The 56,912-nt window shown below is 61.3% G+C and carries 56 protein-coding genes and 1 pseudogene (1 of these 57 running past the window's edge); 31 read left to right on the forward strand and 26 right to left on the reverse strand.

Annotation, left to right across the window (positions count from 1 at the left end):
* Positions 1-1,103: porin (locus tag NKH04_RS24065; RefSeq protein WP_353045067.1), on the forward strand; the 1,103-nt coding region annotated here is incomplete at its 5' end.
* Between the two features lie 175 nt (positions 1,104-1,278).
* Here NKH04_RS24065 and NKH04_RS24070 read toward each other — a convergent pair.
* A complete protein-coding gene (locus tag NKH04_RS24070; protein WP_353045068.1) occupies positions 1,279-2,931 on the reverse strand; it encodes a sulfotransferase in 1,653 nt (550 codons plus the stop codon).
* Positions 2,932-3,050: 119 nt separating this feature from the next.
* Between NKH04_RS24070 and NKH04_RS24075 the strand changes: the two genes are divergently transcribed.
* Positions 3,051-4,163 (forward strand): pyridoxal phosphate-dependent aminotransferase, encoded by a 1,113-nt coding sequence (locus NKH04_RS24075; protein ID WP_353045069.1) that lies wholly within the window; start codon positions 3,051-3,053, stop codon positions 4,161-4,163.
* A 32-nt stretch (positions 4,164-4,195) separates the two neighbouring features.
* Here NKH04_RS24075 and NKH04_RS24080 read toward each other — a convergent pair whose 3' ends face one another.
* Positions 4,196-4,696, reverse strand: coding sequence for a MarR family winged helix-turn-helix transcriptional regulator (locus NKH04_RS24080; RefSeq protein WP_352745063.1), 501 nt, complete (start codon positions 4,694-4,696; stop codon positions 4,196-4,198).
* A gap of 199 nt (positions 4,697-4,895) precedes the next feature.
* Here NKH04_RS24080 and NKH04_RS24085 point away from each other — a divergent pair, with 199 nt between their 5' ends.
* From NKH04_RS24085 to NKH04_RS24135, 11 genes are all read left to right on the forward strand, one after another.
* Positions 4,896-5,174 carry an acylphosphatase gene (locus tag NKH04_RS24085; protein ID WP_023677791.1) on the forward strand — a complete coding sequence of 93 codons (279 nt, stop codon included), beginning with the start codon at positions 4,896-4,898 and terminating at the stop codon, positions 5,172-5,174.
* A gap of 150 nt (positions 5,175-5,324) precedes the next feature.
* Complete coding sequence (locus NKH04_RS24090; protein WP_353045070.1) at positions 5,325-5,987, forward strand: TetR/AcrR family transcriptional regulator; 663 nt, start codon at positions 5,325-5,327, stop codon at positions 5,985-5,987.
* A gap of 47 nt (positions 5,988-6,034) precedes the next feature.
* Positions 6,035-7,198 carry an isovaleryl-CoA dehydrogenase gene (locus tag NKH04_RS24095; RefSeq protein ID WP_353045071.1) on the forward strand — a complete coding sequence of 388 codons (1,164 nt, stop codon included), beginning with the start codon at positions 6,035-6,037 and terminating at the stop codon, positions 7,196-7,198.
* An 82-nt stretch (positions 7,199-7,280) separates the two neighbouring features.
* Positions 7,281-7,673, forward strand: coding sequence for an AbrB/MazE/SpoVT family DNA-binding domain-containing protein (locus NKH04_RS24100; protein ID WP_353045072.1), 393 nt, complete (start codon positions 7,281-7,283; stop codon positions 7,671-7,673).
* Positions 7,670-8,053: a type II toxin-antitoxin system VapC family toxin gene (locus tag NKH04_RS24105; protein WP_352827042.1), complete on the forward strand. Its 384-nt coding sequence runs from the start codon at positions 7,670-7,672 to the stop codon at positions 8,051-8,053. Before NKH04_RS24100 ends, NKH04_RS24105 begins: the two co-directional genes overlap by 4 nt.
* Positions 8,054-8,057: 4 nt before the next feature.
* Positions 8,058-9,665: a carboxyl transferase domain-containing protein gene (locus tag NKH04_RS24110; RefSeq protein WP_352540760.1), complete on the forward strand. Its 1,608-nt coding sequence runs from the start codon at positions 8,058-8,060 to the stop codon at positions 9,663-9,665.
* A 1-nt stretch (position 9,666) separates the two neighbouring features.
* Entirely contained in the window at positions 9,667-10,197 is a 531-nt protein-coding gene (locus NKH04_RS24115; RefSeq protein WP_352540759.1) for an O-acetyl-ADP-ribose deacetylase, read from the forward strand.
* Positions 10,198-10,313: 116 nt separating this feature from the next.
* Positions 10,314-10,688 (forward strand): hypothetical protein, encoded by a 375-nt coding sequence (locus NKH04_RS24120; RefSeq protein ID WP_353045103.1) that lies wholly within the window; start codon positions 10,314-10,316, stop codon positions 10,686-10,688.
* 29 nt (positions 10,689-10,717) lie between these two features.
* Positions 10,718-11,098 (forward strand): hypothetical protein, encoded by a 381-nt coding sequence (locus tag NKH04_RS24125; RefSeq protein ID WP_245274740.1) that lies wholly within the window; start codon positions 10,718-10,720, stop codon positions 11,096-11,098.
* 30 nt (positions 11,099-11,128) lie between these two features.
* Entirely contained in the window at positions 11,129-11,515 is a 387-nt protein-coding gene (locus NKH04_RS24130) for a hypothetical protein (protein WP_352685892.1), read from the forward strand.
* A gap of 111 nt (positions 11,516-11,626) precedes the next feature.
* Positions 11,627-13,615: an acetyl/propionyl/methylcrotonyl-CoA carboxylase subunit alpha gene (locus tag NKH04_RS24135; RefSeq protein ID WP_353045073.1), complete on the forward strand. Its 1,989-nt coding sequence runs from the start codon at positions 11,627-11,629 to the stop codon at positions 13,613-13,615.
* Positions 13,616-13,715: 100 nt separating this feature from the next.
* On the opposite strand, the gene NKH04_RS24140 is transcribed toward NKH04_RS24135, so the two are convergent.
* Both NKH04_RS24140 and NKH04_RS24145 read right to left on the reverse strand, forming a co-directional pair.
* Positions 13,716-14,837 (reverse strand): branched-chain amino acid ABC transporter substrate-binding protein, encoded by a 1,122-nt coding sequence (locus tag NKH04_RS24140; RefSeq protein ID WP_352471026.1) that lies wholly within the window; start codon positions 14,835-14,837, stop codon positions 13,716-13,718.
* Between the two features lie 390 nt (positions 14,838-15,227).
* Positions 15,228-15,494: an SEL1-like repeat protein gene (locus NKH04_RS24145; protein ID WP_010915070.1), complete on the reverse strand. Its 267-nt coding sequence runs from the start codon at positions 15,492-15,494 to the stop codon at positions 15,228-15,230.
* A gap of 459 nt (positions 15,495-15,953) precedes the next feature.
* Between NKH04_RS24145 and NKH04_RS24150 the strand changes: the two genes are divergently transcribed.
* From NKH04_RS24150 to NKH04_RS24185, 8 genes are all read left to right on the forward strand, one after another.
* Positions 15,954-16,298 (forward strand): DUF2147 domain-containing protein, encoded by a 345-nt coding sequence (locus NKH04_RS24150; protein ID WP_352691776.1) that lies wholly within the window; start codon positions 15,954-15,956, stop codon positions 16,296-16,298.
* 55 nt (positions 16,299-16,353) lie between these two features.
* Complete coding sequence (locus NKH04_RS24155) at positions 16,354-17,871, forward strand: recombinase family protein (RefSeq protein ID WP_353045074.1); 1,518 nt, start codon at positions 16,354-16,356, stop codon at positions 17,869-17,871.
* Between the two features lie 248 nt (positions 17,872-18,119).
* Positions 18,120-18,593, forward strand: coding sequence for a hypothetical protein (locus NKH04_RS24160; RefSeq protein ID WP_353045075.1), 474 nt, complete (start codon positions 18,120-18,122; stop codon positions 18,591-18,593).
* A 304-nt stretch (positions 18,594-18,897) separates the two neighbouring features.
* Complete coding sequence (locus NKH04_RS24165) at positions 18,898-19,257, forward strand: hypothetical protein (RefSeq protein WP_353045076.1); 360 nt, start codon at positions 18,898-18,900, stop codon at positions 19,255-19,257.
* A gap of 333 nt (positions 19,258-19,590) precedes the next feature.
* Positions 19,591-19,944 carry a hypothetical protein gene (locus NKH04_RS24170; RefSeq protein WP_353045077.1) on the forward strand — a complete coding sequence of 118 codons (354 nt, stop codon included), beginning with the start codon at positions 19,591-19,593 and terminating at the stop codon, positions 19,942-19,944.
* A gap of 218 nt (positions 19,945-20,162) precedes the next feature.
* Positions 20,163-20,738 (forward strand): hypothetical protein, encoded by a 576-nt coding sequence (locus NKH04_RS24175; protein ID WP_353045078.1) that lies wholly within the window; start codon positions 20,163-20,165, stop codon positions 20,736-20,738.
* An 11-nt stretch (positions 20,739-20,749) separates the two neighbouring features.
* Positions 20,750-21,499 (forward strand): hypothetical protein, encoded by a 750-nt coding sequence (locus tag NKH04_RS24180; RefSeq protein ID WP_353045079.1) that lies wholly within the window; start codon positions 20,750-20,752, stop codon positions 21,497-21,499.
* An 88-nt stretch (positions 21,500-21,587) separates the two neighbouring features.
* On the forward strand, positions 21,588-22,130 hold the full coding sequence (locus NKH04_RS24185; protein WP_353045080.1) for a cell division protein ZapB: 543 nt from the start codon (positions 21,588-21,590) through the stop codon (positions 22,128-22,130).
* Positions 22,131-22,248: 118 nt separating this feature from the next.
* Here NKH04_RS24185 and NKH04_RS24190 read toward each other — a convergent pair whose 3' ends face one another.
* Positions 22,249-22,599, reverse strand: coding sequence for a hypothetical protein (locus NKH04_RS24190; protein WP_353045081.1), 351 nt, complete (start codon positions 22,597-22,599; stop codon positions 22,249-22,251).
* Between the two features lie 80 nt (positions 22,600-22,679).
* Positions 22,680-24,458 (reverse strand): DNA ligase D, encoded by a 1,779-nt coding sequence (gene ligD / locus NKH04_RS24195; RefSeq protein ID WP_353045082.1) that lies wholly within the window; start codon positions 24,456-24,458, stop codon positions 22,680-22,682.
* Positions 24,459-24,561: 103 nt separating this feature from the next.
* On the opposite strand from ligD, the gene NKH04_RS24200 reads away from it, so the two are divergent.
* Positions 24,562-25,068 carry a hypothetical protein gene (locus NKH04_RS24200; RefSeq protein WP_353045083.1) on the forward strand — a complete coding sequence of 169 codons (507 nt, stop codon included), beginning with the start codon at positions 24,562-24,564 and terminating at the stop codon, positions 25,066-25,068.
* Between the two features lie 64 nt (positions 25,069-25,132).
* Here the strand turns inward: NKH04_RS24200 and NKH04_RS24205 are convergent, their stop codons facing one another.
* From NKH04_RS24205 to NKH04_RS24230, 6 genes are all read right to left on the reverse strand, one after another.
* Positions 25,133-26,827, reverse strand: a complete 1,695-nt coding sequence (locus NKH04_RS24205; RefSeq protein ID WP_353045084.1) for a DUF2326 domain-containing protein — start codon at positions 26,825-26,827, stop codon at positions 25,133-25,135.
* Between the two features lie 56 nt (positions 26,828-26,883).
* Positions 26,884-27,129, reverse strand: a complete 246-nt coding sequence (locus NKH04_RS24210; protein WP_353045085.1) for a hypothetical protein — start codon at positions 27,127-27,129, stop codon at positions 26,884-26,886.
* A gap of 5 nt (positions 27,130-27,134) precedes the next feature.
* The gene (locus tag NKH04_RS24215) at positions 27,135-27,920 is read right to left on the reverse strand and encodes an HNH endonuclease signature motif containing protein (protein WP_353045086.1); all 786 of its coding nucleotides are present in this window, start codon (positions 27,918-27,920) and stop codon (positions 27,135-27,137) included.
* Between the two features lie 113 nt (positions 27,921-28,033).
* Positions 28,034-28,252, reverse strand: a complete 219-nt coding sequence (locus NKH04_RS24220; RefSeq protein ID WP_502913447.1) for a hypothetical protein — start codon at positions 28,250-28,252, stop codon at positions 28,034-28,036.
* Between the two features lie 239 nt (positions 28,253-28,491).
* Positions 28,492-29,304: a hypothetical protein gene (locus NKH04_RS24225; protein ID WP_353045087.1), complete on the reverse strand. Its 813-nt coding sequence runs from the start codon at positions 29,302-29,304 to the stop codon at positions 28,492-28,494.
* 727 nt (positions 29,305-30,031) lie between these two features.
* Positions 30,032-30,310, reverse strand: a complete 279-nt coding sequence (locus NKH04_RS24230; RefSeq protein ID WP_353045088.1) for a hypothetical protein — start codon at positions 30,308-30,310, stop codon at positions 30,032-30,034.
* A gap of 679 nt (positions 30,311-30,989) precedes the next feature.
* Between NKH04_RS24230 and NKH04_RS24235 the strand changes: the two genes are divergently transcribed.
* From NKH04_RS24235 to NKH04_RS24250, 4 genes are all read left to right on the forward strand, one after another.
* Positions 30,990-31,142, forward strand: a complete 153-nt coding sequence (locus NKH04_RS24235) for a hypothetical protein (protein ID WP_023677802.1) — start codon at positions 30,990-30,992, stop codon at positions 31,140-31,142.
* A 41-nt stretch (positions 31,143-31,183) separates the two neighbouring features.
* On the forward strand, positions 31,184-31,378 hold the full coding sequence (locus NKH04_RS24240) for a hypothetical protein (RefSeq protein WP_352454349.1): 195 nt from the start codon (positions 31,184-31,186) through the stop codon (positions 31,376-31,378).
* Between the two features lie 80 nt (positions 31,379-31,458).
* Positions 31,459-32,961, forward strand: a complete 1,503-nt coding sequence (locus tag NKH04_RS24245; RefSeq protein WP_352922587.1) for an AMP nucleosidase — start codon at positions 31,459-31,461, stop codon at positions 32,959-32,961.
* Between the two features lie 80 nt (positions 32,962-33,041).
* Entirely contained in the window at positions 33,042-34,079 is a 1,038-nt protein-coding gene (locus NKH04_RS24250; RefSeq protein WP_353045089.1) for an endonuclease/exonuclease/phosphatase family protein, read from the forward strand.
* Between the two features lie 30 nt (positions 34,080-34,109).
* On the opposite strand, the gene NKH04_RS24255 is transcribed toward NKH04_RS24250, so the two are convergent.
* The 3 genes from NKH04_RS24255 to NKH04_RS24265 all read right to left on the reverse strand — a co-directional run bounded on the left by NKH04_RS24255 (position 34,110) and on the right by NKH04_RS24265 (position 36,785).
* Positions 34,110-34,706 (reverse strand): DUF922 domain-containing protein, encoded by a 597-nt coding sequence (locus NKH04_RS24255; protein WP_352501795.1) that lies wholly within the window; start codon positions 34,704-34,706, stop codon positions 34,110-34,112.
* Positions 34,707-34,817: 111 nt separating this feature from the next.
* The gene (locus NKH04_RS24260) at positions 34,818-36,497 is read right to left on the reverse strand and encodes an electron transfer flavoprotein-ubiquinone oxidoreductase (RefSeq protein WP_353045090.1); all 1,680 of its coding nucleotides are present in this window, start codon (positions 36,495-36,497) and stop codon (positions 34,818-34,820) included.
* A 105-nt stretch (positions 36,498-36,602) separates the two neighbouring features.
* Positions 36,603-36,785 carry a hypothetical protein gene (locus NKH04_RS24265; RefSeq protein ID WP_198023574.1) on the reverse strand — a complete coding sequence of 61 codons (183 nt, stop codon included), beginning with the start codon at positions 36,783-36,785 and terminating at the stop codon, positions 36,603-36,605.
* On the opposite strand from NKH04_RS24265, the gene NKH04_RS24270 reads away from it, so the two are divergent.
* From NKH04_RS24270 to NKH04_RS24280, 3 genes and pseudogenes are all read left to right on the forward strand, one after another.
* Positions 36,736-37,380: a hypothetical protein gene (locus NKH04_RS24270; protein ID WP_352501794.1), complete on the forward strand. Its 645-nt coding sequence runs from the start codon at positions 36,736-36,738 to the stop codon at positions 37,378-37,380. The genes NKH04_RS24265 and NKH04_RS24270 overlap by 50 nt on opposite strands.
* A gap of 37 nt (positions 37,381-37,417) precedes the next feature.
* A complete protein-coding gene (locus NKH04_RS24275; protein WP_352501793.1) occupies positions 37,418-38,299 on the forward strand; it encodes a uracil-DNA glycosylase in 882 nt (293 codons plus the stop codon).
* Between the two features lie 105 nt (positions 38,300-38,404).
* Positions 38,405-39,219: pseudogene (locus NKH04_RS24280) on the forward strand (helix-turn-helix domain-containing protein).
* Here the strand turns inward: NKH04_RS24280 and NKH04_RS24285 are convergent.
* Together NKH04_RS24285 and NKH04_RS24290 are read right to left on the reverse strand one after the other, a co-directional pair.
* Complete coding sequence (locus NKH04_RS24285; RefSeq protein ID WP_502906045.1) at positions 39,220-40,197, reverse strand: DMT family transporter; 978 nt, start codon at positions 40,195-40,197, stop codon at positions 39,220-39,222.
* Positions 40,194-40,418: a hypothetical protein gene (locus NKH04_RS24290; RefSeq protein WP_352616908.1), complete on the reverse strand. Its 225-nt coding sequence runs from the start codon at positions 40,416-40,418 to the stop codon at positions 40,194-40,196. Before NKH04_RS24290 ends, NKH04_RS24285 begins: the two co-directional genes overlap by 4 nt.
* Before the next feature lie 154 nt (positions 40,419-40,572).
* Here NKH04_RS24290 and pepN point away from each other — a divergent pair, with 154 nt between their 5' ends.
* Positions 40,573-43,218, forward strand: coding sequence for an aminopeptidase N (pepN, locus tag NKH04_RS24295; RefSeq protein ID WP_353045091.1), 2,646 nt, complete (start codon positions 40,573-40,575; stop codon positions 43,216-43,218).
* Between the two features lie 187 nt (positions 43,219-43,405).
* Positions 43,406-45,733, forward strand: coding sequence for a PAS domain-containing sensor histidine kinase (locus NKH04_RS24300; protein WP_353045092.1), 2,328 nt, complete (start codon positions 43,406-43,408; stop codon positions 45,731-45,733).
* Between the two features lie 50 nt (positions 45,734-45,783).
* On the opposite strand, the gene NKH04_RS24305 is transcribed toward NKH04_RS24300, so the two are convergent.
* The 9 genes from NKH04_RS24305 to ccmI form a co-directional block, all read right to left on the reverse strand.
* The gene (locus tag NKH04_RS24305; RefSeq protein ID WP_353045093.1) at positions 45,784-46,263 is read right to left on the reverse strand and encodes an EF-hand domain-containing protein; all 480 of its coding nucleotides are present in this window, start codon (positions 46,261-46,263) and stop codon (positions 45,784-45,786) included.
* 145 nt (positions 46,264-46,408) lie between these two features.
* The gene (locus NKH04_RS24310) at positions 46,409-49,375 is read right to left on the reverse strand and encodes a bifunctional [glutamine synthetase] adenylyltransferase/[glutamine synthetase]-adenylyl-L-tyrosine phosphorylase (RefSeq protein WP_353045094.1); all 2,967 of its coding nucleotides are present in this window, start codon (positions 49,373-49,375) and stop codon (positions 46,409-46,411) included.
* On the reverse strand, positions 49,375-50,844 hold the full coding sequence (locus NKH04_RS24315; RefSeq protein ID WP_353045095.1) for a sensor histidine kinase: 1,470 nt from the start codon (positions 50,842-50,844) through the stop codon (positions 49,375-49,377). The genes NKH04_RS24310 and NKH04_RS24315 overlap by 1 nt, the downstream gene beginning before the upstream one ends.
* Before the next feature lie 6 nt (positions 50,845-50,850).
* Entirely contained in the window at positions 50,851-51,525 is a 675-nt protein-coding gene (locus NKH04_RS24320; RefSeq protein WP_254819962.1) for a response regulator transcription factor, read from the reverse strand.
* A 399-nt stretch (positions 51,526-51,924) separates the two neighbouring features.
* Complete coding sequence (locus NKH04_RS24325; protein ID WP_353045096.1) at positions 51,925-53,481, reverse strand: Do family serine endopeptidase; 1,557 nt, start codon at positions 53,479-53,481, stop codon at positions 51,925-51,927.
* Between the two features lie 116 nt (positions 53,482-53,597).
* Entirely contained in the window at positions 53,598-54,062 is a 465-nt protein-coding gene (locus tag NKH04_RS24330) for a cytochrome c-type biogenesis protein (RefSeq protein WP_353045097.1), read from the reverse strand.
* The gene (locus tag NKH04_RS24335; protein ID WP_353045098.1) at positions 54,059-56,047 is read right to left on the reverse strand and encodes a heme lyase CcmF/NrfE family subunit; all 1,989 of its coding nucleotides are present in this window, start codon (positions 56,045-56,047) and stop codon (positions 54,059-54,061) included. Before NKH04_RS24335 ends, NKH04_RS24330 begins: the two co-directional genes overlap by 4 nt.
* A gap of 14 nt (positions 56,048-56,061) precedes the next feature.
* Complete coding sequence (gene ccmE / locus NKH04_RS24340) at positions 56,062-56,505, reverse strand: cytochrome c maturation protein CcmE (protein WP_352471012.1); 444 nt, start codon at positions 56,503-56,505, stop codon at positions 56,062-56,064.
* Positions 56,506-56,508: 3 nt separating this feature from the next.
* Positions 56,509-56,912 carry the 3' end of a c-type cytochrome biogenesis protein CcmI gene (gene ccmI / locus NKH04_RS24345; protein WP_353045099.1) on the reverse strand. The gene runs 733 nt beyond the window's last position, so 404 of the gene's 1,137 nt are visible here — the last part of the coding sequence; the start codon falls outside the window, past its right edge; it ends in the stop codon at positions 56,509-56,511.

Consider the following 56,912-nt stretch of genomic DNA (forward strand, 5'->3'; position numbering starts at 1 on the left):
TTTCCGGTGCGCGCGCCGCCGACGCCGTCGTCGTCGCCGAGCCGGAACCCGCTGAATACGTCAAGATCTGCGACGTCTACGGCGCTGGTTACTTCTACATCCCCGGCACCGAAACCTGCCTGCGCATAGGCGGCTATGTTCGCTATGACATTGGCATCGGCGACGTCGGCTCATTTGACGGTGCAAAGACCACCGATCAGCAGGACGGCGACTCGCAGGATACCTACTACAAGCACGCCCGCTTCACGCTGAAGACCTGGACCGGCCAGGAAACCGAGCTCGGTACCTTGAAGACCTACACCGAGACCCGCTTCAACTGGGGTAACCACAACGATTACCTTGACGACAACTTCAATGGCGGTACGAGTGTTTCGCTGAACTTCGCCTGGGTCCAGCTCGGTGGTCTGCGCGTCGGCAAGGACGAATCGGCCTTCGATACGTTCATCGGCTACGCCGGCAACGTCATCCAGGATACGCTGGTCCCCTACGGCGGCTTCGACACCAATGTCGTCCAGTACTATTTCGACGCCGGCAACGGCTTCTCGGCCGTGGCTTCGTTGGAAACCGGTTCGGGCAGTGCGGCAGCAGATCCTGGCATTTTCCAAGACAGCAACAGCGGCAATGATTCCATCGACAGCTATGTCCCGTATGTCGTCGGCGGTATCAAATACACGCAGGGCTGGGGCTCGATCACCGGTGTCGCCGCCTATGACAGCACCTGGGAAGAGTGGGCCGGCAAGGTTCGCGTCGACGTTACGCCGATACAGAACCTGACACTGTTCCTCATGGCCGGCTACGGCTCTGACGACAACATCGACCGCAACTTCTACAAGCAGTGGGGCGGCAACTGGGCAGTCTGGGGTGGTGGCACCTACACCATCAACGAGAAGACCTCGTTCAACCTGCAGGCCTCGGCTGACGATGACAAGAACTACGGCGTCGCCGCGAACGTTGCCTACGATATCGTTCCCGGCTTCACGATCACTGCCGAAGTCGATTGGGCCCACGACGGTCAGTTTGATAAAGCCTACGATCGCAACTGGACCAATGCCGACGACAAGGACAGCATTGGCGGCATGCTCCGCTTCCAGCGCTCGTTCTAACAGTCCCAGCCTGATTTGAGATCGAACCCGGCGGGCCGACCGCCGGGTTTTCGTATCGAGGCGACTCCACTACCAGCCGCGTGAGCATGGCTATCTGGCGGCACGCTGGAAATCGGCCATAAGCCTGCGCGGTTCAGATATCACGATCCACGCAATGTGGACCGCCAACTCCAAATCAAATCTCGGCGAGGTCGCCAAGCGACCAGATCAGCGGCTGGATCGTGCTCTCATACTTTTTCCAGCGCTTGACGGATGAACTATAGATCGGCTGCCGGACCTGCCAGCGGCTGGGGGTATTGACCGACCCGCTCCTCTCGAAAAAGCGCAGGCAGGCATCGTCCCAGGGCAAGCCGAGATGATCGATGAGACGGCGCGATTGCGTCTCCTGATCCGCAACCAGCGTCTCATAGCGGCTTTCGAAAATACGTCCGGGAAAGACCTTATTCCAGTGCCGCATCAAGCGATCATATTCGCGATAGTACAACCCGAGTGTCTCAAGGTCGGCGTTGTAACCATGCTCCTTGGTGAACTTCAAGACGAAGCACGAGACGCAATTGTCGATGGCATCGCGGCGGCAATGAATGATGCGCGCGTTGGGAAAGAGAATTCCGATCAAGCCGATAACTTCGAAATTATGAGGCATCTTGTCGACGATGCGGAGCGCGCCTGGCGCGTGTTGACGCAGATAGGACAAATATTCTTCGGCCAGCGCCCTTGACTGGTCCCTCGTCATCGACATGATCGAACTGCGCAAGGCCTCATCCGACTGCATTCTGAAACCCATCAAGCCTGCCATTCGGCGTAGCTTCGTAAGCTCTCCGGCGCCATGGACATCCGGATGGCTCGCACATATTTGCTCGGTAAGCGTCGTCCCGGACCGGGGCATGCCCAGCACAAACACAGGCACTTCGGACGGACTGCCGTGGCCAGCCTTGGCTTCCAGCAATGACGGGCTGAATATCTCGATCATGGAATCGACATAGCGGCGGAAGGACGCCAGGTCGAAGCCACGGCCAGCGGCCTTTTTCGCCCTCTTGAAGTGATCCATCGCCTCTTCATAATGCTGAAGGTCGTTCAGCACTTTGCCTGCGGCATGATGGAGTTGAGATGCAACATCCGGATCGAGCCTGGGATTGGAGAGTTCGCTCAGGATACAGTCGAGCTCGGCAGGTTTTTCGGTGAACTTGCGCGTGTCGACCAGACTATTGTAGGCCTCTCCAACATCGACGCGACGATCGATTGCCTGCTTCAGATACGCTCCGGCTTCGTCCATGCGACCGAGGCTGGTGAGCGCACCAGCCAGACCTGTCCGGACCATGGGATGGTCGCCATTGATCGTTAGCACCTTCTCGTAGAGAGGCAAAGCCATCTCGGCTTTATCGAAGTTAACGTAAGCACGCGCCAGTCCGCAAAGCGCTTCCACCAGATCGGGCTTCAATTCGCATGCCCGCTGCAGGTGCCTGATCGCAAGCAAGCTGTCGCCAAGCTTCAGACCGGCCTCTCCCAGGCTGAGGTGGAAATATGGATTTTCAGGCGCCTGGCTTGCCGCCCGTGCGAAATATTTGAGAGCCAACTCATCGTCGACACCGAGCCCCAGCGTGCCGAGGATATACAGCGAAAGCGGGTGGTTGGGCGTGCGGGCGAGAACGCGATGGCATAATTCCTCGGCCTCCGGGAGTCGCTTGGCTTGCTGGAGTTCGAGCGCCTGTCGCAACAACATGTCGTCGGCCTGCGCGCGCGACGGCGGTTTCGCTTTCGGCGGCTGCACTTTCGGCGCCGGGCGGGACTTTATGTGCTTGGACCAAGCGGGCGGCAGTCGGTTGCTCATCATGTCTCGCTAGCAAAATGATCCGGGAGAATCCAGCCTGACGTGCCCGCCTGCCGCGGAACTTGCGCAGGCCAAGCCGGCAGGCTAGCAAGAAGGCCCCCTTTCGAACGAGCCCTATCATGCGCCTGCGCCCTCCCCTTACGCCGCTCATCGACGCGCTTCCCTCCACGGTGCCGTTTGTCGGCCCGGAGGCGCAGGAGCGTGATCGCGGCCGCGCCTTTCGCGCCCGCATCGGCGCCAATGAGAGCAGTTTTGGCCCTTCGTCGCGCGTCGTTGCCCGCATGGCTGAGATTGCCGGCGACATGTGGATGTATTGCGACCCCGATAATCACGATTTGAAGGTAGCTGCCGCCGGGCATCTCGGCGTCGGCGCCGAAAACGTCGTCATCGGCGAAGGCATAGACGGGCTGCTCAGCCTGGTGGCGCGCATGTATGTGGCGCCCGGCGACGCGGTGGTGACCTCGCGCGGCGCCTATCCGACCTTCAACTTTCATGTTGCCGGCGTCGGCGGCCGGCTGGTCGCAGTGCCCTACGAGAACGATCGGGAAAACCTCGACGGCCTGCTGGCGGCAGTGGCCAAGGAAAAGGCGCCACTGGTCTACCTGTCCAATCCGGACAATCCGATGGGCAGTTGGTGGGAAGCCGCCGAGCTCAGCCGCTTCATCGAAGCCTTGCCGGAGACCACAATGCTGGTGCTCGACGAAGCCTATGGCGAATTAGGGCCAGCCTCAGCGCTGCCGCCGATCGATGTCGCGCGGCCGAACGTCATCCGCATGCGCACCTTCTCCAAGGCCTATGGGCTGGCCGGCATACGCTGCGGCTATGCGGTGGCCGAGGCCCAGGTGATTCGGGACTTCGAGAAGATCCGCAACCACTATGGCGTCAGCCGCATGGCGCAGATCGCCGGTGTCGAGGCGCTTGCCGATCAGGCCTGGCTGGATAGCGTGGTGGCGCGGGTCGCCGCCGGCCGCCGGCGCATCGCCGCAATAGCCGAGGCGAACGGGCTGAAGCCGCTGGCTTCGGCGACCAATTTCGTCACCATCGACTGCGGCCGCGACGGCGCTTTCGCACTGAAAGTGCTGCAGGCGCTGTTGTCACGCGACGTCTTCATCCGCAAGCCGATGGTGCCGGTTCTCGACCGCTGCATCCGGGTCAGTGTCGGCCTCGACCACGAGCTCGACATCTTTGCCGAGGAACTGCCTGGCGCACTGGCGGCAGCGCGGGGGAACTGAAGAGCGCAACGCCGGGATTCCAGTGCTGCCCGCTATTTCTCCCCGAGCAGGCGCATGACGCGCTTCAAGGCGTCCGATAATTCGGCAGCCGCGTCATCGGCGAGGCCGGCCGTCAGCCGGGCGAGGTCGCGATCCGCCGCAGCCTGAAGCCTGGCGAGCTCAGCACTTCCGCGAGCGGTCAGCGACAGGATACGTCTGCGCCGATCGGCTGGGTCAGAGCGTGTCTCGGTCAGGCCAGCGGCGGCGAACCTCCTCAGGACGCGCGAGACATAGGCCGGATCGAGCCGGAGTTCGGCAGCGATTTCGGAGGCCGCCGGCCGGAGATCGAGGTGGAACGCCCGTGCAAGAAACCCTGCCTCACCGCCGCTATTGGCGACAGCGCGGGATCGGCCGCCCAATTCGAACAGCAGCCGCGCCTCGCCCAGCGTATAGGCGCTGTGCGTCAAGGTCAGGTCGAGCAGCCCGATCAGGCGCGTGTAGAAGCGATTGAAGCCACGTATCTCCGCGACAAGGGCATTCCGATCGGCCGGCATGTCGACCTCCTTCGGACGGACCGCTCCGTCAGGGCCATGATCGCCTATTATTTGACTTAGTCAATCATCGGCGGAGGCGCCACCCATCTCGCAGTGCGAAATCTGGCGGATAGCGACCGGAGAGAAACCTTCGATGCACGTTGCGCGGTTGAATTTGCGCGGCGATGCGCCAGACTCGATTCAAAGGATGGAGAGCGCGATGACCGATCGTACGGTGCAGGTACGCATATACGGCAAGGTGCAAGGCGTCAGCTACCGGGTTTGGGTGCGGCGCGAGGCGTCGGCGCTTGGCCTTGCCGGGTGGGTGCGCAACGAAGTTGACGGCTCGGTGACAGCCTTGATTGCAGGAACCGGGGCGGCGGTCTCGACGATGATCGAACGGTTTTGGCAAGGGCCGCCAGGGGCAGCGGTTTCAAAGGTCGATGTCGAAGAGATCGAGGCTCGCGACACGTCGGCCGATTTCAGGATTGTTGCCTAGCAAGGCATGGTCCTGCTCATTCGCTTCCATCGCACAAAATTCTCCAGGGTGCAGATAGAGCAAATCTAAAGCCATTGCCCTGCCCGGACATGCTTCGGTCCTTGAATTAATTGAACGTTTGTTTTATTATCCGCGAAAAGGCGGCTTGTCATGGCGCGTACGACCGGTTCCGACGGCGAAAAGACCGAAGCTGCGGTCCGCGAGGCAGCGGTCAGCCTGATTGCGCGTCTCGGCTACGAGGCGATGTCGATGCGCCAGCTGGCGGCTAAGGTCGGCGTCCAGGCAGCGGCGCTGTACCGCTATTTCCCGACCAAGCAGGACCTTCTGTTCATGCTGATGCGTGAGCATATGGAAGGCTTGATCGAGGCGTGGCGCGCAACACGCCCTGTCGGCGCCGATCCGGCAGCGCGGCTTGCCGCTTATGTCGAAAACCACATCGCTTTCCATATCGAACGCCGCCACTCCACCCATGTCTCGAACATGGAGCTGCGCAGCCTGTCGCATGAAAAACTCACGCAGATCCTGCGCATGCGCACGGCCTACGAGAAGGAGCTGCGCGCCATCCTGCGCGACGGCGTCGAAGCGGGGTTATTCAGCATCGAAGACACCGGGCTCACCGCCATGGCGCTGATCCAGATGATGACCGGCGTCATCGTCTGGTTCCGGCCGGGCGAACGGCTGTCGATCGCTGAAGTCACCGCTACATATCTAGCAATGACAATGCGCCTTGTTGGAGCAAAGAGCGATGGCGCGTCAACGAGCTACGACGCCGCGCCTCTATTCGGGCGCGCAAAGGACGCTCTAGCAACTTGATTTCGCGCATGATCCCGATTTCGGGATCGTGCGCCGGGAGGAACGGCATGTACACGCATACGCTCAACTTCGGGCTTGACGAAGACATCGAGGCGCTGCGCGACCTGGTGCGGCGCTTCGCCCAGGAAAAGATCGCACCGATCGCCGCCGAAATCGACCGCTCGAACGAATTCCCGGCACATCTGTGGGCCGAACTCGGCGGGCTCGGCCTGCTCGGCATCACCGCCGATCCCGATTTCGGCGGCACCGGCATGGGCTACCTTGCCCATGTCGTGGCGATGGAGGAGATTTCGCGCGCCTCGGCCTCGGTCGGCCTCTCCTACGGCGCCCATTCCAACCTCTGCGTCAACCAGATCAACCGCTGGGCAACGCAGGCGCAGAAGGAAAAGTATCTGCCATCGCTCTGCAGCGGCGAAAAGGTCGGCGCACTGGCGATGTCGGAATCGGGTGCCGGCTCCGATGTCGTGTCGCTGCGTCTGCGCGCCGAAAAGCGCAACGACCGCTATGTGCTCAACGGCACCAAGATGTGGATCACCAACGGGCCGGATGCCGAGACGCTGGTCGTCTACGCCAAGACCGATCCGGAACTCAATTCGCGCGGCATCACCGCCTTCATCGTCGAAAAAGCCTTTGCCGGTTTTTCGGTGGCGCAAAAGCTCGACAAGCTCGGCATGCGCGGCTCGAACACCGGTGAGTTGGTGTTCGAGAATGTCGAAGTGCCATTCGACAATGTGCTGCACGAGGAAGGGCGCGGCGTCGAGGTGTTGATGTCGGGCCTCGACTACGAACGCGCCGTGCTGGCCGGCGGGCCGGTCGGGCTGATGGCAGCGTGCCTCGACGTGGCGATCCCTTACGTGCATGAACGCAGGCAGTTCGGTCAGCCGATCGGCGAATTCCAGCTGGTGCAAGGCAAGCTCGCCGACATGTATGCGACGATGAACGCGGCGCGCGCCTACGTCTATGCCGTGGCCGCCGCTTGCGATCGCGGTGAGACGGCCCGCAAGGATGCTGCCGGCTGTATTCTCTTCGCCGCCGAAAAGGCAACGCTGATGGCGCTCGACGCCATCCAGCTTTTGGGCGGCAACGGCTACATCAACGACTACCCGACCGGCCGGCTTTTGCGCGACGCCAAGCTCTACGAGATCGGTGCCGGCACCAGCGAAATCCGTCGCTGGCTGATCGGGCGGGAAATCATGGTGGAGGGCGCCTGATGGCGTCTTTTTGAGATTTTGCCAGAAGCCGCACGATGTGGCACACTTCGGAATATGTGCCACAACACAGGCGAGACGGACCATGGCTGGCAGAACGGGAAAGTCCGGACTTGACGAAGACCCGCAAGCACGGTTCGATGCCGGCGCTCGCAAAGCGCCGTTTCGGCTTCCGGCGAAACGCGAGCGTGTCAAGCTTGGCGAGGGCGGGCGCTTCGTCATCCCTGCCGCGATGCGCGAGCAGATGGGCGTGAAGCCTGGCGAGGATATGATCCTGCATGTCGAGAACGGCGAGCTGCGGGTAAGATCGTGGCTGCAGAATCTGCGACGCGTCCAGGCCGAATTGTCAGCGTTGAAACAGCCCGGTGAAAGCGTCGTCGACGAATTTCTGAAAGAGCGACGGGAAGAGCAGCGTCGAAGCGACAAGCGTCTCGACCGGCTTCACGCCGAAGGGACAACGGGAAAGCGGACGAAATGAAGCCCTACGTCATGGACAGTTCGGCGGCGCTCGCAATCCTGCTCAACGAGAAAGGCACCGACAATGCTTTGGGGTTCGCGCCGGACGCACAATGCAGTTCAGTCAATGCGGCCGAAATCATCGCCAAGCTGATCGACAAGGGACGCAGCATGGAACAGGCCGCGGACGACCTCGCCAGTCTCGGCATGCCGATCGCCGTTTTCGACGATGCGATGGGCATCGCCGCCGGGCAGCTTCGCCAATTGACGCGGCATCGCGGCTTGTCGCTGGGCGATCGGGCTTGCCTGGCGCTGGCAATTCGCGAGAATGCCATTGCCGTCACCGCTGATCGCGATTGGGGCGACCTCGATGTCGGCTGCAAGATCGAGCTGATCCGGTAGGACCATGGCCCCCCTCACCTCGCAGATGTCGCCCGCCTCCGATATTTTCCGCGCCAATGCCGAGCGCATGCGGGCGCTGGTCGCCGATATTGCTGAAAAAGCCGCCGCCATCGAGGGCGGTGGCGCGGAAGAGGCGCGTGAGCGGCACGTCTCCCGCGGCAAGCTCCTGCCGCGGCAACGCCTTGCCCAATTGCTCGATACAGGCTCGCCCTTCCTCGAAATCGGCCAGTTCGCGGCATGGTCGATGTATGGCGAGGACATCCCTTCGGCCGGCCTCATCGCCGGCATCGGCCGCGTCGAAGGCACCGAAGTGATGGTCGTCGTCAATGACGCCACGGTGAAGGGCGGTACCTATTATCCACTGACGGTGAAGAAGCATCTGCGTGCACAGGAGATCGCATTGCAGAACAATCTGCCTTGCGTCTATCTGGTCGACAGCGGCGGCGCCAATCTGCCCAACCAGGACGAGGTGTTTCCCGACCGCGATCATTTCGGCCGCATCTTCTACAACCAGGCCAACATGTCGGCCGCCGGCATTCCGCAGATCGCCTGCGTCATGGGTTCGTGCACGGCCGGCGGCGCTTATGTGCCTGCGATGTCGGACGAGACAATCATGGTGCGCAACCAGGCAACCATCTTTCTCGGCGGGCCGCCGCTGGTGAAGGCGGCCACCGGCGAGGACGTCACCGCCGAGGACCTCGGTGGCGCCGACGTGCACACAAGGCTTTCCGGCGTTGCCGACCACTATGCGCTCGACGACGAGCATGCGCTGGCCATATGCCGGCGTATCGTCAAAAACCTGAATCGGAACAAAAATGTAAGCTTGGCCTTGCAGAAATCGATTCCGCCGCTTCACGATCCACATGAACTCTACGGCATCGTGCCGACGGATCTGCGCCAGCCCTATGACGTGCGCGAGGTAATCGCCCGCACCGTCGACGGCTCCGAGTTCGATGAGTTCAAGCAGAATTATGGCACCACGCTGGTCACCGGTTTCGCCCATCTCAGCGGCATGCCGGTCGGCATCGTCGCCAACAATGGCGTGCTGTTTTCGGAAAGCGCGCTGAAGGGCGCGCACTTCATCGAGCTGTGCTGCCAGCGCAAGATCCCGCTGATTTTCCTGCAGAACATCACCGGCTTCATGGTCGGGCGAAAATACGAGGCCGGCGGCATCGCCAAGGACGGCGCCAAGCTGGTCATGGCGGTCGCAACGGCCAAGGTGCCGAAGGTGACCGTGATCATCGGCGGCTCGTTCGGTGCCGGCAATTACGGCATGTGCGGACGCGCCTATTCGCCACGCTTCCTGTGGATGTGGCCGAATGCCCGCATTTCGGTGATGGGCGGCGAGCAGGCGGCAACGGTGCTGGCCGTGGTCAAGCGCGAAGGCATCGAGCGCAAGGGCGGGGAATGGAGCGCTGAGGAGGAAGCGAAATTCAAGAAGCCGATCCTGATGAAGTACGAGCACGAGGGACACCCGCTCTATTCGTCGGCAAGGCTCTGGGACGACGGCATCATCGACCCGGCCAAGACCCGCGAGGTGCTGGCGCTCAGCCTTTCGGCCGCGCTCAACGCCGAGATCGAGGAGACAAAATTCGGCGTGTTCAGGATGTGAGATGAGCGAAATCGGCCAGAGGATTCGCATTCAAACCGGCGACATCACGAAGCTGGCGGTCGATGCCATCGTCAACGCCGCCAATACCTCTCTTCTCGGAGGCGGCGGCGTCGACGGCGCTATCCACCGCGCGGCCGGCCCCGAGCTTGTGGCAGAATGCCGGACCTTGCATGGCTGCAAGGTCGGAGACGCAAAAATCACCAAGGGCTACAGGCTGCCCGCGCGCTACGTCATTCATACGGTCGGGCCGGTCTGGCAAGGTGGCAGCAAAGGAGAAGCCGAACTGCTCGCCTCCTGCTATCGCCGGTCGCTCGAAATCGCCGCCGCAAAGGACTGCCGGACGGTGGCGTTTCCTGCGATCTCGACCGGGGCCTACCGCTATCCGAAGGATCAGGCGACGCAAATTGCTGTCGGGACCGTGAGCGCCTTCATCGGCCAGAACATCGTTCCGGAAACCGTCATTTTCTGCTGCTTCGACGAGCCGACGGCCGAATTGTATCAGCGGGTCGTTGCTGCACTCGGCAGGGTGTGACCCTGCGCGGGAGACAACCCCACCACATCTCCAGACTATTTTTTGCTTCTCGATCTGGCCAGACGAAAGAATCACGGCTATTGATCATCGCAAATACCAATGGGGATTGGGCGAAGATGAGGCGGCGGGTTTTTCAGAGAACAACTGCGCATATACTTGCGGCGTTGCTTATATTAGCGACGCCTGGCATCGGCGCAGCGGAGTCGCTGGCGGGAAGCAAGGGCGAGACCCGTTTCTATCCCTATTTGCCGCAGAGCCCGAAGGATCCGTGTACCAGGGCCTACAAGGCCTATGTAGCGGCCGGCGGCCATTCAGCCTATGCAACCACTCCGTATTCCCGGGTGCGTTTTCTGTACATCATCTGCGGCTCGCGCTTGAATGCACCGTCACAGCAAGCTGCCGAAGAATTGGCGTTGAAATCCTGTCAGGCCGCCCGCAACAGTTACAGAGTTACAACAGGCGGCGGCTGCGAAATCGCTGCCTCCAAGTAGGCGAATATATTTCAGTGTTTGGGGTTCAAATGGGTTTGGCAATGAAATCTTTATCAATCAAGCGAGCCACCATGTCGGTACTTGCACTGCTTGTGGCCTCTGCACCGAATGTCGGCGCCGCCGAATCGCTGGCGGGAAGCAAGGGCGACAGCCGTTTTCCGGTCTATTTTGCACCGGGTACAATCGGAGGCTGCGGCAAGAATTACAAGGACTATGTGGCGGCTGGCGGTCACTCGGCCTATGCGATGACGCCATTCAACTGGGCAACCGAATTCACTATTTGCGGTGCTTATCTGAATGCAACATCCCAGAAGGCTGCGGAGGCGCTGGCGTTGAAATCCTGCCAGTCCGCGCGCAGCAAGTACAAGGTCACGACTGCAGGGGCCTGCGCCATAGCTGCCTCCAAATAGACCGACACTCGTCGGCCTTCGACGTATTCAATGGGTGGGAAAATGAAATCTATAAGCGTTAAACAAGCAGTCTTCTCGCTAATAACCGGGTTGCTTCTAATTTCGAGCCCCAATGTCGGCGCGGCGGAATCGCTGGCTGGAAGCAAGGGCGACGTCCGCTTCTACCCGTATTTTCCGGCGACCGCGGATCGGCCATGCACCAAGGCATATAAGGCCTATGTGGCGGCCAGCGGCCATTCAGCTTATGCGACCACTCCGTATTCCCGGGTGCGTTCGTTGTACATCCTGTGCGGCTCGCGCTTGAATGCGCCCTCGCAAAAGGCTGCCGAGGATATGGCGATGAAATCCTGCCAGGTCACCCGCGACCGTTACAGGGTCACGACCGGGGGAGCTTGCGAAATCGCGGCCTCAAAGTAGGCAGGCCTCGCTTGCCTATCCTTTGAGCGCCAGACTACAAAGCAGGGCATTGCCGCAGTTCGCGTGACGAGAATTCGCGCCGTTGGCGGCAGCTCTGCCTGTGGAGGCCCGATGTTCGCCAAGATCCTGATCGCCAACCGTGGCGAGATCGCCTGCCGGGTGATCCGCTCGGCACGCAGGATGGGTGTGCGCAGCATCGCCGTCTATTCCGACGCCGACGCTCACGCCCTGCATGTCGAAATGGCCGACGAAGCGGTGCATATCGGCGCCTCTCCCGCCAACGAAAGCTATCTGCGCGGCGACAAGATCATCGCGGCGGCCTTGGCCACAGGTGCCGAGGCCATCCATCCGGGCTACGGCTTTCTTTCGGAAAACCCCGATTTCGTCGACCAGGTGGTCGCGGCGGGGCTGATCTTCATTGGGCCGTCGGCGGCCTCGATCCGTGCCATGGGACTGAAGGACGCGGCCAAGCGGCTGATGGAAAAGGCCGGCGTGCCTGTCGTTCCGGGCTATCATGGCGAAGCGCAGGAGATCGTGTTGCTCGCCTCCAAGGCGCGCGAGATAGGCTACCCCGTACTGATCAAGGCGCGCGCCGGCGGCGGCGGCAAAGGCATGCGGCGCGTCGAGCATCCCGATGATTTTTCGGAAGCACTGTCGGGCGCGCGGCGCGAGGCGAAAGCCGCGTTCGGTGACGACCGCGTCTTGGTGGAAAAATATGTCGACAAGCCGCGCCACATCGAAGTGCAGGTGTTTGGTGACAATTTCGGCAACGCCGTGCATCTTCACGAACGCGACTGCTCGGCGCAGCGCCGCCACCAGAAGGTGATCGAGGAGGCGCCTGCCCCCGGCATGACGCCGGCACTGCGCAAGGCGATGACCGAGGCGGCGGTGAAAGCCGCCAAGGCAATCCACTATTCCGGCGCCGGTACCATCGAGTTCATCGTCGATGCCTCGCAAGGTCTGAAGGCCGACCGTTTCTGGTTCATGGAAATGAACACCCGTCTGCAGGTCGAGCACCCCGTCACCGAAATGGTTACCGGCATCGACCTGGTCGAGTGGCAGTTGCGGGTAGCCGCCGGCGAAAAACTGCCGAAGACGCAGAGCGAGATCGCGCTCTCCGGCCACGCCTTCGAGGCGCGCATCTATGCCGAGGACGCGGCAAGAGGGTTTTTGCCGGCGACCGGCACCTTGCACCATTTGAAATTTCCGCAGCCGACACCGGAGGGTGCGACCATGCGCGTCGAAACCGGTGTGCGCGCTGGCGATGCGATTTCGCCGTTCTACGATCCGATGATCGCCAAGCTGATCGTTCATGGCAAGGACAGACGGACGGCGCTCATCGCGCTTGGCACGGCACTGTCGCAGACCGAAATCGCCGGCTCGACGGTCAACACTGGCTTTCTTGCCGCGCTGGCCGCTGATGCGGATTTTGCGGCGGGCGATGTCGATACCGGCCTGATCGCCAGGCACCAGCAGGCGTTGACGGCGGTTCCGCCGCCGAGCGGTGAGACGATTGCCGCCGCGGCACTTGCCGCGTCCGGTGCGCGCGACTTGCCATCCTCGGACGATCCCTGGTCGTCACTGGCCGGCTATGCGCATTTCCACGCTGTAGCGCGGCGCACCCTGCTGAAGTTTGGCGAGCAGGAGATCGTCACGCGCGTGTCGGTGCGGCCGGACGGGCGGTTCGAGGTGGCGCTGGATGCGCCCTATGACAGCGTCAATTCGCGGGATCTCCGCGCGGCGCCTCGCCTCGCCCGCTGGCCGGGCCACGTCACGGTCTTCGATGGCGCCATCGGCTACGGTTTTGCCGTGCCGGATCCGCTGGCGCGAGCCGACGAAGCCGCCGCCGCTTCCGTCAGCCTGCGCGCTCCAATGCCCGGCCTGGTCAAATTGGTGCGTGCAGGCAAAGGCGAGTCCGTGATCAAGGGCCAGCCGCTGCTGATCCTGGAGGCGATGAAGATGGAGCACACCATTGCCGCGCCCCATGACGGGGTTATCGCCGAGATTGCTGCCGAAGGCGCGCAGGTAACCGACGGCACCGTGCTGGTTCGCTTTGTCGAGGAACCTCAGTTGACTGCTGTTTCCCTATCCACGAAGTGATCTCGAACGCGTGACAAAGGCGTCGCCAAAAAAAAATGTGGCCGGGTTTGACCCCCGGCCATGTTCGATTACAGCAGCGCGTCTTGCGGCGCCGCGGCCATCACGGTTGGATCGGCGCGTATTTGCCGTCATGCCACTGGTTGATGTCGTAGCTCGCGTTCTTGAGGTCGCCCTTCTCGTCGAAGGTGACCGAGCCGACAACCGTGCTGATCGGCTGGCCGTTCTTTAACGCTTCGGCGACTTTTGCCGGATCGTCGCTGCCGGCGCGTTTGATGCCTTCGGCGAAGGCCTGGATCACCGCATAGGAAAACAGCGTGAAGCCCTCAGGCACGAAGCCGCCGGCCTTGATCTTGGCGATGGCCTCCTTGGCTTCGGGCTTCGCCTGCGGATTCGATGGGAAGACGAACATGGTGCCTTCGCCGGCCGGACCGGCAACCTGCCAGAATTCCGGCGAAGCGATCGAGTCCGGCATGATCAACTGGAACTTGAGGTTCTGCTCCGCCGACTGGCGCAGGATCAGGCCGGCTTCGGGGTGATAGCCGCCGAAATAGACGACGTCGGCTTTCAGCTCCTTGAGCTTGGTAACAAGAGCGGAATAGTCCTTCTCGCCAGCGTTGATGCCCTCGTAGAGGATTTCATTGAGACCGTTCTGGTTCATCGTTGCCTTCACGGCATCGGCCACGCCCTGCCCATAGGCGCTCTTGTCGTGCAGGATGACGACTTTCTTGCCGGCATATTTCTTGGCGATCCAGGGACCGATGAAAGCGCCCTGCGCATCGTCGCGCGTGTAGAGGCGCATGATCGTCGGCCAGCCGGCTTTCGCCGCTGCATCGGTCAACACCGGGTTCGAGGAAGCCGGACTCATCATCAGCGCACCGGCTTCGGCGTAGACAGCGGAGGCCGGGATGCTGGAGCCCGAGCAGGCGTGGCCATCGATGAACTTGACACCGTTGGCGATGATGCGGTTGGCGACCGAAACCGCCTGCTTCGGATCGCACTGGTCATCCTCGATGTCGAGCTTGATCTGGCGGCCGTCGACGCCGCCCGCCGCGTTGATCGCGTCGGCGGCGGCTTGCGCGCCTTGCTTAAACTGATCGCCGATGTTGGCAAGCTGACCGGTCATCGGTCCGACCACCGAAAAGGTGATGTCATCGGCGAAGGCGACCGGCGCGGTCATCATCAGGCCAAATATGGCTGCGCTGAAAATACTGAATTTCTTCATGGTGACACAACTCCTCCACTCTCGCGCGACCATCCCGGCCGCGCCTCTTCCAGAATGGCGGGAGAATTTCATCCTTCACCGGAGCTGTCTAGACGCATCGTCGGCGCTCGATTGGGCCTGTAATGCGCTGTTCCAAAGACAAAGCCGCGCCAGCCTTGTTCCGGCCGGTCGCAGCTTTTCTCATCGAGTTCCCGAGGTATCCCCACCAGGGTCCGCTCGCCTTCCCTGTTTGTACGGTTTATGGCGCGGCTCGTCCGCCGTGTTCTTGATCTTGTTGGCCCGGCCGTCTTGCGCGGCCTTGATTTTTCGGGCCCGGCCCTCTGCGCGGCCTTGACCCGAAGCGTCCCTGTCGTGAGGTCAGTACCCCTTGTGAGGTCGATGCCGGCGAATTCAGTGCATCGTCATCCATTCGCGAGCTTCGCGCAGCGCCTTGGCGATCTCGACCTTCGACATGGCGGCAGACAATTCGGAGCGCAGTTCCGCGGCGCGGGCCGAACCCTTGATCGCGGCGATGTTGAACCATTTGTGGGCGGCGACGACGTCGGTCTCGCAATCGCGGCCAGTCGCATACATCATGCCCAACTCGAAAAGAATATCGGCCTGGGCGGTTGCCCCCATGGCGCCGAAGCCGGCTTCAAGCATTTCAAAACGTGCCATTTCAAATCCCCTGTTCTGGCTCCCGAGAGCTGTCTCCGTATGTCCCTCGGTGTCCTTGATTACCGTCGGGGGCGGCCGCTCTTTCGATGCTTTCGAGAATGCCCCGGAGGCTTGAATCCGTCGTTAAATGGCGTGCTTAATTTGAGGAAAACAAAGCTAAAACAAGAGGTAAACACGAAAATTCGTTAAGGATACAAAGCCAGCAATCGCGCCGGTTTGCACAAGATTTGAAGAAAACTTGCGAGGCGCGGATCAAGACTCCGCTAACCACAGAAGACAAAGACGTGTGCGGCCCGTTTCATTTTTCGCCGGCGCGGCCGTTCGGGAGCGGGCAAAAACCCGCAACCCTTCCGTGGCGGCACCGCTTTTGTTTTTCCGGGAGCTGGACTAGCTTACGTTTGCGTAAGGGGCAGACACCCGGGACGGAGCCCGATTGGACTTACCTGAGGGAGGAAAGACATGTTTCGACAAGTGAGCCTGGCCCTCGCGGCCGCAATAATGATGACCGGCGCGGCATGGGCCGATCCGATCGAAGGCAATTGGAAAACGCAAGCCGGATCGACTGCCGCCATTTCGGGTGGCGGCGGGGCATTTTCGATTACGCTCAAATCCGGCAAATTTGCCGGCAAGAACATCGGTTCACTGAAGGTTGCCGGCGACAACAAATATGCCGGCACGATAACCGACCCGGAAACCGACAAGACCTATTCGGGCAAGGCTTCGCTTTCCGGCAGTTCTCTCAAGATGAGCGGCTGCGTGCTCGGCGGGCTGATCTGCAAGAGCCAGACCTGGCATAGACTTTAATTCTGCAGAATGATATTAGGCGGTCTTCCAAGGCAACAAGGGAGACCGCCTAGCCATGCTACAGCCACGAGACCTCAAGGGACGCCGCGCGATCTCCTATGCTCGCTGGAGTTCCGGCAAGCAGGCCAGCGGCGACAGCCTTGACCGACAGACCAAGAATGCCAAGGACTTCTGTGCAATCCACGGCATTACGCTTGATAGCGAGTTGCTCGATGATGGTGTGAGCGCATTCAAGGGCGCGAACCTAGAGGCCAGCCTAGGCAAGTTCGTTGGGGACGTTAGGTCAGGGAAGATTCCCAAGGAAATCGTCCTCATTGTTGAGAACATTGACCGCATCACGCGGGTGAAGCCCACGCGAGCAATTCGCTACTTCCTTGATCTCTTGGACACCGGGCTAACCCTGGTGACCTTGACGGACCGGCGGGTCCACACGTCAGAGGGCTACGACGACAATTTCTCAAACCTCATGATGTCCCTCATGGCCATGCAAGCGGCGCACGAATACAGCGCGAAGCTCTCCTATCGAGTGGGCGAAGCATGGAAGCGCAAGGCCGAGAAGGCCCGTGCAGCTGTCGCAAGCGGCGGGACAAGGATCAAGGTCGCGAAGCTGCCCTTTTGGATTGATCGCGAGACCAACGCGCTGAATGCGCGAGCCGACGACGCGCGGCTGATCTTCGAGCTTGCCAAGGAAGGGCACGGGCAGCAGACCATCACACAGATGCTTAACACGCGCGGCATCGCTTCTCCTTCAGGAAAAACTTGGGCTCAAGCCGTGGTCGGGGAAGTCCTTCGTTCTCCAGCCGCCTACGGGTGCCTTGTCCTCAAGGGCGAGGAAGTCCCCGGCTATTTCCCGGCGCTGATCAGCGAGATGGAATGGCTGGCCACCCGGCAGCGTACCAAGGCACGTCGCCACAGCAGACAGGTGGGCCGGACATCGAACCTGTTTTCCCGCATGGTCCACTGCGGACACTGCGGCTCTCCGATGGTCCTCACGTCTTCCAAGAAGGGCGGGATGTCGTGGGGCTATTTCGCATGCACCGGGAAGACGTTCAAGCGCACGGGATGCACCGCGCCTAACTGGCGCTATGACCAATTCGAGCGTGAGTTGATTGACCGCATTGGGTTCCTGGCTGTTCCTATATCGCAGGACCAGACTGCCCCCGATCTGTCAAGGGAACTCGAGGACACCATTGGTGCCCTTGAGGCCAAGCAGTCCAACGTTCTTGCCGGTATTGCAGAAGCCGAGACAGCTGATGTCCGCAAGGTTCTCTTGGGGAAGGCCGATGAACTGGCTCGCCAGATCGAGGCGAAGCGGAGGGAGATAGTAGCCATCCGCGAGAATGATGCGCGGTATCGTGAGAGCGCGGCGGCTGTCTGGGACTATGAAATGGACCAGGAGGAGATCAGGCGGCTTGTCAAGGATGACCGGAAGGGTGCCCAAGGGCTCATCTCCAGCCTCGTGCAGCGCATCGATCTTGAGAGCGACAGCAAGACCCTCAGGCGCGCGGTTGTCACCATGAGAAGCGGCCATAGCCACTCCCTTGTTTTCGACCGCACAGGGGAGCCGGGCTGATTAGGGTCCCATATAAGCACCCGCTAATTAGGTGACCATACTGAGATGACAAGCGATTCGCCCCCACTCGCATCTCCTGTATGATTTCCCACCCATATAGATACGGGCAAAGCTCAGCGCTGGCCCGGTCCTTGTTTTCTCCCCTTTGTTCCCTGTTTTTGTCTAGGTGGTTCCTTCTGGCCACCAAGGGGCAACCTCAATATCCTGTGCCAACAGCGCACCACACCACAACATCTAGGACATCAACTGTGACCTATACCGATGCAGCGGAACTTACCGCGTCTGCGGACATAGCCGCGACTATCGACGCCATGCGCGCCACTCCCGCCAAGCCCTCATTAGCTGCCACGTTCCCAACCCATGGTCGGCACTGGGGCCGCACGTCTCCCCTGCCCCTCCGCATCACCCGCGCCGCGCGCCGTCTCGCCCACGTCGGCGGAATGTTGCCGGAAGGCTGCACCGCGAAGGATATGGAAAGGGTACGATGCAACCACCGCGTCCATGTTAATGCGATTAAGGACATCCTTGGGACCCTCTGGTCCTTCCGGCTCCTCGGGTGGCTCCCTTCGGACACCAACTATTTCGAGTATGACCGGATCACTGAGATCGTAGCCGCTGGCACTCAGCGCCCCAAGGATACCCAAGACCTAATGCCCGAGTGGTTCACCCGACGCCATTCGGTCGATGAACTCAGGTCCTTCCGGGACGGCAAGCCCGTCTAGCCGCCTCGCAACCTGTGTGCGGTGCCCCGTCTCAATGCCGCTGGCCAGTCAGTTCGCTGTCATGCTCCACCCAGCCCCACGCGCACCAGTCTAGGCCACCACCGCACACACAAAGGGAGCCTACTTGTAACCGACTCCCACTCGGGGACCGTCCGGTTCACGGGACGCCCTTGTATGCCCGTCTCGTCCCTGAGTGCGCTGGCCCTGTTTCAGAGGCCATCGACCCCCGTCCGCTGTCCTACACCACCCGCACCTACACAACCCCTGTTGTGGCCACCACCGCACACAGGAAGAAAGCCGTTCCATGTCCCCTCACACCACCACCATCGAACTCCACGGTTCCTATGCCGCCCATCACCCGGCCTCAGGCAAACGCATCGACACATCCGACACCGCTTATGGTCGCCGTACCTACAAGGACCCGCTCGGCCCTTTTTGCCGCAGCCTCAGGGACACCCTAGGCTACTCGCCCGAGACCCGCATCCACGTTGAACGGGCAGGAACCCCGGTCTTCAAGCGGGACCTTACCCTGGCCTACTGGGCAGACCACGATGTTGTGGACACTCAGGACCGCTCAGCGGTACGGATCAAGTTCCGCCCATTCGAAGGCCTGTCTAGTGACGAGACCCTTGCTGAAAGACAAAAAATCGTTCTCGCAGCTTGAAGACGAGATTGGGCTCTCTATACGCGTACACGCGCGCGCCTCTTAAGTTATCTTAGCTATCTAGAGACTCCTCAAGGTTCTCTCTTGAGGATTAATACTAAAGATTATCTCTTAAGTACGCCTGAGTTCAGCACCAGTGATCTCAGGTTGAACTTGAGTCCTCCATAAGCTCGGCTCGAAGTTCGATCGTCGACCGCCTTTCATCCAACCACATAGGAGGTCGCCATCTGCGATCTAGGTCTTACTCTCGGCATTGCTGCCGGGGTCGCTGAAGCTGCTGGACAAGCATCCGCAGCCGCCGCCAACACCAAGAGCATTCAAGCTCGCTACAAGATGAACCAAGCCAGCAATATGCATGACTTCGCCATCAAGGCCGACGCCGCCAACAAGGTGGGATACGAAGCAACCCTTGAGGGTGACCGCGCAAAGTCAGCCGCAGTCGCTTCTGGCGCTGGCATGAACGGCAGCACGACCGGTCTCAGGCTGGCCGAACAGAGCCGACAGACCGCATTGTCTATCGCCAACGCCAAGGACCAGCGCGAGGGCGCTCAAGCCAACTACGTCATGCAGGGCAAAGCCAACCAGCTTGAGACCCAGGACACGCTGAACAAGCAACGCATGAACCCCATGACCACGTTCTTGGACGTCGCCACGTCCGGTCTCAAGAACTACGGCGCGTTTCAATAAACCCCAGAGGTAAACCCATGGCATCCCCTGTCACTCGGGGTCTCCCGCGCGACTGGCGTGTTGGACCCCAAGCTCCAATAAGCGGCCATCAGTTGCGTTGCCGGCAGATCACCAACGAAACCAAACCTTGCGACTGCCCCGGTTGCGGCCGCAAACGATCCGGGGTCTCCCGCTACTGTGGACCTCACCGGGACGCCACGAGTTCTCGGGGGGACCCCTTGGCCCGCCTTCCCTCCCGCAACGAACTGGCCATCTTCAAGAAGGCGATTGACCTCTACACGCAGGCGGACCCCAAGTTCGCCGCGCGTGTGGGGGTGGACTTGAGAGGGCTGGAGAACCGCATGGTCCTCCCTCCGTCCTTCTGTCTCCGTGTCACCGACCTTCACCCAAAGCTCCCCCAGATCGCAAAGGCCAAGGGGCTGCTGGCCAACTGGCAACACAAGGACAGTCGAACCTATACCGAAGCGGTCATTCACGCGCTGGCCCTCACCGGGTGGATGCATGTCTACTTCCACTCTGGTCAGGCTGGGGGTCTATGGGCGAACCACTCCCGGTTCCTTGAGACCCGCGCGGGTGCCCTTTTGGGGGACTTCCGCAAGACCATGGGCACCACTTCGCTGGTCAAGAAGGCCTCAGGGGCAACCCATCGTCACCTTGGCCGCGACTTCGTGCGCCATGCCCAACAGATACACGGCAAGGACTTCTGGTCCTCCACCGTCTCCACCAACGACGGTCAGTCTCTGACCCTCCTCGCCTACACCCGCATGGCCCTGAGGGCCGCGAACCTCCTTTAGGAAATCACACTATGTCCAAATACTACGACCCCACCGCCGCCGAAACGATGCGTATGCCCAACCCTATGGACGAGAGGTCCGGTTGGTCGCCCACGAGCAACCCCAACTACGCGAGCGGCTCCGCTGCCGGTCCCGCCCCAGATGGCAAGGTGTTTGTCGCCGGTCTCAACACCTATGTTGATGCTGATATTGCCGAACAGCTTGGCTTGACTGGACCGCAGGGCATCCCCAGTGCCCCCTCGAACGCCTACGCAACCAACGAGGCCGCACTTGACCATCGAGCAATCCCGGCTGGCGACGATCCGCTTGAACACGTCGACGTTGACGAAATGTCCGACGAGGACCTCGAGGCTCTCCAGCTGAAGTTGGAGGTCGACGGTAACGACCCTGCACTCGCCCTGTCCGAAACCCTAAACGACATTGCCGAGTGCTTCACGGATGAAGCCTTCGTGGGCGGGGTGGAAACAATGGTCGAAACGGGGGACTTTAACGACACCATCGCCCGTCTCTCTGAGGCCACCGGCTTGGACGAGGTGACAGCCACCAACCTGCTCGAAACGACAGTGATGGAAGCGACCCCCATTGCATCCGAACAGATCGGTGGAGAACGCTGGAACTCGCTAGTCTATGCGGCAACCCGCACCGACGACAGCTTGGCCCGTCGCATCGTCTCAGACGTGGTGACTGGTCGACTGGACCCTACCCGATTGGCAAACGCCTATTCCCTCTGGTGGCAATCCCTGCCGGATGTCGATGGCTGACCCATGCTGAACCTCGCTATCACCATCTACCTCGCTTCGATCTGCGTGATCGCTATCACTTCAACCATCTGACAAAGGACAGCCACAAATGGCAAAGAAACCAATGACCCGCGAGGAACTCCTCGCTCAACTCGATACCCTCGACAACTCCACCGAAATCGGCAAGCTCAAGGACGAGGTCTCCCGGCTGACTGAGGAGAACGCCTCGCTGGTCACTCAACGTCAGGAACTTGAGCGCCAGCTTAAGCAGGAACGCGAGGCTCTCCAGCTGGTCCGCGAGGCCATCCGCAAGGTTGATGTTCGGACGCGCTCCCACGGCGCAGACAGGCCCGGCCATGCCGAGATTACCGCAGCTGCCGACCTTGCTGGCCGCATGGAATTGGCAGAGGTGCAGCTTGGTATTCAGAAGGGCACCCACGATCCCGCTACGGGTAAGCCCTACACCCCCGACACCAAGCCGCAGCGCAGCCTGACCGCAGGCGCACCCAAGGTGACCCAGACGGAACTCGCGTCTTTCTTCCCGTCGCTGAGTGGTCCTGAGGTGGACGTGACGGACAACGCCGACGCCCTGGCTGACAGCGATCTGTCGGAACTCAAGACCGCTTTGGAGATCGCCGCCGCCGAAAAATAGACACCCAGTTGCCGCGCTCCCTGCACCCTACTTCGTATCTCACATTCGTTTGGAGATGGTGGGAGGGAGCGCGGTTTCTCTGGGTGCCGATGCGTCTCGTCTGAAGGAATGGGGCCCTTCATTGTTTGCGGGGTAATGCTCGCGTCAGTCCAGCCCGCTTCCTGAGGATGTGGAATGCCTTCAGGATGGTCTCGTTTTCCTCTGCTTCAGAGGTTTTAAGTTGCTCCTCGAATGACGCCTCCTCGGCGTGGAAGTCGTGTGCCTTCGATGGCATGTGCTTCCACCCCCACCGACATGCCTCCCAATGACTTTCGCACGCGACGACGCGCTGCTCGATGGTCTGGCCCTGTTTTCCAAAAAATACGATCTTGAAATTGGTCATGGTGTCGGCTTTCCATAGATTGGCTTGATTGCCGATACTCACATTGCACATAATAAAACACAATAAAACCAGCATCTTCGCGAACATTCGGTAAGCGGGAAGCCTCCGCTATCGAAACAATTCTGCCCACCTGACGGGCTGGCGTGAGCCGCTCAGTCCCGCCCAGTTCACGCCGCCTTTCGGACAGCGGCCCTGAGTGGTTGGTTCATGGTGAAAGCGTCAGCGCGGATACCCCGCTCGACCTGGCCCCACGTCACGGGATGGGCGATTGGGAAGCCGGGTCGCGCTCGTGGGGAGAAGGCGCCGACTGCCGTGTTACCGCGCCCATTGCGAAGGTAATCGATGAAGATGCGGCCCTTTCGGGCTGACGGTGCAGAGGAGAGCAGATAGCGATCGGGATGAGCTTCAGCGAGGCGCTTGGCGAACGATCGGGCAAGGAGCCGGGCATTGTCGTGCGTGATCTTCGTCTCAAGTGGGGCCATCAAGTGAATGCCCTTGCCGCCCGTCACCTTCGGCCAGCTCTGCAGACCTTCCGCTTCCATGATGTCGCGAAGCGCCAGCGCGGTCTCGATGACCTCATCCCACTCGACCCCCTCGCCCGGATCAAGGTCCAGAACGATGCGGTCGGCATGCTCGATGTCATCAACGGTGGCATTCCAGGGGTGCAGCTCTACCGCATCCATCTCGACCAGCCCCAGCAAGCCGGCAAGGTCGTCCACCCACACGCGCACACCTTCGCCACCCTCACGCTTCTGAACGCGCAGCTGATGCACGGAGGGGGGGATCTTCGGCAGCGCGCCTTTGTGGTAGAAGGTTGCTCCGAGAGCATGGCGGACCAGTTTCAGCGGTCGGTGGCCGAGATGGACGAGTGCGTGATCGGCAACCCTCTGCCAGTAGCGCGCAAGCTCCTCCTTGGAGGGCGAGACTGCGTCGGGCAGCAGTTGCAGGATGTTCTCGCTGGGAACACCATGTTCCCGGGCTGGCCCACGCGGCTTAGATGGGGCTGGAGGCTTGGCCGGGATCGGCACGAGGTCTTCTCGCAGGCCCTTGAATACTGCCTCGCGCAGTACGCCGCGATCAGTGACGCCGGAGAATTGCACTTCGGCCAGAACGTCCGGTCTCACCCAAGTTGCCTTGGGTTTCACAATGGGCTCTGACAGAGGCGACTTGTTGATGATCAGCGGGTCAAGCCGCTCTCGAACAAGTTGCGCAGCGCTCAACGTATAGCCGCTGCGAGCCTTCCCGGCATAGAGAAGTCGGTCGCCCTCGCGAAGGCCAATGTAAAGCGATGCGATACGGCGCGGGTGAGCGCCGAGCTTTTCCACGAAAGCGACAATGGGGAAGGTGTCGCTCTTGATGCACTTCACCTTGAGCCAACTGGTCTGGACCCCTGAGCGGTAGGTGGCATCGATGCGCTTGGAGACAATGCCCTCCAATCCCATTCGGCAGGCATGTTCAAACACGTCCGTGCCGCTCACCTCCAGATGCTCGGCATAGGTCAGCGTCGGGGCCGTGTCCTTCAGCACCTTCTGTAGTGCGGCCTTGCGCTTGATCAAGGGCATCTGCCGGAGATCGCGCCCGTTGAGGTGCAGCAGGTCGAATGCATAAAAGATGAGCCTTGCCGAGTTCGGATTGCCCAACTCCCGTTCCAGGCCTTGGTAATCCGGCAGGCCGGTATCGCCGAGAACGACAGCCTCTCCGTCGATGATCGCCGCCTTCACCGGCAAGCCCGCAGCTGCTTGAACAATTCGTCGGTATCGATCAGACCAGTCGTAGCCACGGCGCGTGAAGGCCCGCGCTTTGCCGCCCTCAATGATCAGCTCGGTGCGGTAGCCGTCGTACTTGATCTCGTGAAGCCATTCGCTGCCCTCGGGCGCGTTCGCGACCAGCGTGGGCGACTGAAACTCAATGAAAGATAGCTGGCCATCCCCAGCTTTGGAACTCATGGCACACTCCTGACTTCCCACCCAAACCTTGCGGCCATTGAATAGGTTCCCCAACAGGGCTGGCCGGAGGAGTAGGGGCCGATCCTGCTCGAACCGGGCGTGGTTGAGGGAATTGCTGGGCAATGAACTTGTCTGCGACGGCCTGGAGGGCGACCTGTTGACGGCTATCCAGCGTCACTATGTGGTCCATCGCAATGTCTCCAAACACTTCCATCCACCGTGGACAAAAACGGAACAAAAATCTCAAGCGCGAATTAACGGTGAGAGGAATGGGCTCCTATTTTGGGCCATGCCTGATACCGGTGGACGACGAAAGCGAGGCAGCGCATGGACGCTCAGCAATGCTCACGAGGTTGGGCAGCTTGTGGTCGTTCAGTGCGGGCTCTGCAACGTCAAGCGCTGGTCCCAGCCGAGCGACCTTTGGGAAATCTTTGGAGACGTTGAGGCCGAGCAAGTGGGGAGCAAAATGAGTTGCGAACGCTGCGGCAAGAACGAGTTTATGCACGTCGAAACGCAGAACCCGTCGGCGCGAGAACGCCAGATTATTCGGGTTAGGCGGCTTGCCGAGATACGGATAGTCCGGCGGGTAATCTGGCGGGATGAGAATTGAGCCAATCCAAAAGGCAGCTCACAGGGCACTTCGCAAGCGAGATGCCGTCGACACCGGGCCGTCTTCACTCTCGGGGAGCGAGACGGCGGCCAAGTAAACGTCCGGCTTCATTATCGTCAGTGAGACGCAGACGCACATAGTCCTCAAGGGTCAATTCGCCCAACTGTGCCGTCGGCAAAGCGCCCGCATTCAGACAGCAAATGTACTGGAATCCCTCGGAGGCGGATGTCTTGGCCGCCAGCTGTAACGCCAATCCATACTGCCGTGGATCAACATCGGCAAAAAGTGTGCTGTCATGGACAAGCGACAAGAAGCGCGCACCACGTCGCGCGCGTAGGGTTGCAACCACCAGATCGAAACAGAAGACGACCATCTGATCAACGCCGTCGCTCCCCTGCCGGTCTATCGTGAAGGTAAAGCGGTAGCCAGAGTTGGATACGTCCACCCCGAGCTTTCCCGCCACTCCGTATAGGAACGCGCTGTACTCAGCAAATAGCACGATGGCTTCATCTATGCCTTCTCGGCGGTCTTCGAGGTCGCGTTTTAGCAAAGAACGGCTGGCAGCAATTTCAGCGGTTAGCTGGTCTTTGCGGCGGTCGAAACGTTTGCGTTCATCGATGCGGGCCTTAAGGGCTTCGAGACTTGCCCCGATTTCCGTCGATTTGCGTTGTATCTCAATCAGTGTCTCCAACGCCCCGCTGGACGAGAGTACACGCATCACGGAAGATTTTTGCTTCGTCTCGTCGGCAATCAGAGCGTTGCGCGAGTTCACCTGCGCCCTGAGGCGACGAATTTCATCAGCAAGAAATTGAGTGCGATTTTGATAAAGCTGCTTGTGAAAGAGGGAGACATCTTCCAAGGACCGCAGCGCTTCTGTTTTGAAAATGGCTCCCGCATCCATAAGAATGGAAATTGGCGCGGCGGCGTCGAACAATGGTGCTTCGCTTGCGCTATCTTCATAATACTTGAGCAATCTGCGGTCAGAATAGTTCGCATTCACCAATTCGTGCAGGGTCCGGTCGACCTCGAATAGCTTAGATTCGAGGTCGTGATAGTCGCTGCGGAGATTGAAGTTCTCAACCTCTCCCTGCCGCTCTTTCAGCATTTTCTCCAATACGACGCGCTCGGCTTCTAGGTCGCCAATTGACCTATCACCGCTTGCATCAGCCGCATCTCCAAGCGCCGTTAACGCAGACTGCACACTCGTCCGAGCCTTAGTCAGTTCTTGAAGCTCGCGTTGAACAGGCCAATTCAGATCGAGAAGGTAGCTGACGGATATTCGTTTGGAAGGGCCAGATTGATTTCTGTAGGCGGTCTGGGGATCAACGTAGGCGTCTTTCCCGATGCGGATAAAATAGTACGACAAATCCCGAAACGACGGAAATGCTTTGGTGAATGCGTCGCCTTTGCTGTCAAGGAGGAGCCTTGAAAGCGAATTGCGAAAAATGTCGAGGTCAATGGCTGCAAAGCCGTCGGGTTCGACATCTCGTTCCAGCCCGGCGCTTTGGACAAAATCTCCGCTTGCATAAATGACATCTGCGCTAGTCGTATTTCGACGAACCGACAAGGTCTCGCCATCAATGACTAGGTCAATCCCGAAAGTCGTATTGGCAAGGTCTGGGTGAGTCAGGACTCGATCACGGGCGATGTCGCTCCCCAGGCAGAATTGGACTATCCGCAGAAGCGTCGTTTTGCCGAGACCATTTGTGCTCTCGTTTTCATCGGAATCCTTGCCACGGTCGGCCAGAACTACGTTCATGGCAGAATCGAACGATGCCTCGCGAAATGTCGCAAGATTCGACCACACTCTGACTATCAACGGGACAACCCCGACGGCGAGGTGCGGCGAAGGATTCCTTTTTCCATCGAGATCAGGCCGCCAGCGAAAAGCAAGGTAAGCGCTTCGGCGTACCGGTCAAACGTTCTGACTTCCGCAAACTGTCGGACGCGGTCCCAAAGTGACGATACGGTTTCAGTGGGTCCGATCTCGTCAACCAAGCGCGCCGCGACTCCAAGGATGGAAAATTCTATCGGCACGTATTTGCTTGGCAACGATGACATCGAAACTACTTCTCGAAAACGTCGCAGATCAAAAACAAGTGCGAAAGAATACACAGGCCAGCGGCCTCGCGATTCTTGTCGCCCGTGACCCCGGCCGCCCACTCATACATTTCGTTGAATAAATTGTCTCCGGTCAGTCCGACCAGCCTTGCTTGGTCATAGCGGGCTACGAAACCTGTACGGAGCAGCTGTGGAAAATCCGGATTAAGTTGGGCAGCATTGACTAGGAGTTCCGATACCTCACGGGATTTTGCAGACCCCATAGTCAATAGCATCACAGATGTGGGACCCAAGTGGTTCTTTTCGATTTTTGCCTGTGGTGGGATTGTTACCAGCGTCCCCGACGAATGATAGCCACTTGACAGCAGGCTTCTTGCCGCCACTTCGAGTTCGGCGTAACCGATGTCGCTTATCGATGACGAGAGTTGTTCTCCGTATTTGCGTTCATGTGCCAGTTTCCAGTCGCGAAGCCGCGATGCCGGAAAGGTCTCATGCTGGCCGTCGACAATCACATGGTCCGTCGGGCAAAGCAGTATCAGGTTTGAAGGTTCATTGAGCTCCATGTCGGTTAGGCCGACCTTTCCGCGCGGGCCTTCGTCGCTTAAGGCGATAATGTGCGCGATCTGGCCAACGACAAGTTCCATCGATTGCCCGGTCGCGGCCTTGATAATTGGATTGTTACAGCCAGGCCGGGCGCACTTGTTGCCCGAAAGAGCGAAAAGCACCTTGAGTGTCTTTCCGCTGTATTTGCGCTTCAACGTCTTTGATGAAGCAACAGAGGTATCCGCCATTGCAGTTTGTCGCTCCCAAAACGCTGCAGCTGCCCAGAATCGCCTGCTGCGATTTCCCCAACAGGTCTATAGCATGCATACGGTGGCAAATACCGGTGCAGCGCTCGGGCAGATTAAGAATCTCGGACCACGGTGCAGTAAGCCATGTTTCCGTTTTCTTCTTGAGTGGTCAGGATCAGGATCACCGGCATCGCCTTCTCGTGGATCGTCTGACGAGGGCTTTCAGCGGGAGGCATGAAGCCGAAGACTTCGTAATCCCCGGGGACCGTCCTGACCTTGCGCACCCCCTGCCAAAGAACAGCGGGCGATCCTCGCTCAAAGCGAACCAGCAATTCCTCTGAATGCCAGTCTCTGGTCCCCTGTCGCTCCCTAAGGGGCTAGGCTCTACGAAGCTCGTGATGGAACTGCAGCGATGCTCGACGCCAAACTCGCCCGGATTTTCGGGATCAGGCCCTGAACGCAGCGCGCGCGACTGAAGATGTTCGCTGTACAGGCATTTCCAAGCGAAACGCAGTGTAGTTCCCGTGACCGCGTCGCCGTCTCTGACATCGCCAACTCTGATCAAAACACATCACAATTTCTTGTCTTCAATACTAGAACATTGTCCATCCCATTGGAGCATAAAATCAAATAAATCTGGCCGTTTGTCGTCCTTAGCAAATCCTATTCCTGATATAGACCCAGTCGTTCTGTCGATATTAAATTGCTCTTTGAGCTCTGGCATATTTCTTACTATGGCATATTCATCATCAGAAACTGTGAGATCATAGTCAGAATTAGACATTGATGCAATTCGCTTCATGGGGCTCAATGAAAATACCAATGTCTCCTTTACCCATTGATTAGCAGGTTTTCCGCTAACGGTGCCCATGATAGTCTTCGTCACGCGGCAGGACAGAACAACTTTGATTGGTGCCGACGTGTCAGATGATTTGCCTTCATTAGCGGCGGGTGGGGTATTGCCAGCGCTATCCCCCGATTGTTGCGTGGTGGAAGCGACATCAACCCGCTCAACGCAGCAATCGCCGTGGGAGACATATGAATCCGACGGTACGGTGCCGTCCCCCAAGTAAGTCTTCCGAAGGTCGCGTACGGCTTCCAGTGAGCCGGGGCCGAGAGCAACTGCGTACACTCCGCTCTTGGCCCGCCAGACATGCACATTTGGGACGTTGGCCCGCAGCTGCGACGCCAGGCTTTCTGCCTCCTCAGCCGTATCGCGACTATAGAAGACGAGCCATGCCCACTCATCGTTCGTGGATGCAAAAGAGGCTCCGGATAAAGTAAAGGTCAGCGCATATCCCACTATTCCTATTCCGCTGATCGTAGCGCGCCAGTGTCTGCTCCTCGTAAAAATCTCTAATAGCGCCTCTAGCTGCGAGATCATTTGCAGCCCTCCATGCACATATGCGCTTGTATGTTGCACTTTTCTTGATCTGGATTAGTACACGCAACAAAAAGTGTTGTGCATCCGGAAATACAGGCTTGCTTTGCACTTTGTGTTGCGGAATTTTTACTTCCTTCTGAGCTTCCGCTCTTACACTCTGCTCCTTCGCACTTTCTCTCTGGCAAGGCCGGGGTGCCTTCTTGTGAGGCCACACCTCGCACCTGGGCAGACAGTCCCGCGCTAACGAGCGCAAAGAGAAGACCGATGTAGATCAAGCGGCCGAGCATTGCATTCTAGTCCTCGCACCATTCAAATATGCATTTTCTCTCGCATTTTTTAGCAACATAGCTATAGAAGTTGTAACACTTATCGCGGCAGCATTTGCACCACCTTGAAATTTCTAATGGCCAATCTAGCTGCGATATCATTTGCAGCCCTCCATGCACATATGCGCTTGTATGTTACATGTTTCTTGATCTTGGTTGATATTACTACACGCAATAAGACGTGTTGTGCATCCAGAAATGCAGAATTCTTTTGCGCTATGGTCGATTGAACTGTCGCTTTGTTCCGAGCTTTCGCTCTTGCATTCTGTCCCTTCGCACTTTCTCTCTGGCAGGGCCGGGGTGCCTTCTTGTGAGGCCACACCTCGCACCTGGGCAGACAGCCCCGCGCTAACGAGCGCAAAGAGAAGACCGATGTAGATCAAGCGGCCGAGCATTGCATTCTAGTCCTCGCACCATTCAAATATGCATTTTCTCTCGCATTTTTTATCAACATAGCTATAGAAGTTGTAACACTTATAGGTTGCGGGCTTTGGTGCCGAAGCGTCATTGAAGCCGCAGATCGCAACGTTTCGCGTTTCATGCTGTACGTCAGGCTCGCATTTGATCGGCGCACCTTTCTCTATCGTATCCTCTGCAAACGCCTGACCAATGAAGTTGGCCCCCGGTGCTGTCCCCCACACTGTCATAAGGAGGGCAAAAGTCGCAATTGAACTGCTCATTGTTGGCTCTCCGGGATCGGATGTCGCGGATGAAGTAGGCGACCAAAAGTCCACAGCGCTTAAGTAGCTGCTTTAGCAGATGCTTAAGTAGCTGCTTCCCATTTTTTGTTGGTGTCAAGCGCTTTTCATTATCAGTTCGCATCCTGTTGATGCTTCTCTGGCCAAAGGCGACTCAGCGCCTTTGTTCGCGGCGCGCCATCGCGGTTTGGACATTTCAGCAAAAAGTTTGCATCTGTATTTCCATACATACAGGTAGCTACAGTCCCCCCTGGGGGCCCCTCAACGGTACGAGAAATGGCACGAGCGGTAGGAGGAGAACCGCAGCAAACCCAGCATTTATGGGCTTCCAGTCGACACCGATGCCCTTCATCCGCTCCACGGGATGTACAAAGAGAGAACAAACGCCGCACCAGAGCTATGCGTCCCTCGCATTCCGTAAAACAAAAGCCAAGTCTGGCACAAGCTCTGATCGTGCCGTTCCTGCCGGGGTGAGCGGGGCCAGTCGGCCCCGTTTTCATGTTATCGGTCTCGCAGCCATGGTGTCGCCATGGGTCGCTGCACTCACAGCGGACCCTCTCAGAGATCATCAACCATTTTTGAACCGCAGATGAACGCCGGGATCAGAGCCGGTTCAGCCGGGGCAAGGCATTGTCATGCGTGTTGAAGGAGACACCGCGCAATGCTTGCCCGCCGCTTCACCATCGTCTGCCTGCTGATGAGTCTGTTCGGCATGTTGTTCGCCGTCCTTGTCGCCGAAGCCGGCCGGCCGTCCCGCTCCTGGGACGTCGCCAGTTCCTGCCGACTCGGTTGCTTGAACCATCTTCACCACTGAAACGACAAAGAGCTGAACCTTTAGAGAAAAGCAAAACGCCAATGAACCGCCTCGCCGCCAACACCCTCAAGACGCTTCGGCTGCTGCCGCGCGCGGCGCTCATCCTGACTGTTCTTTCGGTACCGGTACTGGCCGTGCCGACGATGCGCACCAATGCCGGCTCGACGATCGAGGCGCCTGCGTTGAGGAAGTCAGGCCTCGGCTTTGTGCTGCTGGTTAGCCTGCAGCGCGGTTAGCAGACCGAAAAACGCCGACAGCGCGTATTGAGGCCGCCTTACCCCCTCCCAACCGCGCGTCCAACTCTCTATATTGGGTCATGGAAAAGCGAATCTATCCCCAAGCCATTGAATCGGTGGTCACGCCGGAGCCGTTTGGCCGGCAGAGCTTCAACGACGCCAAGAAGGCCGTCGCCGCCCTACAGGTGCTTTACGACCGCAACACCAAGTTCCTGCGCGATTCGTTTGCCGCGCTCGCCGCGGGCGGCGACAACAACAAACGCTACCGGGCTTTCTATCCGGAGATCGGCGTCACCACGAGTTCCTTCACGCAAATCGACTCGCGGCAGGCCTATGGCCACATGCCGACGCCGGGGCATTTCTCAACCACCGTCACCCAGCCTGCTCTTTTCGAAAGCTACCTCACCGAACAGCTTCGGCTGATCATGCGCAACCACGGCGTTCCCGTCACGGTTTCGGAATCGACCACTCCCATCCCGCTGCATTTCGCCTTCCTCGAAGGCACCCATGTCGACGGCGCTGCTGCCGAACGCATCAAACGGCCGATCCGTGACCTGTTCGACGTGCCGGATCTCGACGGCACCGACGACCAGATCGCCAACGGCACGTTCGAAGTGGCATTGGGCGAGGCACGGCCGCTGGCGCCGTTCACCGCGCAACGCATCGATTATTCGCTGCACCGGATGTCGCACTATACGGCGACCAGCCCCCAGCATTTCCAGAACTTCGTGCTGTTCACCAACTACCAATTCTATATTGACGAATTCGTCGCCCGTGCACGCGAATTGATGGCCAATGGCGGTGATGGATATGTCGAGTTCGTCGAGCCGGGCAACATCGTGACCAAAGCAGGGGACGGCGCGCCCGGTGAGGGTGCCGCGCCGCCTCGCCTGCCGCAGATGCCGGCCTATCATCTGAAGAAGCCGAATCATGGCGGCATCACCATGGTCAATATCGGCGTTGGGCCTTCCAACGCCAAGACGATCACCGACCATATCGCGGTGCTCCGGCCGCATGCCTGGGTGATGCTCGGCCATTGCGCCGGCCTGCGCAACACGCAGGCGCTCGGGGATTATGTGCTGGCCCATGCCTATGTACGAGAAGACCATGTCCTCGACGACGATCTTCCGGTCTGGGTGCCGATCCCGCCGCTAGCCGAAATCCAGGTGGCTCTGCAGGAAGCGGTCGCCGAGGTCACCGGGCTTTCCGGATATGATCTCAAGCGCATCATGCGCACTGGCACCGTCGCCACTATCGACAACCGCAATTGGGAGCTGCGCGACCAGCGCGGGCCGGTCCAGCGGCTGTCGCAGTCGCGGGCGATCGCGCTCGACATGGAATCGGCGACGATCGCCGCCAACGGCTTCCGCTTCCGGGTGCCCTATGGCACGCTGCTTTGCGTATCCGACAAGCCGCTGCATGGCGAATTGAAGTTGCCGGGCATGGCGACCGAGTTCTACAAGCGGCAAGTAGCGCAGCACCTGACCATCGGCATCAGGGCGATGGAGAAGCTGGCTGAAATGCCGATGGACCGACTGCATTCGCGCAAACTCAGGAGCTTTTCGGAAACTGCCTTCCAGTAAATGCCGAATCGCATGTGTCTGTCCAGGTCAGGACATTTCGTCATCTTGATTGAGCCGCACTTCTGCCGATAGACAAAGCGATGGCACGTATTCGGGACATGACGGTTGCGCTGGCATTCGTCGCAATGCTTGCACTCTCGGCCGCGCTGGTGGCCGGGTTCTTCGGATCGCTGCATCCGGCCCTCGATTCCTTTGCTCATTTCCGCGTCCATTTTTCGGTGCTGATGGCGCTTTGCGCGCTGCCGCTGCTCGCCACCTCGTTTCGCCTGCAGGCCGCGGCCGCATTGCTGTTTGCGATAGCCTCCTTTGCTACCACGCCGAATGCCTTGCCGCTTTCGCGGCTATGGCAGGTGCAGGCCGCCTACGAAGCCAAACCCGGTGACGAGCCAGTCTACCGCCTGCTGCAGATGAACCTCAGGTTCAACAATCCAACGCCTGAGAAGGTGCTGTCGCTGATCGGCCGGACCCAGCCTGATGTGATCACCCTCGACGAGGTGTCCGAGATGTGGAAGGCAAAGCTTGGGCTGCTATCCGGCGCCTATCCCCACCGGATCCTCTGCCCATATCCCAATGGCGTGTTCGGCGTTGCGCTGCTGTCCAGACGACCGTTTGCCATAGGCACGGAGCCGCACTGCGACAGCCGCGGCGCGATGGCGATCGCCACGGTCGATTTCGGCGGAACCGACGTCGATGTCGCCGCCATCCACCTCACCTGGCCATGGCCGCACAACCAATCACGGCAGATTGGAGGGTTGTCTGACGAAATCGCCTCGCTTGGCGAGACGTCGATCCTGGCAGGCGACTGCAACGCAGCGCCATGGAGCGCCGCCGTCCGGCGCGTCGCATCGCTTGGCAAGCTGACTGTAATGCCGTCGGTCGGGCCGACCTGGCTCTACAGAAGGCTGCCGGATTTCCTGCGCTTCGCCGGACTGCCGATCGACGAGGTTTTCAGCAAGGGCGCCATTGTTATCCATTCGGCGTCGACCCTTGAGGACACCGGCTCAGACCATGTGCCGGTGCTGGTGGAGTTTTCGCTTCGGTCGGATCAACAAAAGCCGCTCGACGAGCACCAGACGGCGACCGCGCTTGCGGCGCTGCCTGGCGGGACGCGAAGCTGAAAATCCGCAGTCCAATCTCGACCTGGCTTATTACTGGCCCACAAAAGCGCGGATGAGGTGCTCGACAGGGCCGCCGTCGCGATGCTCGTGCGCATCGAAGGCGATCTGCTTTGCCTCGTATTCGGCATAGATGGCATTGATCCGGCGCTTTGCCTCGCGACGTGCCTCGAAACAGTGCGGGTCATCACCGACTGTCAGCCCTCGAACCGACTTTTCGGTGGCCCGCATCATCTGTCTGGCGATGCGGCCATGGGTCTCTTCATGGGCGCGCACGCCAGCGAAGAACCGCTTCCAGCGCTTCTGCAGCGCAGGCGACGTGGCTGAGACTAGTTTGGGATAGGTATAGAAGAGATTGAGCGTCCCGTTGGCCTGGCGCAGGCGGCAGACGCCGTTTTCCCGTTGGGCGTCGAAGGTCCAATCATCGACGCTGTAGCCGGTCTGCGCGATGGCGTGGGTCATGAAGCCGTGCTTCGGCCCACTGCGATCCATGGCCTCGATCAGGGCCGCGCCGGTGGTTCCGGCAATGTTGTAAGTTCGTGTCTTGACCAGCACCTTAGTGCCGGCCAAGGCTGCAGGGGCGCACAATGCCCCGATCGCCACAACGCTCGTCAGAACTGCCAGGCGCATTTTTCCTTCCTCCCTGTCGCCGCAGAAAGGAAACACAGGCAGGCAGTTTATTCAACAATCCTACGGTTGCGCTGCTCCTCATCTTGTTTAGTCCGGAGCAAACCTTGTGACTTACATGTTCTGGTAGACCGGGCCCTCGCCGCCCTGTGGCGGCACCCAATTTATGTTCTGGTTCGGGTCCTTGATATCGCAAGTCTTGCAGTGCACGCAGTTCTGCGCGTTGATGACGAAGCGCACATCCTTGGCCGCAGGATCTGCGGCGGCATTGCCATCCTTGTCGACCCATTCGTAGACGCTGGCCGGGCAGTAACGCGTCGAGGGTCCCGCATAGACGCCATGCTCAGAGCGCTTCTGCAGGTCCATGTCGGCGACGAGCAGATGCACCGGCTCGTTCTCCTCGTGGTTGGTGTTGGACAGGAACACCGACGACAGCCGGTCGAAGGTCAGCACCCCGTCCGGCTTCGGGTAGGCGATCTTCTGGTGCGCGGCGGCCGGTTCCAGCGTGGCATAGTCGGCCCTGCCGTGCTTCATCGTGCCGAAGGGCGAGAAGCCGAACAGCGTGTTCAGCCACATGTCGAGGCCGCCAAGCCCGACGCCGACAATGGTGCCGAAGCGCGACCATAGCGGCTTGACGTTGCGCACTTTCTTCAGGTCCTTGCCGATATCGGTGGCGCGCCAGGCGGCCTCGTAGGAGGCCAGCTCGTCATTGGTGCGGCCGGCGGCTATCGCATCACAGACATGCTCGGCCGCCAGCATTCCGGAGAGCACGGCATTGTGCGAGCCCTTGATGCGCGGCACGTTGACGAAGCCCGCCGCGCAGCCGATCAGCGCACCGCCAGGGAAGGACAGTTTCGGCACCGACTGCCAGCCGCCTTCGGTGATGGCGCGGGCACCATAGCCCAGCCGCTTGGCACCCTCGAAGGTGCCGCGGATCGCCGGATGGGTCTTGAAGCGCTGAAACTCGTCAAAGGGCGACAGATAGGGGTTCTTGTAGTTCAGGTGAACGACGAAGCCGACTGCCACCTGGTTGTCCTCGAGATGGTAGAGGAAGGAGCCGCCGCCGGTCTTCAAATCGAGCGGCCAGCCGAAGGAATGCTGGACAAGGCCCGGCCGGTGGTTTTCCGGTTTGATCTGCCAGAGTTCCTTGAGGCCGATGCCGTATTTTCCGGGCTCACGACCGTCGGAAAGGTGGTGTTTGGCGATCAGTTGCTTGGCCAGCGAGCCGCGCGCGCCCTCGCCGATCAAGACATATTTGCCCATCAGCGCCATGCCCGGCGCAAAGCCCGGACCGTGCGTGCCGTCCTTCTCGACGCCCATGTCGCCGGTGACGACGCCAGTGACCGCACCGGCCTCGTTGTAGAGCAGGCCGACCGCGGCAAAGCCCGGATAGATCTCGACGCCCAGCGCCTCGGCCTTGGTCGCCAGCCAGCGGCAGACATTGCCGAGCGAGACGATATAGTTGCCGTGATTGTTCATCAGCGGCGGCATCAGGATATTGGGCAGACGGAACGAACCGGCGGGGCCGAGAACCAGGAAATGGTCGTCGGTGACCGGTGTCCTGAAGGGATGACCCTCCTCTTCGCGCCAGCCGGGCAGCAGCCGGTCGATGCCGATCGGATCGACGACGGCGCCGGACAGGATGTGCGCGCCGACTTCGCCGCCCTTTTCCAGCACGACGACGGAAAGCTCGGGATTGACCTGCTTGAGACGGATCGCGGCGGCGAGGCCGGCCGGGCCGGCGCCGACGATGACCACGTCGAATTCCATGCTTTCGCGTTCGATATCGCTCATCGATCCCTCACTGGCTCGCAATTCCGGCATCTTGCTGGCTCACGCGCTGCATAGCGCATCAAATAGCGACGGGAAACCGGCGCGGACGTGACAATACCGATTTCGTCAAAAAGTCGCGTCCTGCCGCACAGATTCGCGGTGACGAGCATCAATCTTCAATCCTATTCCGTTTGCACAGATATGTCGCACTGATGTTTTTAATTGTTCGACGGCTTGCTTATCGGCCATACTTCCCGCCATGCGCATATTCGGGCCGGCTGGCTTTTCATCGACGCGCTTTTTTTTCACGCCCGGCCGGTTTTGCCGTGCGACGCTCTTGGCGCTTCTGCCACTGACGGCCTTCGATGCCCGTGCCGAGCAGCAACTGGTCTGGGCGACCGGCGCCTATTCCTTTTCCGACGAGCGCGGCGGTTTCCGCATCACCGGGGCTTCCGGCATCGGCACGAAAGAGGATCCGCTGGTCATCACCGAAGAGCTGAATTCAGCGACGCCGGTAACGCTGGCCATTCGCACGACAAGGCCGATCCAGCCGTTCGGCAAGGCGGGAGACTTCGCCAATGGTCTGATGTATATGCGCATCGACGTGCTCAACAATAGCGGCCAAGCCTGGGTCGAGTTCCAGTTCGAACTCCAGGAGATCCTCGACCAGCCGAGCGTGTTCGGCGACGGCCTGTCGTTCGACCAGCGCAACAAAACGCCCGAAAATATCTGGTCGAGCAGCTACGCCGATTTCGACCGCAATTTCGAACCGTATGACCGCCTGCTGTTCAAGAACGGCAAGATCGATCCGCTGAAGACCGCCAGCTTCTATTTCCTGATCACCGACTACACGCCGCGCTGGACGTTCTATCTGGTGCAGGATCCGCGCATACCGTCGAGCTGAACTTGCAAATTCAAGCTCCGCGGCCGAATGTGAAACCATGACTGCCGCCCCCCACACTAGCCGAGCCGATCTCGCCGAGCTGCTGGCCTTCTACGCCAGCGCCGGCGTCGACGAGGCACTTGAAGAACAGCCGGTAAACAGGTTTGCAGAAGCCAGGCCGCCGGAGCGGGTGCCTGCGGCGGCCGCTCTGCCGGCCGGTGAAAATGCATCGCCTCATCGCTCGACGAGCGTGTCGCGCGGCGAAATGGGCGAGAGACCGAATACGGCACCGGCAGTGCGAACGTCCCCGGCCATGTCAACGGTGCCCGACGAGGCGCAGGCGGCATTGGCGCGGCAACTGGCGAGATCGGCGGCAAACCTCGACGAGCTTCGCCAGCACATGGCGGCATTCGACGGCTGCAATCTTAAATTCACCGCCAAGAACCTGGTGTTCGCCGACGGCAATCCGACTGCCGCGGTGATGCTGGTCGGCGAAGCGCCGGGCCGCGACGAGGACATAGAGGGCTTACCGTTCGTCGGCCGCTCGGGCCGGTTGCTCGACCGCATGCTGGCCGCGATCGGTCTTGACCGGACATCTGCCTACATCGCCAACGTGATTCCCTGGCGGCCGCCGGGCAACCGCACGCCGACGCCGCACGAGACCGAGATCTGCCGGCCGTTCATCGAGCGGCAGATCGAACTGGTCAATCCGAAGGTGCTGGTCAATCTCGGCGGCCCGTCGGCAAAGACCCTGCTCAACACCTCCGAAGGCATATTGCGGCTGCGCGGCAACTGGCGCGTCCACACGACCCCGTCTGGCGTCGCCATTCCCGCCATGCCGACCCTGCATCCGGCCTATTTGTTGAGAACGCCTGCGCACAAGAAGCTGGCGTGGCGGGATTTCCTCGAAGTGAAGGCGAAGTTGCGGGCACTTGGGTAACGGTGCAGAACGCGTCTTCCGTCCTCCCCTTGCGAGGAAGGAAGGGCGGCATCATGATCTCGCAGGTAATTGAAATGCGCCCACTGCCGGCCTAGTCATCTCGTTATGACAGCAGCCCAGATTTCCGCCGGCAGTCTCATTCGCGAATGGCGTACACGCCGGCGCATGAGCCAGCTCGACCTCGCCATGGAGGCCGAGATCTCGCAGCGGCATCTGAGTTTCGTTGAAAGCGGCCGCGCCGCACCCTCGCGTGACATGGTGCTGCATCTGGCGGAGCAGCTTTCGATCCCGCTCAGGCAGCGCAACCAGCTGCTGCTGGCCGCCGGCTTTGCCCCGAGCTTCAGCGAACGACCACTTGACGATGCCTCGATGGCACCGGCGATGGCGGCGGTCGAGACCGTGCTCAAGGCGCACGAGCCGTTCCCGGCGCTTGCCGTCGACCGGCATTGGAACCTGGTGTCGGCGAACGCCGCCATCGGCCCGTTCCTCGCCAATGTCGCCGACGCCTCCCTGCTGAAGCCGCCGGTCAACGTTTGCGCCTCAGCCTGCATCCCGGCGGCATCGCGCCGCGCATCGTCAACCTTGCGGAATGGCGGACGCATCTTCTGGAGCGGCTGAAGCGCCAGAACGACGCTGCCGCCGATCCGGTTCTGGTCGAGCTCGAGCGCGAGCTTCGGGCCTATCCGTCCGGCCTTAAAAGCAGCCGGCCGGCGCCGGTCGAACCGAACGCGATTGTCCATCCGCTCAAGCTTGCCCATGGCGACGCGGTGCTGTCGTTCATCAGCACCATCACCGTGTTCGGCACGCCGCTCGACGTGACGCTGGCGGAGCTGGCGATCGAATCTTTTTTCCCCGCCGACGAGCAGACGCGGGCGGTGCTGATGCGGCTGGCGAAAGAGCGGACCGACGCAGCGGGCTGATCACCCTTCCGGCGCGACGGCCTTGCGGGTGCGGGTGCGTTCGAGACCCAGCTGGCGCTCGCGCCAGATGATGAAAATCCCCGCCGCAACCACGATCATGCCGCCGATCAGCATGTTGATCGTGGCGATATCGCCAAAGACCAGATAGCCGACGACGACGCCGAGGATCATCGAAGTGTATTCGAAAGGTGCTACGACGGAAGCCTCGGCATGGCGATAGGCCGAGGTCATCAGAATCTGGCCAAGCCCGCCGCAAAAACCCGCGGCAATCAGAAGCCCCGCCTGTGCTGGCGTCAGCGCCTGCCAGCCGAATGGCAGCGAAAGCAGCGCCATGACGCTCGCGGTTACCGAAAACCACAGCACGATGGTCGCCGTCCGCTCGCTCTGGACGAGGTTGCGAACCAGGAGCATGGCGATGGCCGAGATCGCCGCGGCTATCAGGGCGGCGATGACGCCAAGCACCTCCTGATCGCCAAGGGCAGCGCCCGAACTGAGCAGCGTCAGTTCCGGCCACGAGATGATCAGCACCCCGACCAGGCCGACGGCAACCGCACTCCAGCGATAGATGCGGATGGCTTCGCCGAGGAAGATCGAACTGAACACCACGACCAGCAGCGGCTGCGCGTAGTTCAGTGTGATCGCCTCCGGCAGCGGCAGCCGCGTCAGCGCGAAGAAGCCGAGCCCCATGGCACAGACACCGACGACGCCGCGCGCAATGTGGTTGAGCGGGCGCTTTGTCGAAAAGGCGGTTCCGAGTTTTCCCTGGAAGGCGAGGAAGGCGATGATCGGAAAAATGGCAAAGAAGGAGCGGAAGAAGACGATCTGGCCCGCCGGGACGGTGCCTGCCGCCTTGATGCAGGACGACATGCCGACGAAGACCGCCACCGATACGATCTTGAGCAAGATTCCGGTCAGCGTGCTGTGCTCGCCGGCAAGGTCGCCAACTGCAAGCACTGGCAAATCCGGTCTGGCTGTCACGCCCCTCTTGCTTCCTCGATCGCCGCCCAGATGCACGCCGGCGTTGCCGGCATGTCGATATGCCTGATGCCGTAGGTGCGGTAGTGCGCGTCGGTCACCGCATTGAGCGCGGCAGGCGTCGACCCGATCGTACCCGCCTCCCGCGCGCCCTTGATGAAGGCCACATCCTCGCGACGCAACACAGAGGCGCTCGTTCCGAATTTCGGCGTGACGACGGTCATGGAAGCCTCGCGATGATGCTTGGGAAATGATCGCCTGAAATAGACGTCGCTGCAGTTTTGTCGAGGGAGCGTTTCGTGTAAAGAGCGCAGACTTCAAATTATTTGGACCAGCGGACCCGCCCGCCGCACCCGGATCGACAGGAAAAATCAAGGAATGCGCACAGATACCGGCCAGGTCTTCAAGCTCGAAGACTATCGCCCCAGTGATTATCTCATTCCGGAAACCAGCCTGACTTTCCGCCTTTCGCCTGAAGCAACGCATGTGACCGCCGTGCTGACGGTCGAACGCCGCGACGGGATTGCGGCGTCGGTGCCACTGGTGCTGGATGGCGACGGGCTGACGCTCCGCGGCATCGCCATCGACGGCCAGGAGTCGAGCCCTGCGGATTTTCTCGTCACGCCCGATCAACTGACAATCATCAGCCCCCCTGCGACAAGGCGCTTCCAGCTGAGAATTGAAACCGTGTTGGCGCCGGCGCAGAACGAAGCGCTGATGGGCCTCTATCGCTCGAGCGACGTCTATTGCACGCAATGCGAGGCCGAAGGCTTTCGCCGCATCACTTATTTCCTCGACCGTCCCGACATCCTGTCGGTCTATACGGTGCGTATCGAAGCTGAGCGCAATGAGGCGCCGCTGCTTTTGTCCAACGGCAACCCGGCCGGCAGCGGCGAGCTTGCCGGCGGCTGGCACTATGCGGTCTGGCACGACCCCTTCCCCAAGCCGTCCTATTTGTTTGCGCTGGTGGCGGGCGACCTCGGCAAGATCTCGGACAGTTTTGTCACCCTGTCTGGCCGCAGGGTCGAGCTCGGAATCTATGTCGAACCGGGCAAGGAGAGGCTCGCCGGCTATGCCATGGACGCTTTGAAACGGTCGATGAAATGGGACGAGGAGGCATTCGGCCGCGAATACGACCTCGATGTCTTCAACATCGTCGCCGTGTCCGACTTCAATATGGGCGCAATGGAGAACAAGGGTCTCAACATCTTCAACGACAAATATGTGCTGGCCGACCAGGAAACCGCGACCGACGCCGATTTCGCCAATATCGAGGCCATCATTGCCCATGAGTATTTCCACAATTGGACAGGTAACAGAATCACTTGCCGCGACTGGTTCCAGCTTTGCCTGAAGGAAGGCCTGACGGTTTTCCGCGACCACGAATTCTCCGCCGATCAGCGCTCGCGCGCCGTCAAGCGCATCGCCGAGGTTCGTACGCTGCGCGCCCATCAGTTTCCCGAGGACCAAGGGCCGCTGGCGCATCCGGTCCGGCCTCGCCGCTACCGCGAGATCAACAATTTCTACACGGCGACGGTCTACGAAAAAGGCTCGGAAGTCGTGCGCATGATCCATACCATCCTCGGCGCCGAGACGTTCCGCGCCGGCATGGACCTCTACTTCGAACGTCACGACGGCCAGGCGGCGACGATCGAAGACTTCATCAAAGTGTTCGAAGACGTCTCGGGTCGCGACCTGTCGCAGTTTTCGCTGTGGTATCATCAGGCCGGTACGCCGAACCTGACCGTCAGTTCGGCGTATAATCCGGCAGCGCGGGAATTCACGCTCGAAATCGAGCAGTCGGTGCCGCCAACGCCGTCGGAAAGCCGCAAGCGGCTGATGCACATTCCGCTTGCCTTCGGCCTGGTTGGCGCCGGTGGCGAGGCGATAGCCCACAGCGGCGCCGAAGGGGCGAACGTCGAGGACGGTGTCATCCATATCCGCAAACGCCGCCATGTCGTCAGGTTTTCCGGGATTGCCGAGCGTCCAGCCATGTCGCTCAACCGCGGCTTTTCGGCGCCGGTGACACTTTCGGTCGAGCAGCGGCCCGACGACCAGTTTTTTCTGGCTGGCCACGACAGCGACGCCTTCTCGCGCTGGCAGTCGTTCAACTCGCTTTTGACCGATGCGCTGATTGCAGCCTTCCGCCAGATCCTGGACCACAAGCAACCCGAGTTCAGCGCCCGGCTGACCGGGCTTGCCGGCAAGACAGCCGGCGACGAAGCGCTCGAACCCGCCTATCGGGCACTGGCGCTGGCGCTGCCCGGCGAGGCCGATATCGCCCGCGACATCGGCAAGAACATCGACCCCGACGCCATTTTCGCGGCGCGCGAGGCGCTGGCGGTTGCAATCGCCGAGGCCAACCGCGAGATATTCTCCAAATTTTACGATCGGCTTGCCGACACTGGTCCGTTCAGCCCGGACGCGGCCAGTGCCGGGCGGCGGGCGCTGCGCAATGTCCTGCTGGACTATCTCTCCTTGCTGCCGGGAGGTGCGGAACTCACTGCCGGGCACTTCCAATCGGCGACCAACATGACCGACCGGGCCGCGGCGTTGACCGTGCTTGCGCACCGTCACCATGGCTCACCGGAGGCGACCAAGGCGCTGGCGGATTTCGAGGCGAAATATGCAACCGATGCGCTGGTCATGGACAAATGGTTCCAGACCCAGGCCAGCGTGCCCGGCCCGCAAACCGTCGACGCGGTGCGCGCCTTGACCGGCCACCCTGCGTTCTCGATGGCCAACCCGAACCGGGTACGGGCACTCATCGGCACGTTTTCCAGCGCCAACCAGACCGGCTTCCATCGCGCCGACGGCCAAGGCTACCGGCTTTTCGTCGAAACGGTGCTGCAGGTCGAAAAACGCAACCCGCAGGTGGCCGCCAGGCTGGCGACGGCGCTCAGGTCGTGGCGCTCGCTCGAACCGGTGCGGCAGGCCAAGGCAAGGGAGGCGTTGCTTTCGATCGCCAATACCGAGAAGCTGTCGGCCGATTTGCGAGACATCGTCGAGCGCACCCTGGCGTAAGCGACCTCCGTTGTCCCCTTGTGGGAAAAAGGGAAGCCCCCCGAAAACCCCGTTATTTTAGTCGATTTTTAATCTTTTTTCGCCGCGCCTCTGGACAAGGCGAATCACCTTTGATTCTTTAGTGACGATTCGGAAGTGCGGCGTTGCCGGATCGTCAAGCGGGACAGAAAATCGGGGAGTGCCATTTATGGCGAAGGCGGACGCGTGGGGCGCGCCCGGTGGGACGGCCTTTGGGCGGCGCGAGGCGCGAAGCGACGGTCTCGCGGGCAATACGCGGCTAATCGCCGAACCTGCCTACCGACGGCTGCTCGCAGCCGAGCCGCTGTTGCGGCGATCGATACCGGCCCTCATTATCATGTTTCTGTTGATCATCGCAGTACTGCGCTTTCTGTCATTGATGAACGAGCGCGACGAGATCGAGCGCGACGCCAAGGCGATCCTTGCGCTGGCCGCCGGCCAACTGGCCAGTTCGATCGCTGCCGATGCGACCATGGGTTCCACGCCCGGCGCGATCCAGGACCTGCTGGAGAGCACCGGTCGTCAGGGCGCGATGGGCCGAAGCCACGTACTGGCGATCACCGATAGCGCCTTCAAGATCATTGCCGTATCGCCGCAGTCGATGCACTGGGAGGGCCGGTCGCTCGATGGCGTCGTACAGGGCGGGCAGCCGCTGTTCATGTTCGGCGACCGCGCCGGGGTGATGGAGGTCAACATCGGCGGACAGGACTGGTACGCGGCAGTGAGCCTGGCGAATGGCCGAAGGGGTGCCGCGGCAGCGTTCGTGCCGCGGGAGGCAGTTTTTGACGCCTGGCGCAAGACGGTCTCACTCAACGTCACGCTGTTCGTGCTGACGGCCGGTGTGCTGATCATCATCCTGTACGCCTATTTCGGCCAGGCGGCGCGCGCCCAGGCCGCCGATCGCATCTATCTCGAAGCCCACCAGCGCATCGACATGGCGCTGGTGCGCGGCCGCTGCGGCCTGTGGGATTGGGACATGGTGCGCGGCAAGATGTACTGGTCGCGCTCGATGTACGACATGCTGGGCTACGAGCCTTGTGACACGATGCTGTCGTTCGGCGAAGTCGATGAAATCATTCATCCCGAGGACGGCGATTTGTTCGAACTCGCCAACAGGATCGTCGCACGCGAGATCGACCATATCGACCAGGTGTTCCGGATGCGCCATGCCGACGGGCAATGGGTTTGGATGCGCGCAAGAGCACACGTTATCGACCCGGAAGCGCCGGAGATCCAGCTGATCGGCATCGCCGTCGACGTCACCGAGCAGCGGCATCTGGCGCTGCGCTCCGAAGCGGCGGACCTGCGCCTGAGGACGGCCATCGAAAACATCAACGAATCTTTCGTGCTGTGGGATTCGTCCGAGCGCCTGATCATGTGCAATTCCAAATACCAGCAGGACAACGGCCTGTTGGATCGCGACGTGATGCCAGGCGCTCCGCGCGCCGTTCTGGAGGAACGCATGCTGGCCTTCGCCTCGGAGCGGCGGCTTGCCAACACCAACGGACCGCAGGGAGGCGTGACCTTCGAGCGCCAGCTTGCCGACGGCCGCTGGCTGCAGGTGAACGAGTTGCGGACAAGGGACGGCGGTACCGTCTCCGTCGGCTCCGACATCACCCAGATCAAGCTGCACCAGGAGAAGCTGGTCGACAGCGAGCGCCGGCTGATGGCGACAATCCATGACCTCAGCCTTGCCCGCCGCGCGGAAGAAGAACGGGCGCGTGAGCTCGTCGAACTCAATCGCAAATACATGAAGGAAACCGAGCGCGCCGAAGCGGCAAACCGGGCCAAATCCGAATTCCTGGCCAACATGTCGCACGAGTTGCGCACCCCGCTCAACGCGATCATCGGCTTCTCGGAACTGATGGAACGGCGGCTGTTCGGGCCGCTGGGTTCGCCGCGCTACGAAGAGTATGCCACCGACATCAACGGCAGCGGCAAATATCTTCTCGGTGTGATCAATGACATCCTCGACATGTCGAAGATCGAGGCCGGCCAGTTCGCCCTGGATCAGGAAGAAATCGATCTCTGCCCGCTCATCAGGGAGACGGTTCGCGTCGTTTCTCTGCAGGCGGCGGAAAAGTCGATTACCGTCGAAACCCGCATCGCCGATTCGCTGACGCTGTTCGCCGACCGCAGGGCGATCAAGCAGATCCTCATCAACCTTCTGTCCAATGCGGTGAAGTTCACCGGGCAAGGCGGCCACATCTCGGTCAGAGCCCGCAGCATTTCCAGCGCGCTGATCCTGACGATCGAGGACAATGGCTGCGGCATCCCGAAGGCGGCGCTGAGCAAGCTCGGGCGGCCATTCGAACAGGTGCAAAACCAGTTCTCCAAGAGCCATGCCGGCTCCGGCCTCGGCCTCGCCATCTCGCGCTCGCTGGCCGAACTTCAGGGTGGCGCCTTGAAGATCCGCTCGACCGAAGGCACCGGCACGATCGTCTCGGTACGCATCCCGATCAAGAAAGCCGCGCAGGCGGTCAAGGCCGCCGCCTGAATGACAAAATAAGTCTCCGGCGGCTCGCACCGCCGGAGCGTTATCAATTCTCACTGCATGCCGTCAGTGCCATCATTGCCCTCGCCGTCCCATTGGCGGTGACCGCCGGGACCCTTCGGCAGTTCGTTCTTCTCGATTTTCCCGTCATTGTCACGGTCGAGCATGGCGAAGACCTTCTTCTGGCGGCTGGTGATGTCATCGGCGGTCAGCGTGCCGTTGCCCTTGGTGTCGTAACGGGCGATGATGCGCCTGGCCATCTGCTCGAAGCGTGCTTTCTCGAGCGCGTCGGCGAGCTGTGCCACGGTCAGCTTGCCGCCATTGTCGGCGACCATCTTCTTCAGCCGCGCGTCCATGGCGTCGGAGAACTGGTCGAAGGTGATGGTGTCGTCATTGTCCTTCATGACCTTGCCGAGGCGCATCATCATGCCGTCGCGCGGCCCGGCCACGGAGTGCTCGTCTGCATAGGCAGCGGTGCCGACGGCGCCGGCCAGGGCTGCGAAAACGAGTGCAAGTCTGGTTGTCTTTCTCATGGTCTTCTCCTGTTGCATCGTCACCCCCGATGCTAGAGCGGCGGACCTTCAATCCCCCGCTCCATCTCTTTGATTGAACATCGGAACCTCCCAAAGCAGGTCGCAATTTTGGGCCCAATGCTCTCGCCCGTACGGCTGGTTGCCGTCACGGTTGTTTCACACGAAGCAGAAGGTCGAAATCCTTTCTGACCTTCTGCGACGTCTCCTTGAGGTGCGCTTCAAGCACCCCGAAATCCGGCAGGTCGGTGACCGCAAGAAGCAGATCGGAAAGCCCTGGCGGAACGTCGTCGCGTTCGAACGCGCCGGTGAGGCAAAGCCGTATCATCTGGGTCAGCGCCAGATAGAGCGAATAGGCATCCACCAGTTCCTGCCTGACCTGGGCGTTGGCGAAATCCGGCGCCAGGCGCGACAGGACCTCAGCCGTGCCGGTGGCCCTGCGGCCTGCCTCGATCTTTCCCGTTATCAGCGCAACCTGGGCAATGAATTCGAGATCGATGAGGCCGCCCGGGATCAACTTGATGTCCCAGGGATCGCGCGGCGGCTTCTCCTTGTCGACCATGGCGCGCATCTCGGATGCCTCGGCCATCACCTTGGCTGGATCGCGCGGCAGAGCGAGCACTGCGGCAACGTCCCCTTCGACCTCGCGGCAGAGCTCGGCATCGCCGCCGATCGTGCGGGCCCGCGCCAGCGCCATGTGCTCCCATGTCCAGGCGTCCTGGCGCTGATACTTCTTGAAGGCGTCGACATGAGTGGCCACCGGCCCCTTGTTGCCGGACGGCCGCAGGCGAAGGTCGAGCTCGTAGAGCACGCCCTCGGCGGTCGGCGCGGAAACGGCGGCGATCAGCCGCTGTGTCAGCCGGCTGTAGTAATGCGACGGGGCAAGCGGCTTGTCGCCGTCGGACTCCTCCGCATCGGCGTCGTGATCGTAGAGCAGGATGAGGTCGACGTCGGAGCCCGCCGTCAGTTCGCGGCTGCCGAGCTTGCCCATGCCGAGCAGCGCGACCCGGCCGCCGGCAATATAGCCATGACGCAAAGCGAATTCCGCCATCACCGCCTGCAATGCCGCCTCGATGGTCAGGTCGGCGAGATCGGAAAAAGCGCGGCCGGCGCGCGGCGGGTCGATCGACCCGGCAAGCAGCCTGACGCCGATCAGGAATTTTTGCTCCGAAGCAAAGATGCGCAGCCGGTCGAGCACGTCTTCATAGGCTCTGTCGCCTTCGAGGAAGGCGGCAAGGCGCGCCGACAGATAGGCGCGGTTTGGCAGTTCGCTCAGCAGCGCCGGATCGAGCAGCCCATCGAAGACATGCGGCCGGCGCGTGATGATGGCGGCCAGCCGCGGTGCCGCGCCCATGATAGTCGCCATCAGCTTCAGCAAAGCCGGATTCGACTGCAGCAGCGAAAACAGCTGGATGCCGGCAGGCAGGCCGGCAAGGAATTCGTCGAAGCGGATCACTGCCTCGTCCGCCCGCCGCGTCTGACCGAAGGCTTGCAGCAGCGCCGGCGTCAGTTCGGTCAGCCGCTCGCGCGCCTCCGCCGACCGGGTGACGCGGTAGCGGCCGAAGTGCCAGCCGCGGATAACCCGGCAGATGTCGCTCGGCCGCTGGAAGCCGAGCCGCTGCAAGGTCTGCAAGGTATCGGGATCGTCGACGTCCCCGGTAAAGACCAGATTGCCGATGCCGGCCGAAAGCTCCGGCGCGGTTTCGAACAGCGCTGCGTAGTGGCGCTCGACCTGGTGCAGCGCCGCGCGGAACGTTTCGGCAAAGCCTGCCGCATCGGCAAAGCCCAGCATGCGGGCGACGCGCTCCAGCCCCTCTTCGTCCTCCGGCAGGATATGCGTCTGCTGGTCGGCAACCATCTGGATGGCATGTTCGACGCGGCGCAGGAACCAGTATTGCCTGGTGAGCGCATCGCGCGCGTCGGCGGTGATCCAGCCGCGCGCGGCGAGCTCGCCGAGCATCGGCACGGTCTCGCGGCCGCGCAGTTCGGGAAAGCGGCCGCCCGCGATAAGCTGCTGGGTCTGGACGAAGAACTCGATCTCGCGGATGCCGCCGCGACCGAGCTTGACATTGTGGCCTTTGACCGCGACCTCGCCATGGCCTTTGTGGGCATGGATCTGGCGCTTGATCGAATGGACGTCGGCAATCGCCGCATAGTCCATGTATTTGCGCCAGATATAGGGCTGGAGTTCCTTCAGGAACGCGGCGCCGGCGGCAAGATCGCCAGCCACCGGGCGGGCCTTGATCATGGCGGCGCGCTCCCAGTTCTGGCCGCGCGCCTCATAGTAGCGCAGCGCCGCCTCGACCGGGATCGCCAGCGGCGTCGAGCCGGGGTCGGGACGAAGCCTGAGATCGGTGCGGAAGACGTAACCGTGCTCGGTGCGGTCCTGGAGGATACGAACAAGCCGGCGGGTCAGGCGCGAAAACAGCTCTGTGGCATCGAGCGGATCGACGACGGCAGGCGCATCGGGGTCGAAGAAGACGACGAGGTCGATGTCGGAGGAGAAGTTCAGCTCAAGCGCGCCGAGCTTGCCCATGCCGAGCAGAATCCAGCCCGAGCGTCGCGCCGGATTTTTGGCATCCGGCAATCGGAGCTTGCCTTGCTCATGCGCGTCGCGGAGCAGGAAATCGACAGCCGCACGCGTGCAGGCGTCGGCAAGGTCGCTCAGTCGCCGCACCGTCAGCGAGGTCTCGGCCTCGCCGGCGAGATCGGCCAAGGCGATCAGGAAATGCGCCTCCGCCTTACATTGGCGCAGCTCCATCATCAGGCTGCTTTCGGAGACGGCCTCTACGCGTGCCGCCTTGTCGACCGCGGCGCCGATCGATGACAGCTGCGCCTCGACGCTCCCGTCGAAAAGCGCATCGAGTATGCGTGGCCGGCGGCGCGCGGTATCGCGGAGGAACGGCGACAGGTCGAACACCGCGGCGAGGAAATCCTGGACGACCCCCTTGCCGGCGAGAAATTTCGCCAGTCGCGGCAGTTCCTTTTGCCGCGCGGCGTCGGCGATCTCCGACAATTCCTGCCTGGCGCGGCTTGCATCCAGTGGAACGAGCTCTACCGCCGGCTTCAACAGCCAGTCCGTTTCGAGGCGTCGCACTGCTATCCTTGCAACCATCAGCGATCGTCCCGCCCGGGAAAACTCATGACGACCGACAATCCGGGATTGCCGGGCAGAAGCTCAAGCCGTCCATTGTGGAATGTCATGATCGCCTTGGCGAGACTCAAGCCAAGGCCGGATCCCGGCTGCGAGCGGCTCTTTTCCAGCCGCACGAAACGCTCGGTCACCCTGGCGCGGTCAACATCGTCGGGAATGCCCTGGCCGTTGTCGGAGACGGCGAGTCTGATCTCGCTACCGACACGCTCCAGCGTCACGCTAACCGTAGGCCTGGAGGTCGAGTCGGTCGAATATTTGATCGCGTTGTCGACGATGTTGGACAGCGCCTGGCCAATCAGCTCGCGATTGCCGTTGACGGCGAAGGAACCTTGCACCGAAGTTTCGAGCGTCACGCCCGCCTCCTCCGCTACCGGCTCGTAGAGTTCGACGACGTCGTGCACGGCAGCGGCCAGATCAACCCTGGTGGTGCTTTCCGAGGAATAGCCGGCTTCCAGTCGCGAGATCATCAGGATGGCGTTGAAGGTCTTTATCAGCTGATCGGATTCGGCGATCGTTCCTTCCAGCGCCTGCCGGTAGTCGCTGGTGTTGTGCTTGCCGGAAAGCGTCGCCTCGGCGCGATTGCGCAGCCTGGTGAGCGGCGTTTTCAGGTCGTGGGCGATGTTGTCGGAGACCTGCTTCAGGCCCTCGTTCAGCGTGGCGATCCTGGCCAGCATGGAATTGAGGTTTTCCGACAGCCGGTCGAACTCGTCGCCGGCGCCGGTGACCGGCAGCCGGCCGGAAAGATCGCCGCCCATGATGCGGCGGCTCGCCTCCGACACGCTGTCGATGCGCTTCAGCGCCGCGCGCCCGACGAAGAACCAGATCAGCAGCCCGCCGACGCCCATCATGCCGAGCGCCAGCATCAGAGCGCGGCGAATGACGGCGCGGAAGCGCTCCGGCTCGCCGAGGTCGCGGCCGACCAGCATGATCATCTGGTTGGGCAGGCGCAGCACCAGGGCAATGGCGTTATGGCCCTTCTCGCCTTCGGCCTGTACTTCGCTCTGGGCGGGCTCGTTCGGGTCGGAGACCGGGTTGCGCTGCCGCTCGAGCTCGCCCTCGCCGAAGCGGCGGTAGGAGAACGGCTCGGTGGTCCAGCCCTCGGCCTCGATCACGCCCGGCTCCAGACTCTGCACGTTGCCGGTCAGGATCTGGCCGTTGGCATCGGCGATCAGATAGAGATTGGCGCCGGGCTGGCGGGAGCGCTGCTCGACGACGCGGACCAGCAGCGGGAGGCCGCCGCGCTGATAGGCGCGGGCGAGGCCGAGCACCTCGTCGTTGATCGTGTCCTGGGTCTGGCCGGTCAGCATGCGCGCCGACAGCGAGGTCATGTAGAACACGAGCAGCACCGCGCAGATGGCGAACAGCAGGAGGTAGAGCGCCGAAAGCCGCGCTGCCGTCGTCTTCATGATGGCCGGCACGGAAAGAGCCATGGGGTTCTAGCCGCTTTTCAGCATGTAGCCGGCGCCGCGGACTGTGTGCAGGATCGGCTTGTCGAAGCCCTTCTCGATCTTGCCCCGCAGCCGCGAGATATGAACGTCGATGACATTGGTCTGCGGATCGAAATGGTAGTCCCAGACATTCTCGAGCAGCATGGTGCGGGTCACCACCTGGCCGGCATGGCGCATCAGATATTCGAGCAGGCGGAACTCGCGCGGCTGCAGCGTTATCTCGCGCCCGGCGCGGCGCACCGAGTGCGACAGCCGGTCGAGTTCGAGATCACCGACCCGGTAGACGGTTTCGGCTTCCCTGGCGCTGGCGCGGCGGTTCAGCACCTCGACGCGGGCGAGCAGTTCCGAAAAGGCGTAGGGTTTGGTCAGATAGTCGTCGCCGCCGGCGCGCAGACCGGTGACCCGGTCGTCGACTTCGCCGAGCGCCGACAGGATCAGCACGGGCGTCGTATTGCCCCGGGACCTGAGCCCGGCAATGACGGACAGGCCATCGCGGCGCGGCATCATGCGATCAACGACCATGACGTCATAGTCGCCGGAATCGGCGAGCGCGAAGCCGGTTTCGCCGTCGCCGGCGACATGGGCGGTATGGCCGGCCTCGGCGAACGCCTTCTGCAGGTAGTCGGCTGCCTCGCGATCGTCTTCTATGACGAGAATCTTCATAGAACCGTTATACGTGATTTCGCTGGAAGATTGAGTGGCCGGCATATTCATCGTGGCCTTCTCCATGGCGTATCGCGAACAAAGTGATTCAGGGATACGCGGTAAGTCTTTGTTTTAGCATGTCGTAGCCTAAAACCGCCTCACGCCTTGAGCGGCATGTTCGAGCGGCAGCGGGCGATGGGAGGCCCGCTGCCGCTGGGGCGGAACACGATGACTGACGAACGTATTCAGGCCCCGTGCTTTCCCGTGCGGCGGCTCGGGGGTGTTGAAAACCGCCGCACCGGAAAAGTCGACCACTAGAGCGCCGCGCGTCCTCTTGGACGCGCAAAGGACGCTCTAGCACCTTGAATCGGCGCATGAGCCTTTCCGAAAACGGAATACGTGTTCGGGGTCATGCGCTCAGCCCTTGGCGACAGGCAGTGCGACGAAGCGGTTGCTGTCGTCGCGGGTGATCTGCATCAGCACCGCCTTGCGGCCGGACTTCACCGCGTCGGCCATCGCCTTGTCGACGTCGCCGGCGCCGTTCACTTCCGCCGAATTGACGGAGGTGATGACGTCGCCGGGCTGGATGCCGCGATCGGCGGCATCGCTGTCAGGGTCGACATCGGTCACCACAAGGCCCTTGCCATTGTCAGACTTGGTGACGGTCAGGCCGAGATCGGCGAGCGTGTCGGTCTTCGGCGCGGGGGCAGGCTGCTGGTCGGCCGAGGCCTGCTTGTCGCTCGACGGCAGCTTGCCGAGATCGACCTTGACCGCCTCGCTCTTGCCGTTGCGCCACACCGTGACATCGACAGATTTGCCGGGCGGGTAAGCGCCGATCAGACGGGCGAGTTCCTTCGGCGAAGCAACGTCCTTGCCGTCCACCTGGGTGATCACGTCACCGGCGGTGATGCCGGCCTTCTTGCCGGGACCGTTGTCCTGCGCGCTGGCAACGAGCGCGCCCTTGCCGGACCCAAGGCCAAGCGACTCGGCGATTTCGGGCGTGACCGGCTGGATCTCGACGCCGAGCCAGCCGCGCTGGACTGTACCGTTCTTCATCAGATCCTGCACGACCTGCTTGGCGGTCGAAGCGGGAATGTCGAAGGCAATGCCGACGCTGCCGCCCGACGGCGAGAAGATCGCGGTGTTGATGCCGACAACCTGGCCGTTGAGGTTGAAGGTCGGCCCACCCGAATTGCCGCGGTTCACCGAGGCGTCGATCTGGATGAAGTCGTCATAGGGACCGGCGCCGATATCGCGGCCGCGGGCCGAAACGATGCCTGCGGTAACCGTGCCGCCGAGGCCGAACGGATTGCCGACAGCCACCACCCAGTCGCCGACGCGAACCTTGGAATCGTCGGCGAAGTCGACATAGGTGAACTTGTTGCCGTCATCGACCTTGAGCACCGCAAGATCGGTACGCGGATCGGTGCCGATCAGCTTGGCGTCGAGTTCCTTGCCGTCATTGGTCACCACGGTGAAGGCGGTGCCCTCCTCGACGACATGGTTGTTGGTGACGAGATAGCCGTCATCGGAGATGAAGAAGCCGGACCCTTGCGCCACCGGCCGCGGGTGGTCGTTGTTACGGTCACGATGTCCAAAACGGCGCATTCCGTTCGGGCCCTGATCGCCGCCTTGATCGCCAAAGCCGCGGAATTCGCGGAAGAACCGGCGCAGCTGCGGGTTGTCGGGAAGATTGCCTAGACCGTCCTCGTCGTCCATCTGGCCGGAACCGTCATCGGCCGTCGACTGGATCTTGGCCTTGACGCGCACGCTGACGACCGCCGGCGAAACGCGCTCGACCACATCGGCGAAGCTCGGGACCTGCGGTGCCTCGACACGCACGGCGTCGGCCAGCACCGGGGCTGTCCCGGTGGCAACAGCACCAAAGCCGATCGCGCCGGCAATGGCCAGGGATGCGGCTGCGGCCAGCAGGCGTTTGCGGGTGCGTAGATATGAATTGGGGGCAACATTCATGGTTCTCGTATCCTCTTTTCAAGGGACGCCCCTTGATTGGCATCCTCGACAAAGGAAATAGAGAGCCGCACATTACGACGCCATTTCCGGTACATGAAACTTTCGTAATGTATCGATCAATCGCGGCGGAGCATCTTGTCCAGCGCCGCCTGTTCCTCGGCAGTTAATCCAGCGGTCACCGTCGAACGGCGCGAGCGGGCGGCCAGTAGGATGAATGTCCCGCCAACGAGCAGCAGAAGAACTGGCGTCCCCCAGAGCAAAACATTGCGCAGATTGAAGCGTGGCTTCAGCAGCACGAATTCGCCGTAGCGCGAAACGACATAGTCCATCACCTGCCGGTCGGTATCGCCGGCGACCAGGCGCTGGCGCACAAGGATCCGCAGGTCGCGGGCGAGGTCGGCATCGGACTCGTCGATCGACTGGTTCTGGCAGACCATGCAGCGCAGGCCTTCCGACAAAGCGCGCGCCCTTGCCTCGAGCGCCGGGTCGGCCAGCACCTCGTCGGGCTTGACGGCCTGCGCGACGCCGGCGAACAACAGCGCCAGCAGCAGGACCAGCGAGGCCAGCGTGACCCTTTTCATTGCGGGCTCGCCGATGGCACGCCGGCCGCAGCCTTGCGGCGCGACGGTGCGCCGACGCGCAGGCGGCGGTCGAGCAGCGACATCGCCGCGCCCGCCATCATCACCATTCCGCCGCCCCAGATCAGCGTCACCAGCGGCTTCCACCACAGACGAACGACCACAGAGCCATCGCTGCCCTCGTCGCCAAGCGAAAGATAGAGCTGGCTGAAGCCGATCGTCCTGATGCCGGATTCGGTCGTGGTCATCTGGCGCACCGGATATGAGCGCTTGGCCGAGGTGATCTCGCCTGCGACGCTGCCGTCGGCGCCAAGCAGGGCGAAGCGGCCGCGATCCTCACTGTAGTTAGGCCCCTGGGCCGGATAGAGCCCCTCGAAGCGCAGCTTATGGCCGGACAGTTCGACGGTCTCGCCGGCATGCATCGACAGGATTTTTTCGGTGCCGAAGCAAAGCGTGCCGACAATGCCGAGCGTTGTCAGCCCGAGGCCGAGATGCGCAAGCGCTGTTCCGAAGACCGAGCGCCGCAGGCCGGCGAAGCGCCTGAGCATGGTGGCGGGCGCGACGGTGCCGAAGCCGGATTTGACGGCGAGATCGGTGAGCGCGCCGCAGATCAGCCAGAAGGCAAGGCCGACACCGAGTGCCGCAAACACCGAAGCGCCATCGATGAACAGGGCCGTCACCAGCACGGCGAGCAGCGCCGCCGCGAAAGCCGCCATCAGACGCTGGGCGACCGCGAAAATGTCACCGCGCTTCCAGGCGAGGAGCGGCCCGAACGGCACGACGACCAAGAGCGGCACCATCAGCGGGCCGAATGTCAGGTTGAAGAAGGGCGCGCCGACCGAAATCTTGTCGGCAGACAGGGCTTCGACCACGAGCGGGTAGAGCGTGCCGACCAGCACGGTGGCGGTGGCGGTGGTCAGGAACAGATTGTTCAGGACCAGCGCGCCTTCACGCGAGATCGGGTGAAACAGGCCGCCGGCCGTCAGCCGGGAGGCGCGCAAGGCAAACAGCGCCAGCGAGCCGCCGATGAACAGCGTCAGGATGCAGAGGATGAACACGCCGCGCGTCGGATCGGTGGCGAATGCGTGCACCGAGGTCAGCACGCCGGAGCGCACCAGGAAGGTGCCGAGCAGCGACAGCGAGAAGGTCAGGATCGCCAGAAGCAGCGTCCAGATCTTCAGCGCCGAGCGCTTTTCCATGACGATCGCCGAATGCAGCAGCGCCGTGCCCGCCAGCCACGGCATGAAGGATGCGTTCTCGACCGGATCCCAGAACCAGAAGCCGCCCCAGCCGAGCTCGTAGTAGGCCCAGTAGGAGCCCATGGCGATGCCGCCGGTGAGGAACATCCAGGCAACCAATGTCCACGGCCTTACCCAGCGCGCCCACGAAGCGTCAATGCGGCCCTCGATGAGGGCAGCGACAGAGAAGGAAAAGCAGATCGAGAAACCGACATAGCCGAGATAAAGCAGCGGCGGATGGATGGCGAGGCCGAGGTCCTGCAGGATCGGGTTGAGATCGCGGCCCTCGATAGGCGCCGGATTGAGCCTGACGAACGGGTTCGACGTCGTCAGGATGAACAGGAAGAAAGTGGCGCCGATCGCTCCCTGCACGGCAAGCACATTGGCCCGGAGCGTCGTCGGAAGATTGCCGCCGAAGACGGCGACGAGCGCGCCGAAGAAGGTCAGGATCAGCACCCAGAGCAGCATCGAACCTTCGTGATTGCCCCAGGTTCCGGTGATCTTGTAGATCAGCGGCTGCAGCGAATGCGAGTTCTCCCAGACGCTCTCAACCGAGAAGTCCGAGCCGGCGTAGGCGGTTGCCAGCGCCGCGAAAGACAGCGCCGTCAAGGCAAAGCCGGTCAGCGCGGCCGGTGCGCCGACGGCCATCATCTTGTGGTTGCCGGTGCGCGCACCGAACAGCGGCACCATCGTCTGCACCAGGGCCAGCGCAAACGCCAGGACCAGGGCGAAATGTCCGGTTTCAACCATTGTCACCGCACCCGCTAGTCACTCTTGCTCTCCTGCCATACGCCCTTGGCCTTGAGGCCATCGGCCACTTCCTTGGGCATATAGGTCTCGTCATGCTTGGCCAGCACGCTGTCGGCGACAAAGATTCCGTCAGGGCCAAACGAGCCTTCGGTGATCACGCCCTGTCCTTCCCGGAAGAGGTCGGGAAGAATGCCGGTATAGGTGACCTTGACGTCCTTCTGGTTGTCGGTCACCGAAAAGGCGACGGTGGCGCCTTGGCCACGCTCGACCGTGCCTTTTTCGACAAGACCGCCGAGCCTTATGCGCTGGCCCGGCTGAAGGCTGGCGGTGGCCAGATCGGCCGGCATGTAGAAATAGGAGGCCTTCTGGCCAAGCGCATAGAAGGTCAGCCCCGTGGCAACACCGAGAAACCCCAGCCCCGCTGCGATCACCGACAGTCGTTTCTGCTTGCGCGTCATCGTCTACTCCGTCGCCGTCACGCCAAGCGAGGCGGCAAAGGCGGTGAATTTCCTGGCCTGGTCACTGTCCGCGCCAAAGACGGCGATACCGCGATTGAGCGCGTCACGCGCCTGATCTGTCTTGCCCAGCACGGCATAGGAACGAACGAGCTGCATCCACCCTTCCTCGTCGCGCGGATTTTGCCGAAGCCTTTCGTCGAGGCCGGCAACCATGGTGCTGATCATGGCTTGCCGGTCCTGCGGCGACATCGAGGAGGCAGCATCGATATCCTCGGCGGTCGGCCCTTTCGCGGGCGCCTCCGAAGCGACGCTGCGGGCGGCGGATTCGGCCAGCGCCTGCTCGACGGCGCCGCGCCACGGCGAGCCCTGCGGCAAGGCGGCAAGCATCTTTTGCCAGGCCGCCGTGG

The sequence above is a fragment of the Mesorhizobium sp. M1365 genome, from assembly GCF_040317865.1.
In the GTDB taxonomy this organism is placed as follows: Bacteria; Pseudomonadota; Alphaproteobacteria; order Rhizobiales; family Rhizobiaceae; genus Mesorhizobium.

Coding starts and splice junctions, on each gene's coding strand:
- NKH04_RS24245 (WP_352922587.1), top strand. CDS start 31,459: ATGGAAAAGCGAATCTATCCCCAAGCCATTGAATCGGTGGTCACGCCG.
- NKH04_RS24270 (WP_352501794.1), top strand. CDS start 36,736: ATGCGCATATTCGGGCCGGCTGGCTTTTCATCGACGCGCTTTTTTTTC.
- NKH04_RS24170 (WP_353045077.1), top strand. CDS start 19,591: ATGAACCAAGCCAGCAATATGCATGACTTCGCCATCAAGGCCGACGCC.
- NKH04_RS24155 (WP_353045074.1), top strand. CDS start 16,354: ATGCTACAGCCACGAGACCTCAAGGGACGCCGCGCGATCTCCTATGCT.
- NKH04_RS24185 (WP_353045080.1), top strand. CDS start 21,588: ATGGCAAAGAAACCAATGACCCGCGAGGAACTCCTCGCTCAACTCGAT.
- NKH04_RS24145 (WP_010915070.1), bottom strand. CDS start 15,494: ATGGCACGTTTTGAAATGCTTGAAGCCGGCTTCGGCGCCATGGGGGCA.
- NKH04_RS24215 (WP_353045086.1), bottom strand. CDS start 27,920: ATGGCGGATACCTCTGTTGCTTCATCAAAGACGTTGAAGCGCAAATAC.
- NKH04_RS24205 (WP_353045084.1), bottom strand. CDS start 26,827: ATGAACGTAGTTCTGGCCGACCGTGGCAAGGATTCCGATGAAAACGAG.
- NKH04_RS24290 (WP_352616908.1), bottom strand. CDS start 40,418: ATGACCGTCGTCACGCCGAAATTCGGAACGAGCGCCTCTGTGTTGCGT.
- NKH04_RS24105 (WP_352827042.1), top strand. CDS start 7,670: ATGAAGCCCTACGTCATGGACAGTTCGGCGGCGCTCGCAATCCTGCTC.
- NKH04_RS24135 (WP_353045073.1), top strand. CDS start 11,627: ATGTTCGCCAAGATCCTGATCGCCAACCGTGGCGAGATCGCCTGCCGG.
- NKH04_RS24075 (WP_353045069.1), top strand. CDS start 3,051: ATGCGCCTGCGCCCTCCCCTTACGCCGCTCATCGACGCGCTTCCCTCC.
- NKH04_RS24235 (WP_023677802.1), top strand. CDS start 30,990: ATGCTTGCCCGCCGCTTCACCATCGTCTGCCTGCTGATGAGTCTGTTC.
- NKH04_RS24300 (WP_353045092.1), top strand. CDS start 43,406: ATGGCGAAGGCGGACGCGTGGGGCGCGCCCGGTGGGACGGCCTTTGGG.
- NKH04_RS24115 (WP_352540759.1), top strand. CDS start 9,667: ATGAGCGAAATCGGCCAGAGGATTCGCATTCAAACCGGCGACATCACG.
- pepN (WP_353045091.1), top strand. CDS start 40,573: ATGCGCACAGATACCGGCCAGGTCTTCAAGCTCGAAGACTATCGCCCC.
- NKH04_RS24330 (WP_353045097.1), bottom strand. CDS start 54,062: ATGAAAAGGGTCACGCTGGCCTCGCTGGTCCTGCTGCTGGCGCTGTTG.
- NKH04_RS24210 (WP_353045085.1), bottom strand. CDS start 27,129: ATGTCATCGTTGCCAAGCAAATACGTGCCGATAGAATTTTCCATCCTT.
- NKH04_RS24190 (WP_353045081.1), bottom strand. CDS start 22,599: ATGTTCGCGAAGATGCTGGTTTTATTGTGTTTTATTATGTGCAATGTG.
- NKH04_RS24320 (WP_254819962.1), bottom strand. CDS start 51,525: ATGAAGATTCTCGTCATAGAAGACGATCGCGAGGCAGCCGACTACCTG.
- NKH04_RS24260 (WP_353045090.1), bottom strand. CDS start 36,497: ATGAGCGATATCGAACGCGAAAGCATGGAATTCGACGTGGTCATCGTC.
- NKH04_RS24310 (WP_353045094.1), bottom strand. CDS start 49,375: ATGGTTGCAAGGATAGCAGTGCGACGCCTCGAAACGGACTGGCTGTTG.
- NKH04_RS24305 (WP_353045093.1), bottom strand. CDS start 46,263: ATGAGAAAGACAACCAGACTTGCACTCGTTTTCGCAGCCCTGGCCGGC.
- NKH04_RS24125 (WP_245274740.1), top strand. CDS start 10,718: ATGGGTTTGGCAATGAAATCTTTATCAATCAAGCGAGCCACCATGTCG.
- NKH04_RS24315 (WP_353045095.1), bottom strand. CDS start 50,844: ATGGCTCTTTCCGTGCCGGCCATCATGAAGACGACGGCAGCGCGGCTT.
- NKH04_RS24130 (WP_352685892.1), top strand. CDS start 11,129: ATGGGTGGGAAAATGAAATCTATAAGCGTTAAACAAGCAGTCTTCTCG.
- NKH04_RS24240 (WP_352454349.1), top strand. CDS start 31,184: ATGAACCGCCTCGCCGCCAACACCCTCAAGACGCTTCGGCTGCTGCCG.
- NKH04_RS24090 (WP_353045070.1), top strand. CDS start 5,325: ATGGCGCGTACGACCGGTTCCGACGGCGAAAAGACCGAAGCTGCGGTC.
- NKH04_RS24275 (WP_352501793.1), top strand. CDS start 37,418: ATGACTGCCGCCCCCCACACTAGCCGAGCCGATCTCGCCGAGCTGCTG.
- NKH04_RS24255 (WP_352501795.1), bottom strand. CDS start 34,706: ATGCGCCTGGCAGTTCTGACGAGCGTTGTGGCGATCGGGGCATTGTGC.
- NKH04_RS24085 (WP_023677791.1), top strand. CDS start 4,896: ATGACCGATCGTACGGTGCAGGTACGCATATACGGCAAGGTGCAAGGC.
- ccmE (WP_352471012.1), bottom strand. CDS start 56,505: ATGACGCGCAAGCAGAAACGACTGTCGGTGATCGCAGCGGGGCTGGGG.
- NKH04_RS24080 (WP_352745063.1), bottom strand. CDS start 4,696: ATGCCGGCCGATCGGAATGCCCTTGTCGCGGAGATACGTGGCTTCAAT.
- NKH04_RS24225 (WP_353045087.1), bottom strand. CDS start 29,304: ATGATCTCGCAGCTAGAGGCGCTATTAGAGATTTTTACGAGGAGCAGA.
- NKH04_RS24120 (WP_353045103.1), top strand. CDS start 10,314: ATGAGGCGGCGGGTTTTTCAGAGAACAACTGCGCATATACTTGCGGCG.
- NKH04_RS24230 (WP_353045088.1), bottom strand. CDS start 30,310: ATGAGCAGTTCAATTGCGACTTTTGCCCTCCTTATGACAGTGTGGGGG.
- NKH04_RS24110 (WP_352540760.1), top strand. CDS start 8,058: ATGGCCCCCCTCACCTCGCAGATGTCGCCCGCCTCCGATATTTTCCGC.
- NKH04_RS24070 (WP_353045068.1), bottom strand. CDS start 2,931: ATGAGCAACCGACTGCCGCCCGCTTGGTCCAAGCACATAAAGTCCCGC.
- NKH04_RS24095 (WP_353045071.1), top strand. CDS start 6,035: ATGTACACGCATACGCTCAACTTCGGGCTTGACGAAGACATCGAGGCG.
- NKH04_RS24100 (WP_353045072.1), top strand. CDS start 7,281: ATGGCTGGCAGAACGGGAAAGTCCGGACTTGACGAAGACCCGCAAGCA.
- NKH04_RS24325 (WP_353045096.1), bottom strand. CDS start 53,481: ATGAATGTTGCCCCCAATTCATATCTACGCACCCGCAAACGCCTGCTG.
- NKH04_RS24180 (WP_353045079.1), top strand. CDS start 20,750: ATGTCCAAATACTACGACCCCACCGCCGCCGAAACGATGCGTATGCCC.
- NKH04_RS24140 (WP_352471026.1), bottom strand. CDS start 14,837: ATGAAGAAATTCAGTATTTTCAGCGCAGCCATATTTGGCCTGATGATG.
- NKH04_RS24165 (WP_353045076.1), top strand. CDS start 18,898: ATGTCCCCTCACACCACCACCATCGAACTCCACGGTTCCTATGCCGCC.
- NKH04_RS24250 (WP_353045089.1), top strand. CDS start 33,042: ATGGCACGTATTCGGGACATGACGGTTGCGCTGGCATTCGTCGCAATG.
- NKH04_RS24150 (WP_352691776.1), top strand. CDS start 15,954: ATGTTTCGACAAGTGAGCCTGGCCCTCGCGGCCGCAATAATGATGACC.
- NKH04_RS24335 (WP_353045098.1), bottom strand. CDS start 56,047: ATGGTTGAAACCGGACATTTCGCCCTGGTCCTGGCGTTTGCGCTGGCC.
- ligD (WP_353045082.1), bottom strand. CDS start 24,458: ATGAGTTCCAAAGCTGGGGATGGCCAGCTATCTTTCATTGAGTTTCAG.